We start from the raw sequence: 57,671 nt of genomic DNA on the forward strand, positions 1-57,671 counted from the left end.
CGTTAAGTACCCTGGCCGATTTACCTATAGATGTCATTAAAATAGATAGACTCTTTATTGCCCAAGCCAATGAGAATCCTAAGTATAATCAAATACTCGACTCAATTAGTGAACTCGGAGCAAAACTAGGCCTGAAAATAGTAGCAGAAGGTGTAGAACAATTAGAGCAATTTGAATTAGTTAAAAGAATGGGCATTAGTAGCGTACAAGGATACCTTGTCAGCCGTCCGCAATCATCAGTGAATGTTGGCTGTAAAGTATTACAAGGAAACGTTAATCACATTGCAGCAACAGGTACAGGCGTCTGGCAATTAGAAAGTGACGCAAAAGAGCTCTAACATAGTAATTAAACACAAAATACAGCATAATAGTCAAAAATTAATATCTCCTTCAAACGTTTATGCTTAAAAAAAGCTTTTATGTCACACTAATCATTTTTATCATCGGTGCAAGCGCCGTAATAGGCACTTCTATTTATACGCTATATAGTAAAAAGAAAGTCTCTGTTGATCCTCGGTTAAAAGAAATTTCTGGTATTGAATTCGATAAATCCATGCAACTTTGGGCTATAAACGATGGCGGAGATGACGCTAAACTTTACCGCCTAGCTGATGATGGGTCCATTTCTAAAGAAGTACTTGTTACCAATGCCAAGAATATTGACTGGGAAGATATGACTCAAAATGATTTTGGTCATTTCTTTTTAGGTGATTTTGGTAATAATAAACAAGAACGTAAATGGCTAACAATCTATAAAATAGAAAATCCTATTGATATAAAAGGCAATACGACTCAAGCTGAAATTATTAAATTCACTTACCCTGAGCTCGACGATAAACCTGTAGCCCCAGATAAACGAAATTTTGATTTAGAAGCATTTGTTTCTTTTGGTCGACATTTATATTTATTTACTAAAAACAGAACCAAACCCTTTGATGGCATCACCAATGTTTATAAAGTGGGAGATCACGCTGCAAATTTTGATGCCAAATTAATTGATTCATTTCAAACCTGTACTACTATGGAAAAACTTTGCTGGATCACATCAGCAGCCTTGAGCCCTGATCGTAAAAAACTGGTGCTACTAGACTCAACCAGTATTTGGCTTTTTGAAAACTTTGAAGGCGACAAGTTTTTTTCTGGCGACGTGTCATTAATAGATTTAGGTATTGTTACACAAAAAGAAGCGATTACATTTTATGACGAAAATACGCTAATTTTTACCGATGAAGAGTTCAAAGGCATTGGTGGTAATGCATATGTAGTCAAACTTGATCAAGTAGACAAAAAAATTATCCGTCAAATACCCAATAAATAAGGCACTACCTCTGTACAAAACTCAAGCTATAACTATTGTTGCCTTATACAATAGTTATAGCCAAAATGTTTTGGCTATATAAGCGCCCCCTAACCATTAGCGGTTAAACTTAGTTTCTAAAATAACCGATGATGTTGTTCTTTCAACGCCGTCTAGATTGCCTATATCATCCAGTAAATGACTAAGCTTTTCTAAATTTTGCGCTTGCACAACGGCTATTAAGTCAAACTCACCACTAATGGCGTACAATTGAGAAATAGCATCAATTTGCTTAAGTTCTAAGTTTGTTTTTGTGGTGAGCTTTTGTTTAACTTTAATAGACACATGCGCTGCAACCATAGCATTTAAATATGCTTCACCGTAATCAACACTGTAACCTTTTATTACTCCCGTTTCTTCAAGCTTGAGCATTCTACTTTGTACTGTTGAACGTGATAAATTCAATGCTCTGGCTAAATCTGAAATACTAGCTCTGGCGTTCGTACGTAAAATAGCGAGTAACTTTTCATCCTGCTTACTAATCATTTTGATAACCTAATTCATCAATATGACTTTTATTATAATCATTTTACACAATTTAGCACTGCAAATTTAACGGATGAAACTAGATAATAGAGTTATAAAAATAACCTAGCCACTTAAGGCAATATTATTTGGTTGTATATAAACAATAAAATTGTTTAGCAATCAATTTTTTTCATTTTAAAGGTGCGTCAAATGCAAGTAACAAGAGATTTATTCAACGATGTCATGGTCCCTAACTATAACCCATCAGAAGTTATCCCTGTTCGTGGTGAAGGTTCACGAGTGTGGGATCAAAATGATAAAGAGTTTATTGATTTTGCCGGTGGTATTGCCGTTAACTGTTTAGGCCATTGCCACCCTGCACTTGTAAGTGCTTTAAAAGAGCAAGGTGAGAAGATTTGGCACTTATCAAATGTTATGACCAATGAGCCTGCACTGCGCTTAGCTAAAAAAATCACTGACGCTACATTTGCAGACAAAGTTTACTTTGCTAACTCTGGCGCAGAAGCCAACGAAGCCGCACTAAAACTTGCTCGTCGCTTTGCACTAGATGTACATGGCGAAGACAAAACACAAATAATTGCATTTAATAAAGGTTTTCATGGTCGTACATTTTTTACAGTCACTGTAGGTGGACAAGCAGCTTATTCAGATGGTTTTGGCCCTAAACCTGCCGCTATTGATCACTGTGATTACAATGACCTTGCAGCATTTGAAAAACTGATTAGTGATAAAACCTGTGCCGTTATGATGGAACCGCTGCAAGGTGAAGGCGGGATTATTTCACCTACAGCTGAGTTTATAAAAGGCGTTCGCGCATTGTGTGACAAACACAATGCCCTGCTTATTTTTGATGAAGTGCAAACCGGTGTAGGCCGTACAGGTTCTCTTTATGCATATCAAGACTTAGGTGTAACACCTGACATTCTAACCACAGCAAAAGCACTCGGTGGTGGCTTCCCTATCGGTGCAATGATCACTACAACAGATATCGCTGCGCATTTAAAAATTGGTACTCATGGTTCAACCTATGGCGGAAACCCATTGGCATGTGCTGTTGCAGAAGCTGCATTTGATACGGTGAATACTGAATGCGTACTTGCTGGCGTGAAAGAACGTGAACAATTATTCCGTGACGGATTTGCTGCCATCAATGAAAAATATAATGTATTTAGTGAAGTGCGCGGTAAAGGTCTATTATTAGGTGCTGTTCTCAATGCACAATTTGAAGGTCGTGCAAGAGACTTTTTAGTTGCCAGTATTGAACAAGGTTTAATGAGCTTAGTAGCCGGTACCAATGTGATTCGTTTTACACCATCTTTAGTCATCCCTCTTGAAGACATCAAAGAAGGTTTAGCGCGTTTTGAAAAAGCGGTTGCGACTGTTGTAAAAGGTTAATCTATTTTAACGCCCTGGTGAAATACTGGGGCGCTAATGGAGCAAAAAAGAATGCACGTATTACGTCCTATAACAGCCAACGATTTTGATGCACTTAAACAAATTGCGATTGAGTCTGGTCATGGGTTTACATCACTCCCTGTAGACGATCAACTTTTACAAGAAAAAATTGCCCGCGCAGAAAATAGCTTTTCAAAAGAGATTAATCAGCCCCACGATGAGAGCTACCTTTTCGTACTTGAAGACAGTGAAACGGGCGATGTTGTTGGTACAACCGCAATCGAAGCTGCGGTTGGGCTGAACGTCCCTTTGTATCATTACCACTTAGGCAAAACCGTTCATCACTCTCGTACACTCAACGTTTATAATACAGTTGATATTCTCAGCATGTGTAACGACTACACAGGTTGCTCTGAAATCTGTACCTTATTTTTACGTGAAGCTAGCCGACAAGGCCTCGTAGGGCGATTTTTATCCCGCTCTCGTTTTTTATTTATGGCACAACACAGCGAACGCTTTGCCGATACCATTATCGCTGAAATGCGTGGTGTGAGTGATGAAGATGGCCACTCTCCTTTTTGGCAATGGTTAGAAGAGCATTTCTTTAGTATTGAATTTCCTCAAGCTGATCACCTTGTCGGTTTAGGCGACAAAGTATTTATTAGTGAATTAATGCCCAAATACCCTATTTATGCCAATTTACTTAGTAAAAAAGCACAAGCAGTAATCGGCAAAGTACACGAGAAAACAAAGCCCGCACTTAAACTTCTTGAAAAGGAAGGTTTTGAGCATCGCGGCTATGTAGATTTATTTGATGCAGGGCCCACCGTTGAAGCTAAGCTTGGTAACATTCGCAGTGTACGTGAATCACTTGTATGCCCAATATCAATTGGTGAGCTTGATTACGTCGATGAGCAAAGCTCTGATACTTTAGCAGTTTGTAACCAAGGGGTGAGAGACTTTAGAGCAACCTTCACCAAGCATGCCCATTATAACCACGCCAAACATACCTTAATTGTAAGCCAAGACGTAGCTCAGGCACTTAAATTAAAACAAGGGGATGCAGCGCGATTTTTTCGCCTGTAACCACAGTAGGAATATTATGAGTTCAGAATCACTCAATACACAGTTAATTAATAACCAGTGGCAAGCAGGTCTTGGTCACGTGTTTAATTCAGTCAATCCAAGTAATGGGGAGATTATTTGGCAAGGTGCGACTGCAAGCCCTGCACAGGTTGATAGCGCCATTTTAGCCGCACGTAACGCGCAGGTTGAATGGGCTGACAAACCAATTTCAGAACGTATTAACATCCTTGAAAAATTTGCAGCTCTGTTAAAAGACAATAGTGAAGAACTCGCTACCATTATTGCTAAAGAAACTGGCAAGCCATTATGGGAAACGCGTACTGAGGTAGGCGCAATGGCAGGTAAAATTGCTATTTCTATCAAAGCACATAATGAGCGCACCGGCACTACTGAAAATCCAATGCCTGGTGCAAAGGCATTTATACGCCATAAACCACATGGTGTAGTGGCTATATTTGGCCCTTACAATTTCCCTGGTCACTTACCAAACGGGCACATTGTGCCGGCCATTTTAGCGGGTAATACCGTGGTATTTAAACCCTCTGAATTAACCCCTTATGTTGCGCAGTTTACTTTGGAATTATGGTTAAAAGCTGGCTTACCTCAAGGGGTGATCAACCTCGTTCAGGGTGAGGTTGAAACAGGTAAAGCGCTTGCTAGCCACAAAGACATTGATGGCTTATTTTTTACCGGAAGTTCAAATACTGGCCATATATTACATAAACAATTTGCCGGCCACCCAGGGAAAATTTTAGCGTTGGAGATGGGCGGTAATAACCCACTTATTATCAAAGATGTAGCTGATATTAGCGCAGCAGCCCACGATATTATTCAGTCTGGCTTTGTCACTTCAGGACAACGCTGTACCTGTGCACGTCGTGTCTTTATCGAAAAAAGCCCAAATGGCAATGAGATTTTAGCAAAGCTTATCGATGCGACTAAAAATATCCTAGTGGGTGACAGCTTCGCTGAGCAACAACCATTTATGGGTGCGATGATCAGTGAGCAAGCAGCGCTTGGCATGGTCAAGGCTCAGCAAAGCTTAATTGATTTAGGCGCAAAGCCATTAGTAGAACTGCAACATTTAGAGCCGGGTACAGGCTTTGTTAGTCCTGGGATTATTGATGTTACCCACATCAGCGAAGTGCCAGATGAAGAGCATTTTGGCCCATTGATAAAAGTGTATCGTTATGACGACTTTGATAACGCTATTATAGAGGCAAATAACACTTCTTTTGGCTTATCTGCAGGGCTATTAAGTGATTCAGCTTCGGATTACCAATACTTTTTAAAACGTATTCGTGCTGGCATTGTTAACTGGAATCGCCCTATCACAGGTGCATCAAGCGCCGCGCCATTTGGTGGTATAGGAGCCAGTGGTAATCATAGAGCAAGTGCCTATTATGCAGCCGATTACTGCTCATACCCAGTTTCATCAGTAGAAGCAGAGCACGTAAATTTACCAGCAACCCTCGCGCCGGGCTTAATAATAGAATAATTAGCAGACGAAACAGTCAAAAAATTAAGGAATTAAAATGCACACAGATGTAAATACATTATTTGAAAACTTATGGCAAAACTACTTAGCTGTTACACCATCGGCCGTAAAAGTACATGAGTTACTTGGATCAACGCAAAAAGATAACATTATTAATGATCACATTGCACTGCGTACCTTTAACCATGAAAAAATTGGCCTTGAAAAACTAGCGGCCCATTTTTTAGCCGTTGGCTATAAAGAGTGTGGTGAATACCACTTTGAAGCAAAAAAACTGTATGCTAAGCATTATGAGCACCCAGATACGACACAGCCTAAAGTATTTATCTCTGAATTACTGGTAGATAAATGCTCACCAGAGCTACAGGCTATCGTTAATGATATGGTTGACAGCATTGACGCTGATGCTGTTACTAACGATGACTTTTTATACTCAGGAACGCATTGGCAAGTAAGCTCTGATACGTATAAAAAATTACTAAGCGAAAGCGAATATGCTGCATGGATGTCAGCGTGGGGTTATCGTGCGAATCACTTTACAGTGAATATTAATGAACTTGCAAAGTTTGATAATATTGAAGACGTTAACCAAGCTCTTAAAGATGCAGGCTTTGCATTGAATACATCTGGTGGTGAAGTTAAAGGGTCTGCTGAGGTTTTACTTGAACAATCATCAACCTTAGCTGATGACTTTGCTGTAGAGTTTAGCGATGGAAAAATGAGTGTACCTAGCTGTTTTTATGAGTTTGCCCTGCGTTACAACAAACCAGATGGCGAAATTTACACTGGCTTTGTCGCTGCATCTGCAGATAAGATATTTGAAAGTACTAACGCACGCTAATAAACACCGAGCCAAAGAACGCACTCTAAACCTCACTTTATCGGTGAGGTTTTTCATCCATAAGTAAATAAAATCGCCATAACAAAAGCTCCCAATCAAACCTAACTCACTGATATATTGACTATAAAACATTTAAAATAGCTATTACACAAATCTAAAAGTGACCTTATTATTACGCCGCCTCTTGAAGATAGCCAATCCGAGTACATACAAATCTAGTTTTTAGCTAGGAAAAAGATCTATTATCCAAGAGTAAATTTGACTGCATGTAAGAAACTTTGCTTGGTTTAATGCTCTTAATGAAACTCAACTGACGTTATAACCAAACTACCTGCAGCAGCGGTTGCTGCAAACCAACCTATACATGATGAAATTGCACAACCGTCTAACAACATTTATTGAACAATTAATTGCCCAGCACGGTGCACCTTTAATGATGTTAGACTGCGAAGCGAAGTGCACTCAATATAGTGCACTTCGCAATGCATTACCGGCTAAATTCTAATAGGTGTCTGAAGGGTGACTAATCTAGCTGATAGTTCACGTTTTTTAAGAGTAATGCCTTATCTATCATGCTCAAAGCTCACTAATGAATGAGCTTTGAGCATAGGTTATATTAAAATATTTTCAATGCAAATTATTGCCCAACTTGAATATTAATTGGGCTTGAAAAATCAGTTATGCGCTTTACTAATTTACCGTCTTTATAAAGTAATAAACTAGGCACATTACGCACTTCATTACTGATAAATAAGTCATTGCCGTGATCAATAGTTAAAGGGTGAGTGACATTAAATTTATCTTTATATTCGCTCACAGCTGCTTCATCAGTCCATAACTGACTAATAATTGCTTCAATATCAACTCCCTGCTTAGCCAGTTTATTCATTTGCTGTTGCGCTGAAATGCAGCTTTCAGCCATTTCTGGGCGCGTATCAGCTAAGTACCAGTCACACCAAGTTGCTGTAAATAAGACTGCTTTATTTCCCTTTGGCGGAATAACCAGTGGGCTAGTAACTGGGTTGTCTTTTTTATCGATAAGTTGACCTTGAGGAACTACGCCGTCATGTGATAACAACTTTAAGGTGTTATCGAGCGCTTTATCAGCTTTATGGCCTTGAAAAACAACTTTGCCCGTTTTATCAAGTAAAACATGAAAAGGCGTACCGATGAATTCATAATATTTGGCAACTTTACCAGTATGATCTGTCATCATGGCCATGCTTAAATTGAAGCGTTGCTTTACTTTTTTTACAGCTGCGGTATCGTCATTCAAATCGATATTTATTGCTATAAATGTGATTTTTTTACCAAATTTAGTGTAGGCATTTTGAAAGTGCGGCATTTGTTCCATACATGGTTTACACCACGTAGCCCAAAACTTTAAATACACCGGCTGTTTCGGTTTATAGGCACTTAAATTTAGTAGTTTATCTGATTCAGTTGTTAAAAGTAGCGGCTGCTCGGATGATAGTGTTTGGTAACTAATAAGCTGTAAAATGAGCACTACCATAAAAGGGATTACTTTGTTAGTCATATGTCACTCCTTAAATGACAGCCAGTCTAACGATACAGCCTGTTACTGTATTGTAAGTTTACGACATTAAAGGAACCGCTCAGATTATGCGAAACGACCAGCTATCGTTACAAGGCTTCAAAGCAGTTGCAGCATGCTCCCAATTACAGCCTTTTATTGATAATTTTTGGACTATAAAGCGTACAGCGCCATTTTTAGATACCAGCCACCTACTTCACAGTGATTGTGCATCGGGTATGATTTTTAACTTTAGTGATCAAATCGAAATCAATAATATAGCATTAAAAAATGCAGGCTATATTTGTACTTCATTCATAAAGTCTCAACAGCTCAAGTTAACAGGGAATATAAATACACTAGGCATTCGCTTTAAACCTGCTGCAACGAGGTTGTTTACGAATTTACATGCTAAGGACACCAAAGAACTGATAACGACGGATATCAACTACACCCTAACATCACAGCTCTATGAGCAATTAGCACAAAGCAGTAATTTTGTACATCAAGTGCGTTTTTTAGAACTATTTTTCTTAAATAGCATTAACCAACATAACAACAACTTAAATTCACTAGAGCAGACATTGAGCCAGCATTTATTAAAGGTAATTGATGCCCATTACGGCCATATAACTTTATCTGAACTAAGTGAGAATACTGGTTTACATACAAAGAAAATAGAACGCATTTTTAGCCAATACATCGGTATTAACTTTCGTCAAAGTTGCCAAATAACAAAATCAAAGCATGCAATGAATACGATTAAGTCGCAGCCAATGAAGCCGCTATCTGAAATTGCAGTGGATTTAAATTATTTTGATCAAGCTCACTTTACAAAACAGTTTAAAGCGGTAATTGGTGTCACGCCTGACCGCTATCACAATCAAAAACACGGCCAACTTTCGGTTACTAAAAAATGAACCATAATCAGAGTAAACCAATTTATACTTCAAATCGTACATTAACTTAAAGCTAGGAGTTATTATGAAAAACGAAATTGATGGAAAGCAAATTTTAGCTGTCTATGAAAAAATAATACAACACGGTGAAGCGACAGATGAAGGCAAGTTTTATTCAGGCTTAACTGCTTTTTCAGATATAGATGGATACACAATTTACCTCAAAGGCAGTGGCGTATTACTAAGATTCGGTTTTCATAACACCTATCACTTAGATTATGAGCACGATAAACACAAAGATGATTTTTTAAAAAAGCTGAGTAACATTCTTAATGAAGTATAGGAGAGTATGTGACGACAGAGCACCGAAAAAGACGTACAACACCAACTAGAAATGCAGCATTCATTAATCTAGTCATTGCTGCATTACAAGACGATCCGAGTAAACTTGCAATCATCCGCAATAATTTAAACGAATACCGCCAACAGCAGTTTCTAAAACGCGGTTTCTTGCTCGCAATTGAGCGTTTTGACTGGGTCTTTGAAGCGACTGATGATGTACAGCAAATTTGCGACCAAATAATGGCTGATGATTATATTGGTAACCGTCTAAGGCGCTACCCACTGCTATTTAAAGGCGTTATTAGCTAGGCTCATTCACCGTACCTGATTGGAAAACTATCGTTTATAGATGATTGATGCGGTGAAAAATGCTAGATTGCAGCAATTTTATTATTTTGAGAACCTTGCTATGTCAAAAGCTGTCGACACTGCAAACTCAACAAATCCAGAAAAACAATCAGGTTTATTTAACCGTTTTTTGGCAACAGTTGAGTTTTTGGGGAATATGTTACCCCACCCTATTACGTTATTTGCCCTATTTTGTGTGGCTATCATTGTTTTCAGCGGCATCGCTGACTGGTTTGGCTTAAGTGCCATAGACCCAAGGCCTGTCGGTTCAGCTGGTCGTGATCCTGATGGCGTAATTGAAGTAGTCAGCCTTTTAAGTGCTGAAGGCTTACAGCGTATTGTTACAGGACTAGTAACTAACTTTACCGGCTTTGCCCCTCTTGGCACTGTACTCGTTGCTTTATTAGGTGTGAGTGTAGCAGAGCACTCAGGTTTATTATCAGCAGCCATGCGCGGCATGGTGATGGGTGCATCAAAACGTTTAGTAACATTCATGGTGGTGTTTGCTGCTATTTTGTCAAATACCGCATCTGAACTGGGCTATGTTGTGTTGATACCATTGGCAGCAATGATTTTCCACAGCCTAGGTCGTCATCCTTTAGCGGGGTTAGCAGCTGCTTTTGCCGGTGTGTCAGGTGGTTACAGTGCAAACCTACTGTTAGGCACGATTGACCCATTACTGGCGGGTATCACAACACCCGCTGCTCAAATGATTGACCCCACCTACCAAGTAGGCGCAGAAGCTAACTGGTATTTTATGATGATATCAGTATTACTCATCGCTTTATTAGGCACATTCGTTACTGAAAAAATAGTTGAACCACGCTTAGGAAAATATAACCCTGATGAAGCCAGCTCGGACCTTGCAGATAACAATATCCAAGGGCTAACTCACATTGAAAAGTCAGGCTTAAAATGGGCTGGTGTGTCTTTACTTGTCGTATCTTTACTACTTGCATGGACTATCGTGCCTGCCGATGGCATTTTACGTAACCCAGAGACTGGCTTAGTGGCTCACTCGCCATTTTTAAAGGGTATCGTGGTCTTTATATTTGTAACTTTTGGTATTCCAGGCTTTGTCTATGGCCGTGTTGTGGGCACCATGAAAAACGATAAAGATGTCATCGATGCCATGAGCAAAAGTATGAGCTCAATGGGTATGTATATCGTACTGGTGTTTTTTGCAGCCCAGTTTGTGGCATTTTTTAAATGGACAAATTTAGGCACTATCTTAGCAATCAATGGCGCTGCAATGCTACAAGCACTGAGCCTTACAGGCCCTGAAGTATTTGTGTTATTTATCTTTATGTGTGCTTTAGTTAACTTAAGTTTAGGCTCATCATCAGCGCAATGGGCTGTAACTGCCCCTATATTTGTCCCTATGTTAATGCTCATAGGCTATGCCCCTGAAACCATTCAAGCCGCATACCGAATTGGCGATTCTGTTACTAACCTGATCACTCCGATGATGAGTTATTTTGGCCTAATACTCGCAGTAGCGACTAAATACAAAAAAGATATGGGAATAGGCACACTCGTTGCGACCATGCTGCCTTACAGTATGTTCTTCTTTGTTGGCTGGGTCGCATTATTTTACTTATGGGTATTTGTACTCGGTTTACCAGTAGGTCCTGAGTCGCCAATCTACTACACACCTTAATCAAGAATAAATAATACCAGCTTAGGCTGGTATTTTTTTAGATATAAAGCAATTTAACTGTACTCAATTTTTTGATTTTCAACACTCATCATTATTTATTTTAATGAAATTTAAACAAGCCCAGCGTATTCTTTTTATAAACAAGGGTTGCTACAATAATAGAAAATTATTCTAAAAGGATTTGTTTATGAAAAAACTACTTATTTTGCTCTCTTTACTCTGTAACACTGCATTTGCGTTAGAGTTTCAAAAGTACCCTGTTGTTCTTGAGTCATCACGTGGTGAGCAAGTCATCATCGTTGAAACCCTCGACAAATCTCAAGCACTGATCAAAGTTGTCGGCGTAAATCACCCTATCGATGAGGTAGTATTTCTCACCGACCTATTACCCCATGGAAGTATTAAAGCATATAAATATATCTTCGATGGCCAACAACGTGCTCTAGTGACTCGTGAACAAGGTTATGCCTGTTGCAGCTACGCTTTGTATTTACCAGACACTCGTAAAGCAATTTATTTATCTGAGCAAAAAGACAAACGTAATAAAGCAATATCTGAAGATACTTACGCACAATATCAAGCTCAGCTAGCTGATAATATTCAAGCCAACTTCGCAAAATTTAACCGAGATAAAGCAATTGCAAATTCGCTTGAAGCATTAGACAAAGCACAGCAAAGATTTACAAAGCAGTGTGGCGGCAAAATTGAAACAACTATAAATTGGCAAGAAATCGACGACAGCTTATTACAAACCTATGCCATCGGCGCATATTGCGGACAAGTCGCTAACTCATTAGCAAAGCAGTGTGAAAGTGCCAGCGAATTCAAATCCGTTGCTCAACAGTTTAGCAAAGTAGAATGTGAATTTACTGATGAATTAAAGTTGCGCCATACCGATTCATTAATCCACTTCAAAACAGCGCCTAAAGCACCTAACCAAGCTCAGTTTGTTGAAGCCTATTTGCGCAATTTATAACCTGCTGATTTTAAGCTAACTCCTTAAACAGATTAGCCAATAATAATTATTTAAACGTGACTTTGCCGCCAATCATTTTATAGGCGGGTGCGCCGCGGATGAGGGTATCGCGGGCAAAAGGGCGTTCGCATTGCGGGCAAATACAAGGGGTTGTGGTGAAGTCTTGGTTGATACGCTCTTTAAAGCATTTAACTAAAGCACCTTTCCCGCCTTTGCGGTATTTGAATAACTGGGTTTTACATTGACTGCAAAAAATATCGACGGTTTTTGTGGGGCCTTTTTTATTTGGTTTTGCCATTTTAACTACTTCTTTTACTGCAAATACCTCTATAGGGTAACAGGTTATGGCCAAAGCCCCAAAACTAAACCCATTAGCGTAAATTGCAAAATATGATAACCACTATTAACCAAAAATAGTTTTAACGGGCGTTGCTCAAACAAATAAGTTATACCATAGGCACTGCTGACCCAACAAACTCCAATAATAAATGCAGCTCCAACACTGACCCCCAAACTTGGCGTTGGCCCGACGAACAATGATAAACTAAGCGCAATAAAGAACGAGAGAAAAAAGCTGCCAATGAATACTCTTTTTGGATCAATAGTCTTTAAATCAAGCTCTGTTAATCCACACGCCTCCATCCAAATTCGTTGAAATAATAAAGGCGAATACCAAATACCGCCCAAGGCAAAAGAGGATAAGGCAGCAATAAGCACCGCGAAAAAATTTACTTGGGAAAAATCCATATACGGCTCAATTAGGACGATAAATACAAAGGATATATTTACTTTAGTAAATGAATGCTATTACGGCAAACCTCCATTGTAGCAAAAATAACAACAACTAAATTTCATCCATCGCTTTTCATTGCTTAACAGGCTTTTTTTGGAGCTTTCGCTGTAAGGTGCGTCTATGCATATTAAGTTGCCTAGCTGTTTCTGAGATATTACCTTGATTAAAGTGAAGAACTTGCTGAATATGTTCCCACTCTACCCGTTCAGCTGACATAACAGTATCGGGGGTAGCTTTAATTTCGGCTGTTAGTTCATTGTTTATATCCAATGCTTTAACTAACGTTAGCATATCAACGGGTTTTGTTAAGTAGTCATTAGCGCCTATTCGCATCGCTTCTACAGCAGTCGCTATACTGGCAAAGCCAGTCAGTAGCACTATATGACTGGTAGGAAGTAATTCCTTAATTGGTTTTATTAATAACAGCCCATTGTCATCGCCAAGCTTCATATCTAACAGCACATGGGTTGGTTTACATTGTTTTATATATAGCAATGCTTGTGCGCTATTATGTGCCACTTCGCAAGTAAAGCCATGTTTAGTTAAACGTCTTGCTAACGTATTCGCTAAATTTATATCATCTTCAATTATAAGCAATTTCATTAATTTTCTTCATTTAATACTGCAAGCTGTACCTTAGCAACAGCGCCCCCTTCGGGGTGATTATAAAGTGTTAAAGAGCCTTGTAGCCGTTCAAGTGTTACGTTAGATAGCAACACTGCTAGCCCCATTCCTGACTTACTGGCCATTATGTGCCCGCCTAGTTGAGTTAATTGTTCACTGGTAAAGCCCACCCCATGATCACGTATCAACAAGCTCACTTCATTATCACTTGCTTGCCAACTCAAAGCTAACTGTACTTGCTTATTTTGCAGATTTGCTGTGGCTGAGTTTTGCAATAAGTTAAGAATGGCAGGTAACAGCATTGCGTCACCTTTTACATTTACAGCTGGAGCATCATTTTGCCATATCAGTTGTTGATCCGGGTATTGTAAAAGCATACTGTCTTGGATCTGCTGCGCTAGCGCAGGCAATTCAATGTAGCCAATGTCACTGCGAGTTCTTAATTGCGCTGATAAATCTCTAAAGTTATTTAGTTGAGTTGCGCACTGCATTAGCGGTTTATGCATTTCATTAATGAGCACATTGCTCGGTTGCTCTTCTTGTAGTTCTTCAAAAAGCAATTGTAAATTTGCTATTGGGCTGGCAAGTTGGTGAGTAATTTGGGCAGCTGCGCCATCTAGTGTAACTAACTGCTCGGAGCGTAATTGTTTCTCGCGTACCTTTGCAATAGTACGCTCTCTAGAGTGCAATGCCCGATTCATAGTGCCAATCACCAAAGCAATCACGCTGGCACTGATGACAAAATTAACCCACATGCCCACGAAATGGCTGGTCATATCCATATGATGCATACTGTGTTGTGGCATTTTGTACAGTAATAAGCTGTAAGCCGATATTGCCAGCACCGCAATATATGCCAGCCCTTTAGCACGTACGCTCACAGCAGCAATCATAATAGGTAACAGTAACAATGAGACAAATGCGTTTGTTGCGCCACCACTGAGCGACAATAAAACACTTAAAAATAAAACATCCGCGGTGAGTTGCATCAACATACCCATCTCTTTTGCTTTACTCACATTGCGATAAGCAACCACACTTAATATTTGAAATACTGCCTCTAGGGAAATAACAAGCAGTAATTCATAGAGTGGGATCTGGTGTTCCAATAAAAAATAAACCGCGATCACCGCTAAGAGTTGTATTGCAATCGCGCCGCTTCGCAGCATCAATAAGCGGCTAATTGCGGGATCTGTTTGCATTAAAAATGCCATTTACGTATACCTAAAGCTAAGAGTTAATCTTCATCCATTGATATATTAAATACGGCGCTGAGTGTGCCTTGATAAAATACCATTTCCCACGACGCTTCACCATATCGACAAAGCGACATTCGTAATGAGTAATTAAATTCGGCATCAATAAGATGATTAAACAGTGATGCCTTTATATTACTACGCATAGCAGCCCTTACGTTTTTTCATAGCCATATTGCACCTATCTTATCAAGGTAAAGATTATATAAGCATTTATTATTTTTCATGCTAGCCTTTTTTCTACTACCATTAACGTAAATTACGTTTAATTACCACTATTTACGATATAAACAAAGCGATAAACTAGTCTTATAACGGGATTTTTGGTATAAAACACGCATTAATGACAGATGTCTGACCACTACAAGAGAACACACTATGTCTTACGCACATATAACAGGTTGGGGAAAATGCATTCCACCAGCCCGCATTAGCAACGATGAAATTAGCCAACTTGTTGATACCAATGACGAGTGGATCACTACCCGCACGGGTATCAAAGCGCGTAGAGTAAGCCACGTAAGCACAGCTGAATTAGCAACGGTTGCAGCAAAGCATGCCATTGCTTGTGCCGGAGTTGATGCTAAAGACATAGATTTAGTTTTATTAGCCACCTGTACACCTTCAACCATGGTGGCAAATACAGCCTCATTGGTACAAAAAAATATCGGTGCAGTCGGTGCAGCAGCAATGGATACAAACGCGGCCTGTTCTGGCTTTTTGTATGCATTACAAGCTGCAACGGCACAAATTCAAGCAGGAATGATAAAAAAGGCAGTGGTTATTGCTGCTGAGCGAATGACCTGGTATGTTAACTGGGATCGTCGTGACAGCGCAGTATTATTTGGCGATGGCGCAGGTGCCGTTGTACTTGAAGCTGCCGATACACCATCAGGCTTATTGGCGAGTAAAACAGGCTGCGACAGCGAAGACCGCGATATTTTGCATATTACCAACTTCGGTAGTGATATTGACAAGTACAGTCCAGCAGGCCCATCAGATTTATTGTTTGAGGGACGCGAAATATTCAAACGTGCAGTAAAAGGCATAAGCGAAGCGTGTGATGATGTACTAACTCAAGCAGATTTAAGCTTAGATGAAATCGACGTATTGGTCCCGCATCAAGCAAACTTACGTATTATCCAAGCCATTCAACAGCGCCTTAAAGTGGCTGATGAAAAAGTAATGGTAAATATTGGCGAATATGGCAACACATCGGCAGCCACTATCGCTATCGCACTATGTGAAGCTGTTGAACAAGGTTTAATTAAGCCTCATGCTAATATTATGTCTGCTGCATTTGGTGCCGGGTTAACCTGGGCCGCAAGTTACATAAAATGGGGCGAGCGTGTTACCCCTATTAACACCTGTGACGCGGCACTACCTTTATGTGACAAAACAGGTTTAGAGCTTGTTGAAGCTGCTGTGGCTGCATGTAAAGGCACAGATTAATCGCATGAAGCGTCATTTAAAGCGCGATTTTCGCGCTTTTTTTATAGGAAAAATATAAAGCTTAGTTAAAACGACTTGCTAAGTAATTAAATACAGCGCGAATTCCTAGAGCTTCACCACCAGCTGGGCGACCTGGTAAAGATCGTAAGTTCCAAGCCATAACATCAAAATGTACCCAATCGGTGTTCGGCTCAACAAACTCTTTTAGATATAAAGCGGCCGTTATGGCACCACCGAAAGGTGTGCTGGCACAGTTAGCCATGTCTGCAACATCGCTTTTTAGAAAGCTTGTGTATTGTTCAAATAAAGGAAGTTGCCATACCGGATCGCTTACATTCATACCTGAATCAACAATACCGTTTGCAACATCGCGGCTCGTAGAGAAGAACCCTGGTAACTCCGTACCTAGTGCGACACGGCAAGCCCCTGTTAATGTTGCAAAATCAATAAGCAATTCTGGTTTATCATTTTGTGCTTCGGTTAAAGCATCACATAAAACTAGGCGCCCTTCTGCGTCTGTGTTATCTATTTCAACCATAATGCCTTTGCGTGTTTTAATCACATCACCTGGTCGAAATGCATTACGTGATACAGCATTTTCAACAGCAGGAACAAGCACACGTAAACGCACCGGTAAATTAGCCGCCATTATTAATTGCGCCAAGCCAATAACATGGGCAGCACCGCCCATGTCTTTTTTCATGTTACGCATACCTGAACTTGGTTTCAGATCCAAGCCACCTGAATCAAAACACACGCCTTTACCAACGAGCGTCACTAATGGTGCTTTTTCATCACCCCATTTTAAATCAAGTAAACGCGGTTTATTTTCACTGGCGCGCCCAACCATGTGGATTGTTGGATAGTTTTGCTCAAGCAACTCATCGCCAACCCATTCACTAAATTCACCTTTAAAAGTGCTAGCTAAGTCGGTCATAACTTGCGATAAATGCTGAGGCATCATATCGGCCGCAGGCGTGTTAACCAAATCGCGTACCAAATTAATTGCACTTGCTTGCTGTTCCAAGCGCTCAAACATAGCTTTATCTGCAATAGCTAATTGTGCTTTAGGAGCCCCTTTCGCTTTATATTCGCTAAACTCATAGCCACCTAGAATAAAACCTAGCGCAACTTGCTCTAGCTTGTGCTCTAGGCCTTGTATTTGGTAACAGCCAGCAGGGAGTTTAGTCGCCAGCTCACCGGCTACCCAAAAATCGTCAAGGCTATTAACCAAACAATAAACGTGTGCCAATGCCCCTGATTTCTCATCAACTACCAAGGCCAAGCCTTGCTTTTTAAAGTCACAACTTTGTAGCCAGTTTTGTAAAAAAGTAGATTGGTGTTGCAACCAGTTAGCTAAGTCACTTTTGGTAATAAAAGATAAAGGAATTGCTGAAGAAGTATGATGAATTAATGCACTCATTAAATGACTCATTTTTAAAATAATTAGAACTTTAGCATACCAATATACCTAGTCAAAAGGTATAGCTAAGCGCAGAGCAAATAATACAAAGTGGCATTATTTTTTTACAGAAGGGGCCGAAGTTTGCTGCTTCCTTTCATCTTCGGCTATTTTTTGATCTATTTCTTTTAGTGGCTTGTTAATATTAAAAGAGCTAGGTAATACCTCTACACCAACATAGCGCCCTAACTTAACAACTAAAGGAATAGTTATTGGGGCAAAAGGAAGCACTGCAAAAACACCCAACCCCAAGCCTTTGAGTATATCTACAAATTGCGCATTGGCTTTACTTAAATCTTCTTTACTCACTTCGCCGTGTGTATAACGACGGTAGATGGTGAGCATTTCTTTTGTTTCTTGTTTTTCTTGCGCAAGTGCAATTTTTAATGCCACCATAGAACGCTTAAAACGCAGTTGTTGGCGTCTTTTGCTGATCTTAGCAACCCGAAAGGGCGCACGGTGAATTACTTTATATAATCGCATGAAAGTATTTTCACATAGCTGGGCGTGTTCACAAAGCAGTATTTATATTTGCTGTGATATAATCGCTGTTACCCGACTCGAAATTACTACGACTATGAAGATTGACAACAATATAATAGCCACGACAGAGCAAAAAGATAAACCACAAAGGCCCGCCTCTGATGAATGCTGTGGCGGTGGAAGTTGTTGCCCATGTGTATGGGACGAATACCGCGAAGCATTAAAAACATGGCGGGAAAATAACCCGTTACCACTTACAGATAAGCTATAATGCAAAGGATATACTTTGCTATAACCTATTTTAAAAAACGAAACTGCAGCAATTAGTAAATTTTTTCATTTAAAAAATAGCCATTTATGTTCATAAAGCAGCTTCGCCATTAAAGCCACTCAATTAAAATCGTTATTTATCAAGTGGGTTAATCATATTTAATTTTCCTCTATACAATATACACAAAAATTCATTTATTTTAACATCTTGAACAATTAATTAACAATATGTATAAATGAATAACACCTCTAATCATTAAGATTATATTGGTGTAATAATCGAAACAATTCTAACTGGGGAAATTAGAATGAATCTTAAAAACAACATATTAAATCAAGCCGTAAAACTTGCCTTAACGACAACGACTGCTGGTCTATTCGTATCAGGTAGTGTGTTAGCTGAAGAAGCAGAAAAAACACAAGTAAATAAACATGTCGAAAAAATTGCAGTGGTTGGCACACGCTCTGCACCGCGCTCCATTGGTGATTCACCGGTACCTATAGATATCATTGGTGGCGAAGAGCTGGGTAAATCAGGTAATACTGATATGCTAGAGCTATTAAAAGGTGCGATTCCATCTCTTAATGTTCATCAAATGCCTATCAGCGATGCCGCATCACTGGTACGCCCAGCTAATTTACGTGGCCTGCCATCAGACAGTACCTTAGTTTTACTGAACGGAAAACGTCGTCATCGCGCATCTGTCATTGCATTCTTAGGGGGTGGTATTAATGACGGCGCACAAGGTGCTGATATTTCAGTGATCCCAAGCATCGCCTTAAAACAAGTTGAAGTACTTCGTGATGGCGCAGCAGCACAATATGGCTCAGATGCCATTGCTGGTGTAATGAACTTTGTTCTAAAAGACGCCTCAGAAGGCGGGAGCTTTGAAGTACGCCAAGGTGAATACTATGAAGGCGATGGTGATACCACGCAGATTTCAGGTAATATTGGTTTACCCTTTACTGATAACGGTTTTGCTAACTTAAGCTTTCAATATAAAACAGCCGATGCAACGAGCCGTTCTGTACAACGTGCAGATGCGAAAATACTGGCTGACAACGGCGTACCAGATATTCCCCCCATTACCCAAGTATGGGGAGCACCTAAAGTTGATGATGATATTTCAATCTTTGGTAATATTGGTTTAGAGCTAACCAACGACTCCGAGTTCTATATGTTCGGTAATTACTCCGAACGTGATGTTCGTGGTGGCTTTTATTACCGTAACCCAAATACACGCCCTGGAGTTTACGGTGTTCAATTATATGAACTTGATGGTACAGGTTCACCAGTACTTGATTCAAATGGTGATCAAATACCACTAACAGATGCAAACGGTGATAATCGATTTGATCGCTTAGTCGCAGACATGACAGGTGACTTTTCAGGCAACTGCCCTATTACTGATGACATGAATCAAGGTGGCCTTAATATTAACGATTCACAGGGTTTGCAAGATGTCATGAATAACCCTGATTGCTTTGTATTTAACGAAATGCTACCAGGTGGGTTCACGCCTAATTTTGGCGGTAACATCACCGATACTTCTCTAACAATAGGCACCAAAGGTGAGTTCACCGATGGCTACCTAAAAGGTGCCTTTTATGACTTAAGTGGTACCGTTGGTTTAAATGAATCTCGTTACTTTATTTATAATACCATTAACGCATCGCTTGGTGCTGAAAGTCCACGTGACTTTAGCCCTGGCAAATATTCACAACTTGAGAAAAACTTTAATTTTGACTTATCAAAAGGCTTTGATTGGGGTTTAGCATACGACGTGAACATGGCTGGTGGCCTTGAGTGGCATGAAGAGACCTTTACTGTTACCTCAGGTGATGAAGCATCATTTATTGCAGGTCCTCTGACTGAGCAAGGCTTCAGTATTGGCTCTAATGGTTTCCCAGGCTTTAAGCCTTCGGATGCAGGGGAATATACCCGTCGTAACTATGCAGCCTATATTGATGTTGAAGCGCCTTTTACTGAAGATTTTTTGATGGGCTTAGCACTTCGCTTTGAAGATTATGATTCATTCGGTTCAACAACTAATTATAAGTTAACGGGTCAATACCATGTTACTGAAGACTTGAATATTCGTGGCTCAATTAGTACCGGGTTTAGAGCTCCCACCGTTGGACAGGCCAATGTCAGTAATGTACAAACCAACCTAAGCAGCGGTATTTTAGTTGATTCTGCATTGCTTCCGCCAACCAATCCAATTGCAACACAATTAGGTGGTACAGAGTTGGAGCCCGAAGAATCACAAAGTTATACTTTTGGTGCAGTTTACACCATCGGCGACTTATTCTTAACTGTTGATTATTACAACATTCAAGTTGAAGATCGTATTAGCCAATCTGAAAAAATTACTTTAAGCCAAGCAGATAAAGACGTCCTTGAAGAAGCTGGCGTCCCTAATGTGCAAAACCTAGCACAAGTAAGCTTTTTCACTAATGACTTTGATACTACAACCCAGGGTGTTGATTTTGTGGCTAACTACGCTGCGGATTTACTCGGTGGTAGCTCAACCTTTAGTCTAGCCTACAACTGGAATGAAACAGAAGTAACGCGCTCTAGTGACATCACCGGTGCATTCAAAGTAAGCCGTCTAGAAAATGACTTACCGAATCATCGCGGCACACTTAGCTGGGCTCAGCAATGGGAAAGCTTTTCAGCGTTTACTCGCTTAAATTACTTTGGTGAATACCAAGGCGTGCACGTTGATTTTGACCAAACAGCTAAAATGGCTGACGCTGCGGTGACCTTAGATGCTGAAGTAACATATTTCTTAAATGACTCAATTAGCTTCTCTGTTGGCGCACAAAACCTACTTGATCAAGATGCAGAAGAGTTAGACTTTGAAGAATCTGCTGGCATTCCAAGTAATAGTTTTGGTGGCAAATACTATGAAACATCACCTTACGGCATTAACGGTGGTTTTTATTACGTAAAAGCAACGTATACGTTTTAATTATCAATAATAGCTAGCGGGCGAAATGCATTGAGTTAATTACTCAAGACATTTCGCCTTTTTCGATTTATATTAAATGAACAAATAAGACTAAAAATCCAAATACAGTGACGTATGCTACTTGAAAAAGCGAACCAATTACTTGCCGACAACCGTTTAAAAGAGGCAGAGTTTCATTTTAAAACCCTGCTCAAAACAGATCCAAACAACGGCAATGCGCTTTTTGGCTTAGGCCGAATAGCATTACGACTCGAACGCTTTGATGCAGCCGTGTACTTATTACAACGAGCCTGCGAGCATTTACCTAATATGCTTGAACCGCTGCATGCCCTTGCTGATGCATTTAACGGGGTCAATTCACCAGCAGATGCTCTGACCGTGCTTGAATACGCAAAATCAATTGCAAGCCACAATCCTGAGCCACATTACTACCTTGCACAACATTATTTAACCTATGGCGAACTCGATAAAGCCCATACTACATTCGCTCAAGCACTCAGTATCGGACTTTACCCAGTCACAGCTTATATACTTTACGAGTTAGTGCAATTAGGCCGCTTTGACGAGCAGCATAATTACATCAGTAATTTGCACCACTTGCTTACACAAACCAATAATTTACGCTTAAAAATGGTGTGTTATTACGCCTTAGCGAAAAGTTATGACAAGCTAAATGATATTGAACAAGCGGCTAACTATTATATTCTAGCCAACAAATTACAATTTCAATTAACTGACTTTAAAACAGCGCAACTCGTTGAGTTTTATGAGCACATAAAACAATATCACCCTGTAGAACTATTCCAATCTGATCACAGCAGTTTTACCGCGACCTTAACGCCAGTATTTATTATCGGTATGCCCCGTAGTGGCTCAACCCTACTTGAACAAATAATTGCAACTCATAGCGAATTTGCCACCATAGGTGAAGATAGTACAATCAGTCGAGATGTTGTGCCTTTTATTGAGCATAAAACCAAGCTGCCCTACCCTGAATGCTTATCAGCACTAACCCCCTCTGTAATAATGCAAGCAAGGGAGATTTACACCCTAAAACTCAAACATGCCAAATCTATTCGTGCCTTTATGATCAATAAATTACCTGCTAATTATCAGTCGCTGGGACTGATCAAATTGCTTTACCCGAACGCCAAGTTTATTGATATGCAACGCGGCTTTGATGCAACAGCTTGGTCGGTTTTTAGTAATTACTTTGGCGAAAATGAACCCTATTTTTGTTCATTACCTGAATTTAAAACTTATTACAGCTTATACCAAAACCTTATGCAGCATTGGCATAGGGCATTTTCAGACTCAATTTTCACATTGCAGTACGAACAGCTAGTAAACCAGCCGAAAGAAACTTTACAGCACGTTTTTAATTTTTTAGGGTGTGAATACGAAGCTGGTTGCTTAGATTTTTATAAATCGAAGCAACCCGTTAGTACGCTCAGTAAAGGAGCAGTTCGAAAGCCGATAAACACCAAAGCAACCGAGCATTATAAGCGTTTTGAAGCTACGCTACATAACTTACTTAATGAGCCGCAAACCAATTAACTAAATCAGTAAATTGATCCAGCTTAGCGCTTGAGTGAGTCAGCATATTAATATGGTCGTAATCATGCTGATGGCCATGCTTACGACCATAAATTTGAAGCTTTTGCACGCCTTTGCCCGATTCATCAATAAATTTTTGAATATCAATAGGCTGAGCTAGGGCTTTATCTTTCACTCCCGCAATGTGAAGTGTCGGTGGTAATTCTAAACCAGCGACAATTTTAGCGTAATCAAAGCCATCATCAGAATCTACCCAAGGCCGCCTTTTTGCCCACTGCATGCTTTGATAATGCGATTTTTGTGTTTCATCATCACTCCCCCACTTTAAACGTTTTGCCGGTAAGTAGCCGTGCTTTTTTGCTAAAATAGGCGCTAATAAATACCAAATAATATTACCTTGCAGGTATTTTTTAGGATGATGATTATACAACGAACGCTTAGTACCAAAGTAAGCACAGGCTTTCACATCATTAATATATTCAGGGTAGCGAGCAAATACACTATTCATTAGTACGCCGCCCCATGAATGGGCAACCCAGTAAGCAGGAGCCTTACCTTCAAGCTCAGTAATTTTAGCAATGAACGCGGGGATATCTTCAATTATTGCTTCAGTTTGACCATATTGCGCATGCTTTGAAATAGCCGGCGTACTATCGCCGCGGCCTCGTAAATCAGCAGCGTAGCAGACATAACCTTGCTCGGCTAAATACGGGGCTAAGCCTTTATTACTGTGAGTATAAAAAATTTTGCCATTCTCTACAGCCCCGTGCACAAATAAAACCGCAGGTCCGGTTTTTTCATCGTTATATATACGTCTTAAATGCAGCGTTTGTTGCTCACTTAAATGAATATAAACAGATTCTTGTTTAATTGTCATAATGCAGCCTATTGTTATTATGTCTCACTTTAACTCATCCTACCAGTAACGCCTGTAATTTGGCAGTTTAAAATTACCCTCTGTTTATTAATCTGTTAAACTAACGACTTGTATATTCAGTTAGTAATCAATAATGAAAGCCTCGCCAAACAAATCAAAATTACACCCTCGTAATCGTCATAATCAAGGCTATAATTTTACGCTTTTAACAGCTAAAGAACCGGCCTTATCTACTTATTTAATTGAGACTCCAGCAAAACAAACAAGTATCGACTTTAGCGATAACAAAGCAGTTAAAACACTCAATCAAGCTTTACTAAAAGCCTATTATGATGTTGAATTTTGGGATTTGCCTGAGCACAACTTATGTCCACCGATCCCTGGGCGCGTTGATTATATTCATTATCTAGCCGATTTATTAAGTGCTGATAATCAAGGGCTTATCCCCACTGGTAAACAAGTGAAAGTGCTTGATATTGGCACAGGCGCAAGCTTAGTCTACCCACTTACGGGCAGTGCTGAGTATAACTGGGCCTTCACAGGAAGTGATATTGATCCGACATCCGTAAAGCTTGCCAAACAGTTAGCGCAATTTAATAACCGTAAAATCAACATTAAACTGCAAAAGCAACCTGAGCATATTTTCAACGGTGTGATCAACGCCAAAGACCTCTTTCATTTAACACTATGCAACCCACCTTTTCATGCCAGCTTTGAGGCTGCAGCGCAAGGGACAGAGCGAAAATGGCGCAATTTAGGTAAAGCACCTAAGTCAGACTTAAATTTTGGCGGTCAAAATAATGAACTTTGGTGTGAAGGAGGAGAAGCCCAATTTATTTCCACTATGATCAAAGAAAGTGCCGACTTTGCAGAACAATGCTTGTGGTTTACATCACTTGTATCAAAAAAAGAAACGCTCAGTGTGTTAAAACGGGAATTGAGTAAACACCCGGTCGCAGAGGTTAAAATAATCGATATGGCACAAGGGCAAAAAGTGAGTCGTTTTATTGCTTGGAGCTATTTTGATCAAGCAACTCGTGAAGAAATTTTCCAAGAGTTTAATATATAGGGAACACACCATGATTGACCTTCGCTCTGATACCGTAACCCAACCATGCAAATCGATGCGTGAGGCTATGTACACTGCACCTTTAGGTGATGATGTGTATGGCGATGATCCTAGCATCAATGCCCTCGATCAATTTGCAGCTCAAAATATACTGTTTTCGCCAAGCGCACCGTTTCGTTTAGTGACACACTTGGGTATCACTAAAGAATCCGTCGATACGTTTATACATGCATTAGCGGCTGAGATTTAACGCCGCTTTATAGTGCTTACGGCACACAGAGACGTAGCGATTATTACCACCGATTTCCACTTGATCGCCATCTGCGATTGCTTCACCATGTTCGTCTGTACGTAACACGTGATTCGCTTTACGGCCACAATGACACACGGTTTTTAGCTCAATGAGTTTATCGGCCCATGCTAAAAGATAATGTGATCCAGTAAATAGCTCGCCTCTAAAGTCATTACGTAAGCCGTAGCATAAAACTGGAATACCCAATTCATCCACCACGTCTGTTAACTGTAATACTTGCTGCTTAGATAAAAACTGACACTCATCGACCAAAACACAATGGCGCTTTTGCTCAGTATTAAGTGCCTTGATCAGTTCAAACACATCTTTTTCTGCATCAAAAATATGCGCATCGGCTTGTAAACCAATACGTGACGATACTTTACCAACTCCAGCTCTGTCATCAATAGCTGCTGTTAATATAACCGGCTCCATACCGCGTTCACGATAATTAAATGCCGATTGGAGTAATGTGGTTGATTTACCTGCATTCATTGCAGAGTAATAAAAATACAACTGAGCCATTTAGTTACCTTGAACTGATCACTATAAAAAAGAGCGAGTATGCTAGCGCATATTCGCTCTTTCAGCACTCATTTTATTGCTGTTAATTGCGCACTTCACATAATTTACTATAAAAGTTGGTATCAATAAATGCTAACTGTAATGCCCCTTTACAGTTAACTTTTATTATCGATTACTAACTGTTAAAGACTGACTTTCACGAGTATGAGTTAAGTAGTCGATCAACAATTTACTACTATCTAATGAGGTTAATTTTTGCCAGATACTCAGGCTTAGTTTTTTATTTTGTTGATAAAACTGCCGTGAAAATACCAAGTAGCCATGTCTTAACTCATAAGGAGGATAAATAGCTTGCACATCTTTATTGGTATGAGGAAAATTGGTGATTTCAATATTACCAATTTTACAAAGCTCAACAGTAGCATCAACAACTCCCTTATCAACAAGTTCAAAGGCTTTATCACGAGAGTGAGTGTAATGAATAAAAAAAGGTTCTTGTTCCAGTATTTTAGATAAGCCATAACCATTTGGTAGCGCGAGGGTAAATGCTCTTCGCTGAAAAATCTCTCGTGTGCGCCATTTATCTCTAAATTTATATCCACCAACTAGACAACTACTAAATTGGTTAAATGCTCTACTAGGATCTGGAGTTTTATTACTGGTACTAGGAAATACAGCAAAACTCTCTCGCCCTTTACGGTAGCTTGCAATAACAGCATCGACATTATTATTTTTCAAATCGTTTAAGCATCGTTGCCATGGCTTACGCTGATAGCTTATAGTCAATCCATCCAGCTTTTTGTCGAGCTGTCTCAGTAATTCAATAGATGCGCCCGGATCATTAAGTGGTATTTCTTGACCTGCGCCTAGAAACATTGGTGCAACATTTTTATCTTCATAACAAAACCTAAGCTCTGTATTTGCAAAGAGCTGTAAACTAAAGATAAATAAACTAACTAAAATAAAAGCATGTAATGAGCTTTTCATTTATCACTCACCCTCCTATTAAATAATGTTCCCCTTTAGTGTAGACGTTAAAATAAAAAATTAGCTAATTTTATAAAATCCCTTCATGTTTTAATAACCATTCCTTACGTTTTAACCCGCCAGCATAGCCAGTTAATTTACCACTCGCGCCGATAATGCGATGGCAAGGTACAATAATGCTGATTGGATTTTTTCCATTTGCTGCACCAACAGCTCTTACAGCTTTGGGATTATTTAATGCAATTGCGATATCACTGTAGCTTTGGGTTTGACCAAAAGGCACCGCCATTAACGCTTGCCAAACAGCTTGTTGAAACTCAGTCCCTTGAGTATCCAGGGTTAATGAAAAACTCTGTCTCTGTTTATTAAAATATTGCCCAAGTTGTTTTGCACATTCAATAATATGAGGGTTAGTGATTTGCTCAATCTTTATTTCGCGGTAGTGTGCTGGTGGGTAAAAGCCAACATAACTCACTCCCTTATCTGTCGCTTGAATGATGACATTTTCAAGTGGACTATCGATCTGCGTTTGAATTGTGTGTGTTGCTTTGTTCATACAAGTTGTTGCCATAATTGAAAAGTTAAATAACTGCGAAATGGAGAGCACGCCTCACTGTCAAAACTCGCAGCATTCGCTTGTGCTTTTTTAACGCCTAAATCACCATCAAGTAAGATATCTGGCTGACTTTGCCCTCGTAACTTAGCGTAGTTGACCGTCCATGGGCCTATTCCTTTTAATGTCAGCCATTGCTCTAAATCGACGCATTCATGATGTTGTTGACAAAAATTAGCTAAATTTCGCAATGCATTTTTACGTGCCTGAGGCATTTTAAAAAAGTCTAAGTCACTGTTAGCGACTGCTTCAGGTGTCACAAAGTAGGTCCGCTCATCGTTAGTTACCCCTAGTTCTTTCACTAACTGCGTTACTAAATTATGCGCCGCAGTGACACTGACCTGCTGACCAAGTACTGCTCGGATCCCCGCTTCAAAGGTTGACCAAATGCCTGGTAAACGTAAACCTTTAGTCAATGTGAACGCACCGCTAATATGGCCGTTTAAGTGCTGCTCTATCATCGAGGTATCTGCGTCTAAATCAAGTACCCGACGTATATTAGCTAAAATTGGCTGTAACAAACGTGGTTCATTTATGTCGATTGCCACTGAAAAGTAATGCTTATCTTCAACAAACGTGGCTGTAAATTGCCCTTGGCAATGATCAGTATTAAAACTACGGCCATAGCTAGTATCTGTTAACCACTCAATTGGTGGGATCAGTCTCTTTGCTAAAAACTGTCGCAGTGCATGCCAATTGTAAGGCGGTCGAAATGGCATTTTTAAAGTGAGTGTTGAGTTTACAGGCTTTACACTGGTTCGCATTTTACTTGGACAAATATGTAATTGATTCAAAAACGCATCATTGAAGCGTCGAATACTATTAAACCCTGCTACAAAAGCAATCTCAGATATAGGTAGACTGGTTTCTTGTAGCAGCTTTTTAGCAAAATGACATTGATTAAATAAACGATATTGCGTCACTGAAATACCGAAATGTTGGCTAAACAAACGGCGTAAATAACGACTTGTTACCCCTAAACGTTCAGCTAACTGTTCGCAACTTTGTTCTTGGGTAAAATTATTATCAATTAATTGTTTTGCGCGCAGTGCAGTGGTTTTTGTACCTTGCCAAGCGCTACTGCCTGGTGCACTGTCTGGCCGACAACGAATGCACGGTCTAAACCCTGCTTGCGCTGCGCTGTGAGCATACTGAAAATACTCTACGTTATGTTCTTTTGCGGTTGGAGCGGGGCAAATTGGTCGACAATATATACCAGTGCTTTTCACTGCAATAAAAAACAGCCCGTCAAAACGATGATCGCGGCTTTGACGAGCACGTTGCCAATGGCTGGTATCCATAAATTAATGCTCAAACTAACTGCTACTTACAACTAGGTTACGCGAAAAAATACAGTTTACTAGCCATTTTCGGCACTTAACCTATTGCAGTAAGGTAGCGGCGCTGCACTTCATCCCAATTAATTACATTATAAAAAGCGGCAATGTATTCAGGGCGACGATTTTGATACTTCAAGTAATATGCATGCTCCCACACATCTAAACCTAAAATAGGTGTATTACCATGCATCAATGGGCTGTCTTGGTTTAAGCTGCTCTCAACTACCAACTCTTTATTAGCTGTAACACTTAACCATGCCCAACCACTACCAAAACGACTGACAGCAGCATTAGTAAATTGCGTTTTAAAACTTTCAAAATCTGAAAATGCAGTATTAATGGCTTGCGCTAATTCGCCTTGTGGTTCTCCACCTCCATTCGGACTCATCACTGTCCAAAATAGCGAGTGGTTATTATGTCCACCAGCATGCTCTTGTACGGCTTTTTGTAGTGACTCTGGCAGAGTATTTATTTTACGCAATAGGGTCTGTGTATCTTGCTGCGCATAATGCGTATCTTCAAGCGCTGCATTGGCTTTATTAATGTAAGTTTGATGATGCAGAGTATGGTGTATTTCCATGGTTTTTGCGTCTATATGTGGCTCGAGTGCATCGTATTCGTACGGTAACGGGGGTAGTGTATATGCCATGATTGCTCCTTTAAGGCTTAAGCTTTATTGATTAATGCAAGGTTGCTGTTTGATCTGATGAATAACTTAAAGTGTGATTTATTTTTTCAATCAAGTGCGGGTGCTGGCTATGCAACTTAGCAAATTGGACAAGCTCTAAATAAGTTTTATGGTGATGATGAACAACAACAGTACGCACTGTATTGCACGGATGCTGAATTAAATCACTCAAGGTAATATGAACATCACACAGCCATTTACATGCTTGTTCACATTGATTCATTGCTCGATACGTGTCTGCTAGGTTATGTGCAGCAACGACTAATGCCGGGCAACAATGTTCTATAGCATCAATCACCGACTGGCATATTTTTGCTCGACTAAATTGGCTTAAAAGGTGGGCAGCAAGAGTATGCGCTGTGGTGTACTTATCACGAGCTTCGAGTAACGCACCGCGTTCAAATGCATAGTTACCTGCCATGATATTTGATTGCCAAGGACTAAGCGCTTGAGCGACTTGCGGTAAATCTACGCTATCATTTAGTTGAGGACGTGCCATGAGATCACCTGCACAAAATTATATTGATGCGTTTAATCTACACAGCAACACAACTTAATGCAAATGATTTTTATTTATATTGCTATTTTAATTACCTGCAAAATCGATTAACTCTTGCCCTGTTAATCTGTATATAATCCATTCATCTTGTGGCTTTGCATTAATGCTATTGTAAAAATCAATCGCTGGTTTATTCCAATCCAGCACTACCCATTCGAAGCGGCCACAATCTTTACTAATTGCCTGGCGTGCTAAGTGCTTCATAATTAATTTACCAGCCCCTTTACCTCTGCTATCGGGACTGACGTATAAGTCTTCTAAATACAAACCATTTTTACCGAGCCATGTAGAGTAGTTATAAAAATAAACAGCAAAGCCAATCGCCTCTTCGCCATCAAAGCAAATAATACTGTGTGCGGTTGCTCCTTCACTAAACAGGGTTTTTAAAATTGCTTGCTCATCAGTTTTTACTGCATCAGGCTCTTTTTCATAAATTGCTAACTCAGTAATAAAGTGCAAAATGGTTGCTGCATCAGATGGCTGTGCATCTCTTAAAGTAATTTTTTTATTATCGCTCATAAGCTCCCTTACTTAATATCACTATTTTAATGGGTTTTAATACTGGTTTTGGATTCGATTTAATATTGCTCAAGCTTATCTTTTAATATATCCAATTGAATTGGTTTAGCTAAGTAATCATTCATTCCGGTAGCTAAACAATATTCTCGGTCTGTACCCATTGCATTAGCTGTTAATGCAATGATAGTAATATCTTGGTGTTTGTAGCCTGCAACACCGGCACGAATAGCACGGGTGGTATCAAAACCATCCATTACCGGCATTTGGCAATCCATTAACACTAAGGCAAAGTGACCACCAGCAACCTTAGACAACGTGGCTAATGCTTGTTGACCATTTTCAGCTAATGTAACTTGGTAATTTAGCTTGCTTAGCATTAACTTAGCGACTTGTTGATTAATCGGGTTATCTTCAACAAGTAATATGTGATTGCTGAGTTTTTTACTGCGTAAAGATGAAATATAGCTCGATGTTACAAGGGGCAAATCTACTACCCCGTTCTTATTAGCAATTACAGCCATTGCAGAGATCAAGTCAGCGGTGGTGATTGGTTTTGGAAAATAAGCCTGAAAACCGGCATCGCTATATCTCTGTGCTCCTTCCATACCTGCAATACTGGTCATCATCACTAATGGCATCGCCTTAAACGCATCATCGGCTTTTAATATACGACATAATTCAATCCCGTCAATGTCAGGCATTTGCATATCGAGCACACCTATATCATAAAGCGGCAAATTGTTACTTACGCGGTTTTTACATAGGCTAATTGCTTGATCTGCGTCGCAGGCAAGCTCTACTTTGGCTCCCCAATGTTCCAGTTGCTGGCTAATAACTATGCGATTAGTTTCATTGTCATCAACTACTAAGATAGTCAGTTGATTCATATCAATAGTTGGCATGCTCTGCTGAGTTTCACTACCCGCAAGCAGCATTACGCTGGCAGTAAATTCACTGCCTTTACCCACCTCACTAGTAAGACTAACTGAACCATCCATCAGCTCACAAAGTTGTTTACATATGGCAAGGCCTAATCCTGTTCCGCCGTATTGCCGTGTCGTAGACGCATCCACTTGTGAGAACGGACTAAACAAATCTTTTTGTTTTGCGCTATCAATCCCTATCCCTGAATCTTTCACTGAAATTGTTAACTTATAGCGCTCATCTAATGGCACTAAATGAGCGGTAATAACTACCTCACCTTGTTGTGTGAATTTTACTGCGTTACTTATTAGATTGGTAAGTATTTGCCGGATCCGCCCTGGATCTCCTTTGAGTTCGGCTGGGACAACCCCTACTACATCGAGAATAATCTCAATGTTTTTTTCTTGAGCGCGCAATGCTTGTGATTCAGCAACTTGTCCTAGCAAATCACACGCATTAAAGTTAATGCTTTCAAGTTCAATTTTCCCCGCTTCTACCTTAGAAAAATCAAGAATGTCGTTAATCACAGAGAGTAATGAGTGGGCGCTATTTTTAGCAATTGAAACTTTTGTTTGTATCGGTTTATTAAGAGGCTCTAGCTCTATGAGTTCTAGCATACCTAATACACCGTTCATTGGTGTGCGTATTTCATGGCTCATAGTGGCTAAAAATTGACTCTTAGCCAATGCCGCGTCATTGGCTTTTGCTAGCGCAATTTTTAGTTCTTCGGCTGTTTCTTTTTGATTTTGCGACATAACAACACTGCCAACCAGTGTGGCCAGTGATCGTAGGTAAGTTTCTTCATTTTGGCTCCATGCACGGTATTCACCAATACTTTCAGCACATAGCACTCCTAAAATCCCATCACCCGTAGAAATAACAGCATCAAGAATCGACTTAATATTTAAAGGCTTAGTGTAATCTTTTATAAATTCTAAAGTCGCGGGGTGAGTATTAACATTATTAATTGCTAATAAACCCTCTGCAAAAATAGCTTTATAATAGCTCGGGTACTCTGCAACTTTTAGTGTAAACGCTTGCTGCTGTACACCTTCCTGTGCAATATATAAACTCATGCAATGCATTTCTTGGCTATCAGCGTCAAACAGCCATACAGATGCACGTTGAACGTTGAGTACCTCAGACATAGATTGTACGACTAAATCTTTTACTCTATCAAAATTACCAGACAGTATTTGCGGCGAAACTGTTAAACTAGCTAGGTTTTTATTGTATTGATTTGCCTTTATGCTTTCTAATTCAAGCCGTTTATAAGTATCAATATTTTGAAAAGAGCCATAAACCCGTATACATTTACCGTCTTTAAACTCAACTTGTCCAATTGATTTTACCCACCGCTCTTTTGCGGTTTTAGTGATTATTATAAGCTCAACATCCCAGCTGCGCCCATGAGCTATTGCGTCTTCAAATAGTTCGCTTATTTTATCACGATGCATACCCTCTTTATAAAAATCAAGGGCTTGATCTATTTTGGGTTGATAGTCTTCGGCGACTTCATGAATCGCTTTTACCTCTTCAGACCAAAACATTTTCGAGTGCTCTAAATCAACCTCCCAAGCGCCAATTTGTCCTTGCTTACTCATAGTTTCAAGCAGGCTCTGCTGACGATACAATTGGGCTTGGGTATTATATTGCTCAGTAATATCTAAAATAAAACCATCTAAATAGAGTAATTCCCCCTCATGATTAACAACAGCTTGCCCTTTGTCATGAACCCAGCGAATACTGCCATCACATGCTACTAACCTATATTCAATTGACCATGGTTTGCGCTTTTGGACCTCAGCGGTAATACTTTTCTCAACTAAGGCCACGTCATCTGGGTGAATTATATTTACAAAATCAAGATGGTAATTATTGATAAAATCTAATGGTTCATACCCAGTAATTAACCTTGCTTGATCACTCATGTAAAGCATGGTCCATTGTTTATCAAATTTACACCGATAAACAATACCCGGGATATTTTCAACTAACGACGCAAACCGATCACGCCCTTGTTGTAATTGGGTTTCGATTTCTTTACGTTCAGTAATGTCTAAGTGGGTACCGATCATGCGTTTTGGCGTACCATCAGTATTCCACTCAACAACACGGCCGGTGTCTAAAATCCAAATCCACTGCCCACTTTTATGCCTCATTCTAGACTCAGCAAAATAATAATCTGTTTGGCCACAAAAGTGCTCAGCGAGCTTTTGCTCTGAAACAATTAAATCATCAGGGTGTGCATTACCTTGCCAAGTATTAATACTCGTTGGCTCTAATTCGGCTAAGGTATACCCGATAATTTCAGCCCAACGATTATTAAAATAAACTTTATCGGTATCTATATACCAGTCCCAGATCCCAACCGCAGTACTATCAAGTACAAGCTGCAGTTGGGTTTTGTGCTGTTCCAGCTCAAGCTCTTGATGTTTTAGTTCTGTAATATCTGTACGAACAGCAATATAACTTTGGGTACGGCCTTGCTCATCGAAAAATGGTAAAATCGTTGTATCAACCCAGTAATAAGACCCATTTTTTGCTTTATTACAAATTTGCCCGTGCCACACTTTGCCTTGTTTTAATGTTTTATACATTCCTTTAAAAAAGCTTTTACTGTGTCTGCCTGAATTAAGTATACGGTGATTCTGCCCCAGCAGCTCAGCTTCACTGTAACCGCTAATTTCACAAAATTTGTTATTAGCAAATGTAATACTGCCTTTAATGTCAGTAATAGCCACAATTGCGTGCTCATCTAAAGCATTTTTTTGTTCGGTTAATTGTTTTAAAGCATGTTTTAGGGCATCACTTTGCTGTTGTAAACGCGTTTGCTGTTGCTCTTTACTGTTAACTAGCAACTCAAGATCGATAGATAACTGATGTAGCTCAGCACTATCTGTTAAAATTGGTACATGTTCTTGAGTTCCATTCGTTATGTTTTCTGTTGCTTTAGCTAGTTGCACTAATGGCCGTGATAATCGCCGTGCAAACCATAATGACAATATCAAAATGATCACCAGTGCTATGCTGCTGGTTATTACTGCAATTCGTTTATACTGCCTTGCACTTAACAACATAACATCACTTGGTTTTTCAACAAGTAACTGCCAGCCTTTCGCATCGGCAAAGTTAAGTTCAGTTAAAATTGCATAATATAATTCATTGGTATTTTTAGAATATGTAAATACCCCCTGGTGTATTTCATTGTTCACACTGTCAGCAATAAAGCTTAAAGATTGGTTTTCGCCTTGAATAACTCCGTTTTTAACAAGGTAAAAGTTTAAGCTTGGGTTTGCGTCATGAATACTTTGTAAGCTATCTAGTAATCCTTGAAAATTAACATCAACCAACACAATAGAGGTCAGTTCACGTGACTTATTACGTATTGGCATGGCAATAAAGTGATGAACATCTGGTAATGAGGTAGAAATAAATACGCTTTGCGCGCCTTGCTCTAATTTGGCAAGCATGGGAATAAGGGCATCTTGATCTAAATGAACAAAATTGTCATTGCTGAGCGGGTTTGGCGTATTTTGAGGGTCAAATACAATATGAATATTACGAACAAAATCATAGCGAGCTATAAACTTATCAATAAATAATTTTTTTTGTAGCGGGTTATAAATGAGCTGATCATTTAGTAAATAGATATCCTTAACATGATCAGTAAACCAAATTTCGGAAAATTGCTTACCTATGCGGCTTAATTCATTAAGTTCTACTTCGGCGCTTTTTTTTAATGACTGCGTAACATGATTAAAGCTAAACCAAGAGAGCACACAAAGAGGCAATAACGAAATAACAATAAATGTAACTATCAACTTACTGCGGATGGATTGGCCTTTATAGTTAAACTGTTCTTTTTGCATTATTATTTTTAACCAATACCTGTTCCATTTATATCTTATTAATAATGCACTAAATACCACAGGACGCAAGTTTATACCCAGTGATATTTAGTGCACAATAATGAAAGATTAAAGCTCCCTGCTATTTACCTGCTCGATTAAGTGTTTACTAAATTTTGGATAAAGTGTGGGCAGCACAAATAGCGTTAAAAATGTTGCTGTAAATAACCCGCCTACAATCACCGTGGCTAATGGTTTTTGAATTTCAGCGCCAATACCAGTTGACATCAACATCGGAATTAAACCTAAAGCAGAAGTAAGGGCCGTCATTAATACCGGGCGTAGCCGTGATAATGCCCCGTTAAATGCAGCAGTATCTAAGCTATCACCGCTTTTAACACGGTTATTAATACTCTCAACCATCACTACACCATTTAACACTGCAACACCAAACAAGGTTATAAAGCCTACGGAGCTCGGCACTGATAAATATTGCCCTGAGATATAAAGAGCAACCACTCCACCAATAACGGCTAGTGGTACATTAACCAAAATAAGTAAGGCTTGGCCTATAGAGCCAAACGCAAAATAAAGCAGTAAAGCTATTAACGCCAAAGAGAGAGGTACAACAATAGATAAGCGCTGCTGAGCGCGCTGCTGGTTTTCAAATTGCCCACCAATATTTACACCATAACCTGGTGGTAACTCAACCTGCTCGGTAATAGCAGTACGGATATCAGCCACCACGGAACCCATATCTCGTCCTTGCACATTCGCTTGGATCACAACACGTCTTTGTACGTCATCACGGCGTACTTGGGGTGGACCGGACTCGATATTTACGGTTGCCACATCGCCTATCCGTACTAAGGCGCCTGACGGTGATGCTAGGCGTAAATCAGCGATAGCCTCTGGCGTATTACGAAATTGCTTTGCCATCCTTACATAAATATCATAGCGTTCGTTAGCATTTATAATTTGCCCTGCAGCTGTGCCGCCAATTCCATCTTGCACCACCAACATTAAATCACCAACCGATAAACCATAACGCGATAGTACTAAGCGGTCAGGTTTAATAACCAATTGTGCCTCACCCGCAATTTGTTCCATTGCGACGTCTTTTGCTCCTGTAACACTTTTTACTGCCTGCTCAATGGCTTGCCCTTTACTGACTAATACATCTAAATCTGCCCCAAACAATTTAATTGCCAACTGTGCCTTAACGCCAGATAGCAACTCATCCACACGGGTCGCTATTGGCTGTGAAAAATTAAACAACAAGCCTGGGAACTGTTCTAGCTTTTGCTCCATCAATACTTGTAGTTGTGCTCGATTTGAGGCTGAACGCCACTCATTAACAGGTTTCAGTCCGAGGTAAATTTCTATATTATTAACCGGCTCAGGATCGCCTCCCACTTCGGGGCGGCCAATACGGCTCAACGCATATTCTACCTCAGGAAATTGCAATAAGATGGCTTCAAGTTTTGGCGCAACGGCTAATGCGGTCTCTAAACTCGCAGAAGGTGCTAACGTAACGCGCAAATTAATAGTACCCTCCTCAAGTTCAGGCACAAACTCTGTTCCAAGCTTTGGGATTAATAAAGCCGCAACGAGTACTAATGCACCGGCTAATGTAATAACAATTTTACGCGAAGACACAGCCCAGCTTAAACAAAACTTATATGCTTTATCTAAAGGCTCTAACACCACACTACGACGCAACGTAACACCATTAGCAAACAAGTACACCGCCAGTGCAGGCACAATTACAAGGGCCACAACGACCGCAGCGATAATCGCCAACATAATACTCACTGCCATCGGCTGAAATAGTTTTGCTTCAACACCTTCAAAACTAAACAACGGCATAAATACCACAAGTATAATCAGCGCGGCAAAAAAGACTGGGCGAGCTACTTCTTGCGCAGCTAATTTAATTCGTTCACTAAATTTAAGTGATTGACTGTTTGATTGCGTTAAATGGCGAAAGATATTCTCTACCATTACTACAGAGCCATCAACCAACATACCAATTGCAACAGCAATGCCACCTAATGACATTAAATTTGCAGATAGCCCTAACCATGCCATCACACATAACGCTAAACCTATTGAGATGGGTATTGATAAGAGAACCAATAAAGTTGCCCGTAAATTCATTAAAAACAGTGCTAACACCACCACAATAAACACAAACGCCAATAACAATGCATCCACGACTGTATCAACCGCTTTGCTGATCAAATCGGCTTGGTCGTAAAGTGGCTCGAACAATATGCCATCAGGTAGTGCCTGATTAATTAAGTCAACACGAGAATTAATACCATCAATGGTTTGCTTAGTATTTGCTCCTATGCGTTTTAACACCACGCCAGTAACGACTTCTCCAAGTGAAGTCACGTTACCTTGTGCATCTTTTTTGCTCATGGTTGCCGCACCTTGGCGGATCTCACTACCCAATGCTACTTGCGCTACATCACTGATAGTAACCACAGAACCATTAATTGATTTTAAAGGCGTTTGTGCAATTTCTTGCAAGCCTCGGTTGCCTGCATTGAACCAGCCCGTACCGCGGATCACCAATTGCTCTTGGCCGCGATTCATATACCAACCACCCACGTTCGTATTGTTTTGTTCAAGTGCCGTCACAACCTGTTGTTGAGTCAGCTTATAAGCAAGTAATTTATTTGGATTTAAATTAACTTGGTACTGACGTACATCGCCACCAAATGACAAAACTTCGGTAACACCATCAACAGGTAACAGTAATAGCTTTACAATCCAGTCATTGATACTGCGTAGTGCCATAGTATCAATACCGGACTGCGCAGAAGCTGATAACAGATATTGATACACTTGCCCTAAGCCTGAGGTATTTGGCCCCATTTCTGGTAGACCTACTCCTTCAGGGATTAGCTCCTTTGCTGCTTGCAAACGCTCGAACACTAACTGCCTAGCAAAGTAAATATCGACACCTTCCTTAAATACCACTGTCACACCAGATAAACCGGTTTTTGATATTGACCTTACTTGCTCAACATCGGGTAAGGCATACATCACAGCTTCAATGGGGTAGGTGATCAATTGCTCAACTTCAACAGCCGCTAAACCCGGTGCTTCAGTATTTATAGCCACTTGAACATTTGTAACATCAGGAAACGCATCAAGGTTTAATTTTGGGATCACCACAAGGCTCATCGCAACCACGATACACAATGCTAAAAGCACAATTAATCGATTCTTAACAGCGGCATTCACTATTTTATCAAACATAGTCGTCGATCCTAATGGTTATGCGGATCAAAGCCGCCTTTAGCTTGCTCTGATGCGACAAAAAATGCCCCTTGAGTCACCACTTTGGTTCCCTCTGTAAGCCCTTTAATTTGTTGTAACCCGATAAACTTAACACCAAGCTCTACTTCAGTTGCAACAAACTCACCTTCGCCGTTGACTACGAATACCGCCCAATCGCCATCCTCTGTTCTCACTAACGCTTGCTCTGGTACAGCCAACACTTGCTCTAAAGTTGGAAACGAAAAATACACATCGCTAAACATACCTGGGTGCAACTGGTGCAGACTATTTTCAACATTTAATCTGACGATTCTAGAGCGGGTAACTTGGTTAATTGTGTGTGCTTCTTGTGACACGGTAGCTGGGTAACGCTTGCCATTAACTTGAATTTGTACATGAGCGCCTTTGGCTATTTTTACTGTTTGATTTGCCGACAATTGTGCTTCAACCCAAAGATTACCCTCATCAGCAATCAACATTAATTGTGCACCGGAATCAACCCGTTGCCCTTGGGCAAAGTCATCACTTAAAATGACGCCGAAAGTCTGAGCATATAAGGTGTATTCACCCAGCTTTTCGGGAGGTATCTGTATTGATTGCTCAATATCTTTTTGGATCAAACCAAACGCTGCAAGCTGGCTATAAGCCACTTCGTATTCAGCCTTAGCGGTTAAAGCGTCTTTTTCACTCACAGTACCTGGGGCCATCTTTTTTAACCGTTGCCATTGTGCTTGCGCTAAGCGGTAATTCGTTTGTGCAGTGGCTACATCCGCGCTAAATAAAGTCACCAGTGGCGCACCTTTAGCTATATGTTGTCCTAACGTGGCATGGCGTTTTACCACAATAGAATCAACGCGCGGTGACAATAAATAACTGGTGTAGCCGTTCGCTTTGATTTCTCCTGGCGCATAAATTTGAGACTGATAAAACTGCTTTGCCAACGGCGCTATTTGTATATCAGCCATATTCAATTGTTCTTGCGTTAAGCTAAGCCCTTCGGTTTTCGCCTCAGAGCCATGCCCATCACATTCTTCATGCTGGTGCTGCTCGTTTTGCTCAGCTTTTATAGCAACAGCGCCTACCGCTTTGCTCATAGGGTAAATAGAAAAAATAATAAATAACGTAATAAAATAGATTTGCTTCATCTTGGGTTTCCCATAACAAAGAATCTTCAATAGCTTTAAAACAACCCGACAGAGCAGTGAGTTTATGCGCATTCGCAAGCATTTTATACCAAGCATTGCATCATAAACACGGTAACTACTTACAGGTTAATAAAGGTTTGATAAATTCTTAAACTAATAAATTAATGACCAATTAGGTCGAATTTTTTAACTTATTAGTGAAGAGATGGGAGGTCTTAAATCAGGTACAACAAGGCGCGAATTAAAGCGAATATCTGCCAAGCTAATGGATTCGTTTTCAATTGCAGAGACAGAGTAATGCCATATATGACTAAAAAGTGCAGACACATGGCAAACATGACAATGACTATCTTCTAGCGCATCAGCAAGTGCATTTGCAAGCTGAAGATGATCAGCCTGATGGGTATTATGATCATCACTTTTGATACAATGTGCATCTAATTCAGATTGTTGTATCAATAAAGTAGAAGCCTGTTTGATAGCGCCGTTATAATCAGCCACATCAAAGCTATCCAACATTGGTTGAATTAACAATAGAGCTAAAAGTAACACCACTAAATGCTTCAAAAACAAAATTACCTAACAGTCTGAACTGCCTAAACAATAACAGATCTTATTTGAGCGGCAAAGCCTTATTGTATGCATTTCAGAGATTTCCTAACTGTCTCTGGTGATCAATGTAACAGCCTAGGCAATACCATAACCGTAGCTATATATTGAATAACGCACTTATTATCATTTATACTCATCACCTGCTGTTAACTTTAATACCTGTCAGGTGAGCTGTTGAAACTGTGGTTACGTCGTACTCATTTACTACTTACGTTGATAAGTGGATTATTTCTAATATGTTTAAGCGTTACAGGTGCAATTTTAATTTACGCTAAAGATATACAACGCCTAATTAACCCCGCATTATGGACTGTAGAGCCAAAAGCCGCAGTATTGGCGTACCCTGAACTTATCAACACAATCAGATTACATACCCAACAAGATCTCAGATTGCTTATGCCAGAGCAAAACCGTGAATATGCCTGGCAAATACAACTAACTGATAAACAATATGCCAGTGTGAACCCTTATACAGGTGAAATACTCCTTACATACGATTTTTACAGTACACTTTATGGCTTTACCATGTCGTTGCATCGCTGGTTGCTTTACCAAGACAATGACGGTAAAAGACCCCTTAGAAACTGGGTATCAATATCTGCACTCATTTTCATTATCAATATGTTAATTGGCGTGTATTTGTGGATAAAACCAAAAAATCGTTTGAAGCGTTTAGTCATTAAACCCAAAGCTAAACTTCGTATTTTACTTTATCAACTGCATACAGTTTTGGGGATGTATTTCTTTTTAGTGTTAATTTTAATCGCTTTTACAGGAATGGCATTCAACTGGAAAGATCAAACTAAAGCCGTACTAGAATTCACTACACAAAACAGCGTTGAATCAAGGCCGAAACCACCGATTCTCACAGTGCCAGCACAGGCGAATTCTGATAATTTTGTGCTAGCTTTAAAAAATGCTTTAAGTGCGTTTCCACAAAGCGATCTGTTTCGTATTTATTTCCCTAAGCTAGCCTCAGAACCACTCGCTCTGAGGGTTAAAAACCCTGGCGAGAGTCATGCTTACAGCTGGGTTTGGGCAAATCAATACACAGGCCAAGTACTGCAAACATATGATGCATCAAAAGCCAACTTAACCACTCAAGCTTGGAACTTTAAATATAAATTTCATATTGGTGATTTTGCTGGCTCTTTAGTACAGCTACTTTGGCTATTAATAGCGTTATTGCCATTGTTTTTTACCTTGTCAGGTCTGTACTTTTGGTATAAAAGGCACTACCGCTAATACAGCATTTAACATCATTATGATTAAAATGTTGCCGTCACATTAGTGGCAAATGGCTTGATTAATTCCTTAGCCTTATCACCTTTTTTGTGTGAATCGGTGTGAACAACAAGCACCCACTTACCTGAGCGGGTTGCTTTTCTTACCTCATTGATCAAAGGATCGTGATCCGGACGAATTGACACAAACCCTGCGACCAGCAACGCAATAAAAATACATATAGTGCTTACACCTGCGTAAGTTTCTAGTACAAAACTTTGCATAAATTCAACATCAATGAATAAAAATACACTGCTTATTATTAGCCCAACACCAAGCCCTAGAACACCAAACAAAAGGTGAGTTTTGAGTAAGGTCTTCCCTATGTTTTTATCTTCAGGCTCTATTTTTTCATCAAAACGTTGATCATGTGCTGAAATAATTTCGATATTACTTTGTTCAAACTCTCTGTCTTCGCATAAGCTTGAAAAAGCATCATCTGCTTGCTCCTTAGTATCAAATATACCGGCGACTTTTGTTGCGAATTCTTCATTATTTAACGAAGTAGCCATAGCTTACACCTCCAAGTGAATAAAAAGTTTAATTACGTTGTTAGTTAAAGCTCGCTCTTCAAAAACTAACTGTTGTAATAAAATACGTGCAAAAAAAATACCGGCTATCACTAAATAAGTATACTGAGAACAAAGGTACATCCTATCTAACATTAATAAAAATAAAGCATTGATTTATAAGGTTATAAAATAAAAATCATACAATTAAAACGAACAAATAGAAATGTTCAATATTGTTTACTGCCGTATTCTTTATCTGCCTTCACTGTAAAAGCTACACAATGCAGTAAATGTTTCAGCTTTGTTATCGGAGTCTATAAATAGTAATAATACATGACAACAAACAGCCATTAATACATCCATCGAACAACCCAATAAAAACAATTATCATTAACCTTGCCTTTACAGTTCTTTACATTTACCATATCGCCCATTAGACACACCTCCTACTAAATTTAAGGATTTTCATGTTCAAAACGCCTTTAACCTTGCTAGCTCTAACGGTAAGTACCTCATTATTTGCTGACGAATCAATCAATAAAAATCAACTTACAGAAGAGCAAATGGAGCGAGTTGTAGTCTCTGGTAGCCGTATTTTCGAAAGCATAGATGAAGTACCTGCATCCATTACTATAATCAACCAAAAACAAATTGAAGAGCACTTAAAAGTAAACCCTGAGCTGCAAAGTTTGCTCGCGCAAATGGTACCAGGTCTTGCGCCTGATACGGGCAGCTCAAGTAATACAGGGCAATCTTTGCGCGGCCGCGCCCCGCTTGTAATGATTGACGGCGTGCCGCAATCTACCCCGCTGAGAAACGGATCATTAGGGGTAAAAACACTCGATCCAAGTGCTATTAGCAGAATAGAAGTCATCAAAGGTGCAACCTCTATTTACGGTAACGGTGCGTCAGGCGGTATCATTAACTACATCACCAAACAGGCTAGAACAGATGGCAAAGCCCAAGGTGAGATTAGCTTATCAAGCCGCTTTAGCGCAGTAAAATTAGAAGAAAGCGCAGGTGCAAGACTCTCAGCTGCGATAAATGGTCGCGCTGACAAATTTAGCTATTTAGTAACAGCGAGCTATGAAGAAAATGGCGTACAACGCGATGCTGACGGTGATATTCTTGGTTTGCAATATGGTTTATCAGATGCAGTAACGCAAAATTACTTCACCAAGCTTGGCTATGATTTTGATGACGAAAAACAACTACAGTTTAGCTACAACTATTTTAGTTCACAGCAAAAAACTGACTTAGGTGATGTACCGGGTGATATCAGCTTGGGTGAGAAAACATACGCAATTCACGTCCCACCTGAACTACAAAAGCAAGGGAAACCTCAAGGCCCAGAAGGGAACGAAAATTTAACCCTAAAGTACACTGATTACGCGTTATTTGAAAACACTCAAATGACCCTAGACTTGTACATGCAAGATATTGAAAACGTATTTTTCTTCTCCCCCAATCTTGCTAACCCGGATGAAAACTACGATGGCGGCCAATCTATAATTAGTTCAGATAAAAAAGGCGCACGTGCAACATTTAATACTCAAGCAGACTTTGACTCAATTGAAGCTTCATTCATTTATGGTATTGATGCATTAAATGATGTGACATCACAACCGCTGGTTGATGGCCGAGTTTGGGTGCCAAAAATGGATATGAAAAGCATTGCAGGCTTTTTTCAAACCAAATGGGTGATTGCAGATGACTTAATTATTAAAGCAGGCGTTCGTCAGGAATCTATCGATTTAACTGTAGATGATTACCGTACTCTCAAGCTATGCAAAACAGCAACACAATGCTCGGTGCCTATTAATGTAAAAGGTGACACCATTGAATATGACGCCACCACCTATAACGTGGGTATTAAATATAACCTAAACGAAAAATTCAGCCCATTCTTTAGTTATTCGCAAGGTTCTGATATCTCAGATGTAGGCCGTTTACTGCGTGCTGCAACAGTGAATGATATAGGCCTTATTCAAACCCAAGCGTCAATAATCGATAACTACGAAATTGGCTTTAACTCTCAATTTGAAAACCTGCGCATCGAAGTGGCTGCTTATCGGAGTACATCAGAGTTTGGCACTACAAACTCATTTAACGAAGTAACCGGTGTGTATGAACCAGTTCGTGCACCACAAGAAATTTGGGGCTATGAAACAGCTGTAAACTACACCGTAACGCCAAGCGTGAAATTACTTGCTACATACAGTTATGTTGAAGGCAAAGACACAGAAGCCGACACTTATTTAGGCTCAAGACAAATCAGTCCACCAAAAGCAACTGCAAACGTTAACTGGCAACCAAGTAATGACTTGTCAATTACATTAAGCTACCTCTATGTCGGTGATAGAAAACGCTTTGAGGCAGGTGATGATGGTAAATATGTTGGCGATCAAGGGCCAATAGAAAGTTACAACGTATTTAACTTAAGTGGCCAATACCAATTTGCTGCTAATTGGCAAGGGTTTATGGGAATTGAAAATTTATTTAATGAAGACTACTTCCCTGCCCGAGCACAATCGTATACTTATGGCGGCTACAACATTAAAGGCCTTGGTACAACTGCAACCCTGGGTGTTAAATACCAATTTTAAATACTATGCAACTCGTTCATTGCCCTGCGCAATGAACGAGACCTTTCTTAGCATTTCAACTTAAACCTTGTACCACAAATATAAATAACAATCTGTTCATAAAGCAACCAACAATGCAAACTTAAACGAGAATCACAATCAATAATAACCATCTGATTTATAAAGGAAAAACTTGCAATTACGGATTTATATACTACACTAGCGACATTGAGTTTTATAAAAGGCCACCGTTATGAAAGGTAATCAAAAAGTTATCGACAGCTTTAATAAGTTGTTAGCCAATGAACTTGCTGCAATTGATCAGTATTTCATCCACTCTCGCATGTATGATGATTGGGGTTTAGATAAACTTTATGTTCGCTTAAATCATGAAATGGAAGAAGAAAAAGATCACGCTGATTGGCTGATCAAACGCATTTTATTCCTCGAAGGTGTACCAAACATGACTAAACGCCGCGACCTAATTATTGGTCACGACGTAAAAAGCATGATGCAAAACGATTTAACACTTGAGCTAGAAGTTGTTGAGTGTGTTAAAGAAGTTATTGCAGTATGTGAACAAGAAAAAGATTATCAATCACGTGAAATTCTTGAAAAGCTGTTATTTGATACAGAAGAAGATCATGTTTATTGGTTAGAGCAACAACTTGGCCTAATCGATAAAATTGGTAGCCAAAACTATCATCAATCACAAATGGGTGAATAGGAGCTAAAGCATGAAAGGCGATAAAGACGTTATAGCAGCACTAAATAAAGTTTTAGCGAATGAATTAGTTGGTATCAACCAATACTTTTTACATGCACGTATGTTTAAAGATTTTGGTTTTAGTGTTTTAGATAAGGCCGACTACAAAGTATCAATCCAAAAAATGAAAAACGCCGACCGTTTAATTGAGCGTATTTTATTTTTAGAAGGCTTACCTAACCTTCAAGATCTTGGTCGTTTACGCATTGGTGAAAACAGCGAAGAAATGATTAATGCAAATATGAGTTTTGAGCTAGACACGCTTGATGATTTAAAAGATGCAATCAAACTTGCCGAAAGCAAAAAAGATTATATTAGCCGTGAAGCGCTAGACAACATTTTAAACGAGCAAGAAGAACAAATTGATTGGCTTGAAACACAGCAGTTGCTAATTAAGAGCACAGGTATTGAAAACTACCTTCAATCACAAATGTAACTTTTCGTTATTACTAAAAAAGCAGCCTAGGCTGCTTTTTTTTATGCGTTATTTTTTCAAAGAAAGCTCAAACAACAACTTTAAGCAACTTGATCTGTAATATCCGCAATTTCAATAAGTTTACGATTGAGGATCTTTTTAGTACAGCAGCAGCACTTGCCACACTGACTTCCGACTTTCAGCTCTTTACTCAGCTCACGCATCGTAGTTGCACCTTCGTCAATTGTTTGTTCAATTTTTTTATCTGTCACACCGTGACATAAACAGATATACATAAATGAAAAACACTCTCAATTAGATTTGAGCTTGTATATTAATCTAAACGTAAACAGTTCGCAATTGATTATTGCATAAAACTGAGAATTATTTTTATTTGTGGCCAAGACCACTTAAATTGAGAATTCGCGGCAGCTTTAGAATTGTCTAAATTTAAGTAAGATTAGTTTTAGGTAAATTACTTTGTGAATTGATAAATTGCTCCCATAAAGGCTTTAAAAGCCTTTATGATTAAATATGGGATTTATAAAAATGTTTCTATTTCGATTTGTGGCAATTGCGGACACTCATAACCTTAGTCACTTGTTAGGTGTGGACTTCCCAGCTTTCACTAGACAGCTTTTTACTCAATGTTCTTCTAAAACAACTAAAAGCAAAGTTGCAATTGGTCCTATAAATAAAGAGATTAAAAACCAAACTAACCCCCTCCTATTTTTACTTTGAGCTAAACCAGCATTTAATAAAGCTAAGGTACCAACCCCCGCAAAAAATTGACCACCTTCATTAATGTAATTCATTTAAAATATTCTCCTGAATAAAAGGCTTAATTAAAATAATTGAAACTGCTACCGAGCCTGTAGATTAACTCGTTTTAAATTTATTTTTGATGATGAATCAAACATAGCCGAGTAGCTATTTTGGTTCAATCGATAACTGACTTTAACCTAAAATTTAAAAAGGGCTTCACCATTTTAATGCTACCTGTGACCGTAATATTGCGCTTTTCATCTCAGAAAAGCGGCTCTATACAACCCAAATAAAAAAGACAGGCATATTTTCTTCATGTAAGTTAGAAGCTCAACTTTCTCTAGATGACCTACAACTCTTTCACGTACCAAGCCCAAATATATTGGGCTTGGTTGATTATTAAAAAATTAATCTAAAGGTTTTGTTTAATTTTTTGCAAATCCTCAATCCTTTCCTGAATAACTATAAGTGACTTATCAAAATTATCTATTTCACTTTGTGTTAAGCCAGGTTTCATTTTCATTACTCGTACTTTATTTAAATATATATTAGCTCTAGATATATCTGCAGTTATGAATTGAAAGGGTGTTATACGCCCCGATTGAGCGTATTTTTCTTCATCTATCTCGCTAGCTATATAATCTTTTATATTCATTTTTGACTTAGTAAATGAAGTAGGATCAAAAGTATAATTAATACCTCCTAGGTCATATTCTCTTATATAACTTACAAGCTCAGGAGAACCTTTAGTTAAAGCTAAATTCATCAATTGATCGTAATGTTCAGGCCCAACACCGGACTCATCAACCCACCTTTGTATGATACGTTCATCCTTTATTTTAGCCAGTTTTCTCAACCAAGTATTGCTGGTATCTATCGCTGCTCCTAAATCCATAAACTCTGAAAACTCATCGTAGCTAACTTGATCATAAGGTATTAAAGCAACATATAGAGGCGTATAATATGTCGCCTTATTGTTTCCGTTGTTGCCTTTTAGGGATTCATTAATACCTAAAGTGCCATTTTTTATTAGTTCCAGTAAAATTTTTGTGGTATGAGCATAATATCGCTCCTCAATTAAGAGTTTAATCACTATTTCATTGGCTGTGAGGTTCGATAGGCTTTCAACTAGGTCCTGGAGATCTTCTGAAGCACTTTCTGTAATTGAATTATTCTCTGTTAAATTATTGCCAACACTTTTTATATCTGTTGGCTCATCACTGTCAGGAATAGCATTATAAACATCAGACGAAGCAGGTTTTTGCTCAACGATATCTTTTGTTTTTGTGTTTTCTTTACCATCAAAAAAAACAAACCAGCTTGTAATAACTAACAAACAACACAAAAAAAATAATATTATAAACTTTTTTTCTTTCATAAATTAAACTCTCTGTTAGCACGCATCAAATAAGACATATTCGTATATACCTTGCACAGGGTATTCATCAATAAAATCACAAGCGTTATCATGATCCTCAATAATCCCATCATACACCCCTACGTAGTTACCTGTTGAGCTTACAAAATCTCTAAAAATGAAATCAACGCTGATCGTTCAGCCCTGCTCAATTCCAGCTTATGTAATAGCTCAGTGGTTTCAGGGAAGTGTGGATCATCTTTATATTCACCTCTGGGCTTCGGTCTCGCTCCACCAGCATTATAAAAATTAACAATGCCACCTAAACTACTAAATAACCCATTGTGCATCCACGGTTTCGATTGCTCTAGACCAAGTAATGAAGGAGTTCTAAATTTACCTTTATCTTGCGGATCTGCTGTGGCATCAAAACGCCCTAAATCTTGTAACCTACGACCGTAAAAATGTAACCCAGTAATATGAAACTCATTGTCACTTAGCAACGCACCTTCATGGCAGGTCATACATTTAGCTTTTGTTCTAAATATATGTAAACCTTCAATTTGCTGATCCGTTAGCAGTTTAATTGCCTTTTTTGGGTTATTTTGCATTTCGTTAATAAACTGAGTAAATAAGCTATTTGGCGCTTCAAATGTTCGCTCAAATGCCACAATAGCCTGAGCCATTTGCTGCTTATTTAGCGTCTCAGTTTGAAAAGCACCTTGAATAAAATAGCGATAGTCGTTGGCTAAGTTGACCCTCTCCACCGCTAAATCAGGGTTTAAATCCATCTCAAGAGGATTTTCAATAGGCATTAAAGCTTGTTGTTCTGCATTGACAGCACGCCCATCCCAAAAAAAGCTTTGCCAATGATCAATACCAAAAATAGCTTGCGTATTACGCGTTCCAGCTAGCCCATCAATACCAATTGCTACTTTTCGTCTGTCAGTAAAGCCAAGACGATTTTCGTGACACATAGCACAACTTACCGTTTTATCACGAGATAAACGTTTATCATTAAATAGCTTTTCGCCTAATTTAATCAGCGCTGATGATGCATCTGGCGCAATATTTTTAAGTGGTTGTAATGGAGCTGCTATTTGGTTATCTGCTGTTTTACGCAGTGGCCATTCACTTTGTGGTTGGCCATATTGCTCACGTAAATCACTCATTGCTGTGGTGTTAAAGCAAATAAGCAATAATAAAAAGGTATACTTATTCATAGTTGTAACTTAACCCCAACCAAAACATACGGCCAGGTTCAATACCTGTATCCCCTTCAATAATTGAATGAGTTCTAATGTTAAGTAAGTTACTTATATCTAAACTAACTTCAATGAACTGAGAGCAGCTTAATTTATATTCCCAACGAGCATTTAAAGCTAACATAATCCTAGATTCAAATTTATAATCTTTATAAACGGGTACATACACACCGACTACTTCACAGTTTTCGCATTCTTTCCCTACACTAATTTGTTTAAATGAATCAGAGAGTTGAGCTGTTTTGTAACTCCCACTATAAATCGCAGTTAAGCCCGTAGAGAAGTTATCTGTCCAATCAGTATTCCAACCCACATTTCCACTAACAGGCCGTGCAAAATTAGTTTTAATTGTATTGAGTTCAGAAAGGCTGAGTAATTGATCGTTATAATACACAAGCGATTCAACAGGTGTGTTATCCGCTGTTGCTGTATAGTCTGTATTTGATTCCTTGTTTTGACTATAGCTGGCATTTGCCCAAAATGAATGGTCACCAAATTTAGCATCCCATGCTATTGAATATCGCTCGCTACTGCCAACCCCTTCATTATTCACGGTGATATATTCATACCCATCATTCTCAAGGTCTGTTTCTTCATTTCTGGCTAACTGCTTACGCTTAAAACGTTTTACATATTTAAGCGATAAATTACCAAATTTTTGAGTTGCATGACGTATACCTAAAGCCATCTCATCATCAAAAGGGGTGTCTATATCATCATAACGATACCGATAATTACCTGTATACGAAGAAGGTAGCCAAGCTTGTAAAGCACCTGCATTAATTGGTCGATATTCTCGATAAGCAAATTTTTGTTGCTCTTTGATTTTATAAGCTAAAAGTCCAGCATCATAATAGCGATTTAAGCCAGCGGTAAGTAAAGTATTACTATCATTAAAAATATCATAGCCCATTGATACTCTAGGGGCTATATTGTGATTTTTAAAAAAGTCATCATAATCGTATCGAACTCCTAAATGAAATTCAAACTGTTGCCAATTTACAACATCAGTCGCATAAATTGATGCTTTATTTAAGCTCACATTGATACTTTCTTGTGGCGTAACTTGCCGAGAGTTGAAATATTGCGCCGTTGTTTCTACATTATTTGCATAAGCAATTAGGTGATCTGGGTTATTAAAATTAATCTCCCCTCCTAATTGCTGTGCAAGCGTATCGAGATCAACAAAGTAACTTTGTTCAACACAATCCAACGTATAACCACTGCAATTAAGCGTACTTGAGGTAGATGAATACTGTATTGGGGAGTCATACTTGTAATAATCCTGAGCCCGAACACGCTCAACATTTTGATGATTTAGCTCCGCTCCAATACGTATTTGATGGTCAGCATTAGCAAGCTTAATGTTATTAAAAGATAAACTATTACGCCAATTAACCGTTGTTTGTGTGTTATTTAAATTGCCGTAGCCACCAAACTCTGAAGTAGGAACGCCATCAACATTATTATTTGCAAGCTGCCCCCATTCCTTTCCTTTTGCTTGTTGCCAAATATAATAATGTGGTGGAGCAGTCCGGTTGTTATCACTTTGGCTGGCATTTAATTCACTTCGCCAATAGCCTAGCGTTGTCTCTTCTGCCAAATTCACTATAAAACCAAGATTCCCCCCTTCAACTTGGTACTCACTCGCTAAAACATCTTTTAAAAATGACTGAGATTCATAGGGTGCGTACAATACGCTTAAATCGAGTTTATCTACCCAACCATTACGATAACTGTATTTGAGTAAGCCGTTAATATTTTCTCTGTGCGTTGTTTTCATTTGAGACAGTGAAATATCAGATATATCACTGTTTAAATAGCTAATATTTAATAATAGTGCATGATTATCGTTAAAGCGTTTTTGTAGCATTAAATCGATATTGGTTTTTTCATAGACGGGAGCTTCTATAGGGTCGGCTTGAATTTCAGAGTTATCTTCGGCATCTTCATCAGTGATAATATGATATTGCCCCCAATCACTTTTATTTCCTCTAATGCCTAAGCTCACACGGCTGTCCGTTGCAAATGCAGAAATAGTTTCCGCATCAACTACACCACCCGAAAAGTCACCATAATCCGCAGGAATATTGTGATCATATACAGTGATAGACTCTACAATTTGACTATTAACGTTCATACTTTGCACACCGCCATACACATCATTCTCAGATGCGGTGATTCGGCTTGCGCTTGCTGGATCTAGGCGATTATTATAATTCATGCCATCAATCATAAACCCTGTTTGCCAAGGTTTTGCACCCGAAATGCTAATTTCAGGAGCTGTGATCTCAGTTAAACTTTCAATAGAGTAACTATCTTCACTGAGTAAAACACCCGGCAGTAACGCAATAAGTTCATTAATATCGCCATTGCCTTTAGGGGTAGAATCAATAAAGTTACGATCTAAATAAGCACGACCAATAACCTCAGGGACTTCAATACCTACATATTGCCCTTTTACGGTGATACGCTCTATCTCTTGGGTTATACATGGTTCTTTTTCGCATTGCTGCTTTGTTGTTTGCTCTTTTACTTCTTCATTAGCGATTGCTTTTTCGCAAAGTAAAAATAGCAAACACGCTATAAATAAGCGCGTTTGCATAGTTTTAACTCCTAATTACTTATTAAGTGGTGTGCTATCTACACTATCTTCAACGCCGTCATTATCAGCATCTGTGTCAGCAATTAAACCAGATTCAGCAATTGCTTCGTCTGTTGCACCTGTTAAGAAGAAGTTTGGCTTCCCATCATGATCTGTATCAACACTCGCAAGCGCTGAACCAGGGAAATCGTCTTTAGCAGCAGTTGCAGTCGCTTGTAATGTATACAGTGCTAGTTTATCTGCAGCACCGTTAACATCTAAATTAATCAGCTCATCCGCAGTATCTAATAAGTTTAGTCTTGTATATAGCTCAACATAAGTTTCTATGTTGTCTTGAATAACTTTATCAGACTGAGAAAGCAATAAGGTTTTTGAAGCATCCAACAAAGTTGTCAGCTTATTGTAAATATCTGCATATATAACCGCATAATTAGAGTTATATGCTTGATATTTAGCTAATGAAACAAAGAATGAATCTCGGGTAAAATAGTAACTCCCCAGCTCATCATCGCCAATAATATTACTCAATAATACTTCATATAACGCTGTAAATTCATCCATATCAATGCTATTGAGATTATCATTAACAATATTTATAGCCTCTGTTACCCACTCTTGAGCAAGCTCTGGTTGGTCATTCTCTATTAGATAACCCACGTACGTTGTTAAGGCTGTCACTTTGCTAGTTGTATTTTCTAACAGATAGATTTCAGCTTTAAGCTTAGTAATAAGCGCAGGAATATCATCGCTTAGCCCTGCAATGCTATAAATTTTAATAGCATCACTATAGAACTCAAGATTTAGAGCTGTTGTTAGCTTATCGCTATTATCTTCCATCCAATCAATACATTGAATCGCATGTGTTTGCGCTTGTGATTGGCTACCCATCTGCAAATCTAAGCTGACATGACGAGAGCAACCTTGCCAACCTGTTTTACGTTTAAGACTCGATGAAGCTTGTTGATCAAAATATTCAGCGGTATACATATATTTTGCGGCTTCATCAAGCAAAGATAAACCAAGCTCTGAATAACCCATATTAAATAAAATAGTAGATGCACCTGGGGAAGTGTAACCTTCAGCTAATGTTGTATATAAGCTTGCTATATTGTTGTCGTCTTCATCAATAAAGTATGTTTTAGCAGGAGCAATAGCATCTGCGACTGTGTAGCCTGCAACTAACTTATTAGCAATGTCGTATGCTAATGTATTTTCAATAGCATCTGTTTGATCCCTTTCTTTAGTAATAAGTGCGAATGCAGGATTAGCAGCCATTTCCAAATTATATAGATTACTTACATAAGCTGTCAGTGTTTCAAGTGGATATTGATACGTTGCTAATGTTGCCTCTGAATATGGCGATGCTTCAAATAAATAAGCACTATCTAGCCCTTTGCTCCCATATAGTGATAAAGCATAGTTGGTATAATATTTTGCAGTTTCAATATCATTTATTTGTAATGACAAATCAATAGGGGTTAATATATAAAACGATTTCAACCTGTTAACAGGTTGACCTTCATATTCACCACTACTTTGATATTGAAAGCCCGTTTTAACAACCAACTCAGCAAATAATTTTATAACTTGTTTTGCTTTTTGCTTGTTTTCTTCTGTTCTATCAGCTAAAAAACTTTCTACCGATGAGGCTGCTGCACGACTAAATGCAGTTAAAAAGCGCCCGTATGTAACATCATATTCTTCTTTTCGAACTGAATCGGCATAAAGTACAAGTGTGTTATACAGTTCTTGCGCTTGTTCATACTGCTGAGCATCATTGTACTCATTAGCAATAGTGATAAAAAAAGTTGGATCGCTTGAACTTATATTCTCAAGCCCTTTATTAGCAATATACTCATTATAAGCTGTCACTGCTTTTTCACGGTATTCACCTGCTTCATCAGTTTGGCCTAAGCTGTCTAATTTACTAGCGACGTTACGGTATGCTTGCGCTTGCTCATCCAACGTCGTTACTGCATTAAATAACTGCTCTGCTTTATCATCGAATCCAGCAATTAAATAACCACTAGCAAGCTCTGCGTTAACCTGATTCATGTAGGCATCATCATTAATATTGCTTGCAATAGCTTCAGCCTGCTTTAAATGTGAACTCTCAGAGCTGTAATAATAGTTACGCTTATCTTCATTAGTAATATACGAAGGCTTTAATAATATAGTGGCTGTAATTGCCTCACTGATATTACCGTCGGTATACGAAACAACAAAACTATCATTAATTTCAGATAACGATTCCGCTTCGTAATTAAACTCACCGGTTGAACTATCTAGTGTTAATACACCATTTTCTGGTGCAGTTATAATACTTACAGTGACGGCATCATCATCAGCATCATGAAAAGTAAGCGTGCCTTGAGTAGATGTTGACGTAGTAACAGTGATAGATTGATTTACTAATGTAGGTGCATCATTAATGTTATTAACTGTAATGGTGAGTGTTGCATTTGTATTTAAAGAACCATCAGTCGCAGTTACTGCAACTGTATCTTGGCCTGAAAAATTCTCATTTGGTGTATAAATAAATGAGCCATCTGCATTTAATTGAAATACACCATTACTTGCACTTGATGCTAATGAGAAGGTAACAGGGTCACTGTCTTGAGCTGTTAACTGCCCATTTAAAATTGTATCTTCATCAAGGCTAAAGCTAGTATTACTAGTGAATTCAGGTGTTTTATTACTATCTGAACTCCCACATCCAGCTAGCACCAAAGCTATAGCAACAGGTAAATACTTTATTTTATTATTCATTGAAACTCCCGCATTTATTATTTTTTGATAAATAAGTGCGTTGCATTCTACACAATAAATACAAACAATAACAGATCTCAATTGCATTTAGATTGATGATTGGTAGGTTTTATAAGTGTGGCTAGTGCCACTTAGAATGGGATTTCACGGCAATTTGAGAATTGTCTAAATTTAAGTAAGATTAGCTTTAGGTAAATAAGTAGGTGAGTTTATAAATTGATCATATAAAGGCTTTAAAAGCCTTTATGAATAAATATGGGATTTATAAAAATGTTTTTATCCGATTTGTGGCATAAGGGGAAGTTAGGAGCACCGCATTTAGATGTGAGCAGCACTATACAAAGCCATGACATACTTAAACACTTACCGCAACACATAGTGAAAATGCCAATCGCTGAGAACAACTCTTAAACTGTTTGCTAAACTCATTTTCATTAAATGAAGGCCAACACTCTATTTTAAAGTAGCTGCCATTATCATCTACACCTTTTTAAATTTACTACTTAAATCGAACAACAAGCTCTAATAATTGATCAGAGGTATTTTTTAAAAGTGTGATTGACTTGGATGTTTTCGTTGCATCTTCCGAGCAGGTATAAGCTAAATCAGAAATATTAACGACTTGCCTATTGATTTCATCAGCGACAGAAGCTTGCTCCTCGACAGCCGCAGACATCTGATTAGACATTTGAGCAATATTATCAATTGCATCAGAAATACCATTCAGCATTTCAGCACTTTCAACTACACGCGCCAGCCCCTCATCAGCGGCATCCGTGCCTAAGTCCGCTGTATTTACTGCATTTATAGCCTTAGCGGTTAGCGTATCAATAATGTCATAAATTTCACTGGTTGATTCTTGTGTTCTCTGTGCCAAGTTTCTTACCTCACCTGCCACCACCGCAAACCCTCGCCCTTGTTCACCTGCTCTTGCAGCTTCAATTGCAGCATTTAAAGCCAATAAGTTAGTCTGATCAGCAATTTGCTCAATAATCTGCGCGGCTTTTGCAATTAGCTTAGTTTGCTCGGAAACTTCTGATACTGAAGTACTAATATCAGACACTGTATCTCGCAATTTCTGAATGGATCCTCTCGTTACATCCGCTACATGGTTACCTTTTAATGCCAATTCATTTGCAACATCAGCATGACTCGCGGTCTCAGTTACATGTTTTGCCACTTCAGATATAGTGGTTGTCATTTCATTCATAGCTGTTGCAACTTGAAGAGTCTCGGCCTGCTGCTGCTCTATTTGCTCACATGTTTTCATGGTCATTAAGTAGCCTTTTTCAGACTCTATAGCCACATCCTTTGCTGCACTTTCAATCCGCGTAATAACCGTTGTCAAATGTGCCTGAGAGCTTAAGATAGCGACTTTTAGTTTGCCTAACTTTCCTGCTGATTTAGTGTAGGTATGTGCTGCAATATCATGCGTGAAGCTTTTATTGAGCATGTTATGCAATGTATGAATTGTGGTTTTGTGTTTGTATGACGTTAGGAGCGCATATGCTATAAAATTTATAAAAAGAATTGTATGAGAAGTCGCATGGTAGCCAATACTGTACAGAAACACCGTTAATAACACTGTGAATAGCAACAAAATATTCGGCAAAGTTGGAGTTACAGGTAGGTTAAGCTTTAGAGTTTCTCCTTTATTTAACTTAGCGTAATATGCTTCGGCTCTGGCCACATCATCTCTTTTTGGGCACACTCTAACAGACTCGTAACCAACGACCTTTCCGTGTTCGCTAATAGGAGTGACATAAGCATCTACCCAATAAAAATCACCATTTTTACAACGGTTTTTTACATGCCCCATCCAAGCTTTACCTTGTTTTAAGTGCTCCCACATAACTTTAAACGCGGCGGCAGGCATATCAGGGTGCCTAACAATATTATGTGGTTGACCAACCAATTCACTTTTTTCAAATCCACTGATATCAACAAAAGCGTCATTACAATCAATAATCGTTCCACTCTTATCGGTAATTGTAATTAGTTTCATATCTGCTGAGAGTTTTCTCTCATTATTTGTGATCGGTAAGTTTTTGCGCATACCAGCCTGATCTGATTAGGATGTAAATCATGTACATATAATACATTAGAAAGTCATAATATAAAAGAAGACCACACAAAAAATGAACGCTTTGTTATGCAGGTAGCGCTTATCAAACAATATTTAACATTATATTTATCAGTACCTTGCTTCCATAATTATTTTGCAACTCTACAGATGATTTATTACGGGAAATTTAAAAACAAGGATTCTTTATTCACCGTCTCTAACATAATGGTCAGTGATAATGTATTCCCAATCCCATCGATATTGGTTAGGTTTATAAATTCCGAGGAGAGCGATATTTGATGTACAATGGCACCCTCTATTGCATTGATTTGCTGTTGAGCACAGCGTATTAATGTGAGGTTAGAAATGACCGAAAATGCTGCATTCACTAAACTGAAACCTGTGTATACCTGCCCAACATCCACACTTTTCTGATAGCGGCCATTCGTTTAAGCATTAAGTCACGAACAGCCCTGAGCTCACGAGGATAAATGTAGCCCTCAGGCAAAATATTTAGACGTAGCATTTCAGCCAATAAGCCCTGTTAAGTTGTCTTTATTAAAACTTAGAAAAGATAAAATGGCAGACATGTTTATTTAAACGCTTAGTGGTAAGCGTTTCACCTTGTTCATTTTAGTTTCTAGCTTAGCCATTTTTTGTTGTGCACAGATCACAAAGCATTTTCACTCAC

The 57,671-nt window shown here is 39.0% G+C and carries 49 protein-coding genes and 1 pseudogene (1 of these 50 cut by a window edge); 21 read left to right on the top strand and 29 right to left on the bottom strand.

Annotated elements, in window-relative coordinates; translation table 11 throughout:
- Positions 1–338 carry the final stretch of a bifunctional diguanylate cyclase/phosphodiesterase gene (locus B5G52_RS04760; protein WP_087531558.1) on the top strand. The gene continues 1,591 nt to the left of window position 1, outside the view, so the window shows 338 of its 1,929 coding nt (coding positions 1,592–1,929); its start codon lies off the left edge, out of view; the stop codon is at positions 336–338.
- 62 nt (positions 339–400) lie between these two features.
- On the top strand, positions 401–1,318 hold the full coding sequence (locus B5G52_RS04765) for a hypothetical protein (RefSeq protein WP_087531559.1): 918 nt from the start codon (positions 401–403) through the stop codon (positions 1,316–1,318).
- Positions 1,319–1,414: 96 nt separating this feature from the next.
- On the opposite strand, the gene B5G52_RS04770 is transcribed toward B5G52_RS04765, so the two are convergent.
- A complete protein-coding gene (locus B5G52_RS04770; RefSeq protein WP_087531560.1) occupies positions 1,415–1,843 on the bottom strand; it encodes an Lrp/AsnC family transcriptional regulator in 429 nt (142 codons plus the stop codon).
- A gap of 192 nt (positions 1,844–2,035) precedes the next feature.
- Here B5G52_RS04770 and B5G52_RS04775 point away from each other — a divergent pair, with 192 nt between their 5' ends.
- The 4 genes from B5G52_RS04775 to B5G52_RS04790 are packed head-to-tail and all read left to right on the top strand — an operon-like array spanning position 2,036 to position 6,666.
- Complete coding sequence (locus B5G52_RS04775; protein WP_087531561.1) at positions 2,036–3,241, top strand: aspartate aminotransferase family protein; 1,206 nt, start codon at positions 2,036–2,038, stop codon at positions 3,239–3,241.
- Between the two features lie 51 nt (positions 3,242–3,292).
- Entirely contained in the window at positions 3,293–4,327 is a 1,035-nt protein-coding gene (astA, locus tag B5G52_RS04780; RefSeq protein WP_087531611.1) for an arginine N-succinyltransferase, read from the top strand.
- A 16-nt stretch (positions 4,328–4,343) separates the two neighbouring features.
- Entirely contained in the window at positions 4,344–5,825 is a 1,482-nt protein-coding gene (astD, locus tag B5G52_RS04785) for a succinylglutamate-semialdehyde dehydrogenase (RefSeq protein WP_087531562.1), read from the top strand.
- Positions 5,826–5,862: 37 nt separating this feature from the next.
- A complete protein-coding gene (locus B5G52_RS04790) occupies positions 5,863–6,666 on the top strand; it encodes a DUF1338 domain-containing protein (protein ID WP_087531563.1) in 804 nt (267 codons plus the stop codon).
- Between the two features lie 637 nt (positions 6,667–7,303).
- Here the strand turns inward: B5G52_RS04790 and B5G52_RS04795 are convergent.
- Complete coding sequence (locus B5G52_RS04795; protein ID WP_087531564.1) at positions 7,304–8,203, bottom strand: thioredoxin family protein; 900 nt, start codon at positions 8,201–8,203, stop codon at positions 7,304–7,306.
- An 86-nt stretch (positions 8,204–8,289) separates the two neighbouring features.
- On the opposite strand from B5G52_RS04795, the gene B5G52_RS04800 reads away from it, so the two are divergent.
- The 5 genes from B5G52_RS04800 (at position 8,290) to B5G52_RS04820 (ending at position 12,425) form a co-directional block, all read left to right on the top strand.
- The gene (locus tag B5G52_RS04800; protein WP_087531565.1) at positions 8,290–9,120 is read left to right on the top strand and encodes an AraC family transcriptional regulator; all 831 of its coding nucleotides are present in this window, start codon (positions 8,290–8,292) and stop codon (positions 9,118–9,120) included.
- A gap of 64 nt (positions 9,121–9,184) precedes the next feature.
- Complete coding sequence (locus B5G52_RS04805; protein ID WP_087531566.1) at positions 9,185–9,442, top strand: DUF3081 domain-containing protein; 258 nt, start codon at positions 9,185–9,187, stop codon at positions 9,440–9,442.
- An 8-nt stretch (positions 9,443–9,450) separates the two neighbouring features.
- Complete coding sequence (locus tag B5G52_RS04810; protein ID WP_087531567.1) at positions 9,451–9,750, top strand: hypothetical protein; 300 nt, start codon at positions 9,451–9,453, stop codon at positions 9,748–9,750.
- 100 nt (positions 9,751–9,850) lie between these two features.
- Entirely contained in the window at positions 9,851–11,449 is a 1,599-nt protein-coding gene (locus tag B5G52_RS04815; protein WP_087531612.1) for an AbgT family transporter, read from the top strand.
- Positions 11,450–11,636: 187 nt separating this feature from the next.
- Positions 11,637–12,425: a hypothetical protein gene (locus B5G52_RS04820; RefSeq protein ID WP_087531568.1), complete on the top strand. Its 789-nt coding sequence runs from the start codon at positions 11,637–11,639 to the stop codon at positions 12,423–12,425.
- Between the two features lie 46 nt (positions 12,426–12,471).
- Here the strand turns inward: B5G52_RS04820 and B5G52_RS04825 are convergent, their stop codons facing one another.
- From B5G52_RS04825 to B5G52_RS22010, 5 genes are all read right to left on the bottom strand, one after another.
- Positions 12,472–12,723: a hypothetical protein gene (locus B5G52_RS04825; RefSeq protein WP_087531613.1), complete on the bottom strand. Its 252-nt coding sequence runs from the start codon at positions 12,721–12,723 to the stop codon at positions 12,472–12,474.
- Between the two features lie 44 nt (positions 12,724–12,767).
- On the bottom strand, positions 12,768–13,172 hold the full coding sequence (locus B5G52_RS04830) for a DUF1761 domain-containing protein (protein ID WP_087531569.1): 405 nt from the start codon (positions 13,170–13,172) through the stop codon (positions 12,768–12,770).
- 118 nt (positions 13,173–13,290) lie between these two features.
- Positions 13,291–13,821: a response regulator transcription factor gene (locus B5G52_RS04835; RefSeq protein ID WP_087531570.1), complete on the bottom strand. Its 531-nt coding sequence runs from the start codon at positions 13,819–13,821 to the stop codon at positions 13,291–13,293.
- Positions 13,821–15,044, bottom strand: coding sequence for a HAMP domain-containing sensor histidine kinase (locus B5G52_RS04840; RefSeq protein ID WP_087531614.1), 1,224 nt, complete (start codon positions 15,042–15,044; stop codon positions 13,821–13,823). The genes B5G52_RS04835 and B5G52_RS04840 overlap by 1 nt, the downstream gene beginning before the upstream one ends.
- Before the next feature lie 35 nt (positions 15,045–15,079).
- Positions 15,080–15,244 carry a hypothetical protein gene (locus tag B5G52_RS22010; RefSeq protein ID WP_176372500.1) on the bottom strand — a complete coding sequence of 55 codons (165 nt, stop codon included), beginning with the start codon at positions 15,242–15,244 and terminating at the stop codon, positions 15,080–15,082.
- Between the two features lie 232 nt (positions 15,245–15,476).
- On the opposite strand from B5G52_RS22010, the gene B5G52_RS04845 reads away from it, so the two are divergent.
- A complete protein-coding gene (locus B5G52_RS04845; RefSeq protein WP_087531571.1) occupies positions 15,477–16,550 on the top strand; it encodes a ketoacyl-ACP synthase III in 1,074 nt (357 codons plus the stop codon).
- A 61-nt stretch (positions 16,551–16,611) separates the two neighbouring features.
- On the opposite strand, the gene B5G52_RS04850 is transcribed toward B5G52_RS04845, so the two are convergent.
- Both B5G52_RS04850 and B5G52_RS04855 read right to left on the bottom strand, forming a co-directional pair.
- Complete coding sequence (locus B5G52_RS04850) at positions 16,612–17,973, bottom strand: M17 family metallopeptidase (protein WP_087531615.1); 1,362 nt, start codon at positions 17,971–17,973, stop codon at positions 16,612–16,614.
- 96 nt (positions 17,974–18,069) lie between these two features.
- Positions 18,070–18,495 (bottom strand): hypothetical protein, encoded by a 426-nt coding sequence (locus B5G52_RS04855; protein WP_087531572.1) that lies wholly within the window; start codon positions 18,493–18,495, stop codon positions 18,070–18,072.
- A 94-nt stretch (positions 18,496–18,589) separates the two neighbouring features.
- Here B5G52_RS04855 and B5G52_RS04860 point away from each other — a divergent pair, with 94 nt between their 5' ends.
- The 3 genes from B5G52_RS04860 to B5G52_RS04870 all read left to right on the top strand — a co-directional run bounded on the left by B5G52_RS04860 (position 18,590) and on the right by B5G52_RS04870 (position 23,297).
- A complete protein-coding gene (locus B5G52_RS04860; RefSeq protein ID WP_087531616.1) occupies positions 18,590–18,766 on the top strand; it encodes an oxidoreductase-like domain-containing protein in 177 nt (58 codons plus the stop codon).
- A gap of 307 nt (positions 18,767–19,073) precedes the next feature.
- Positions 19,074–21,740 carry a TonB-dependent siderophore receptor gene (locus B5G52_RS04865; protein ID WP_087531573.1) on the top strand — a complete coding sequence of 889 codons (2,667 nt, stop codon included), beginning with the start codon at positions 19,074–19,076 and terminating at the stop codon, positions 21,738–21,740.
- A 114-nt stretch (positions 21,741–21,854) separates the two neighbouring features.
- Positions 21,855–23,297 carry a sulfotransferase gene (locus B5G52_RS04870; protein ID WP_087531574.1) on the top strand — a complete coding sequence of 481 codons (1,443 nt, stop codon included), beginning with the start codon at positions 21,855–21,857 and terminating at the stop codon, positions 23,295–23,297.
- On the opposite strand, the gene B5G52_RS04875 is transcribed toward B5G52_RS04870, so the two are convergent.
- Positions 23,275–24,174: an alpha/beta fold hydrolase gene (locus B5G52_RS04875; protein WP_087531575.1), complete on the bottom strand. Its 900-nt coding sequence runs from the start codon at positions 24,172–24,174 to the stop codon at positions 23,275–23,277. The genes B5G52_RS04870 and B5G52_RS04875 overlap by 23 nt on opposite strands.
- 133 nt (positions 24,175–24,307) lie before the next feature.
- Between B5G52_RS04875 and rlmF the strand changes: the two genes are divergently transcribed.
- Positions 24,308–25,243 carry a 23S rRNA (adenine(1618)-N(6))-methyltransferase RlmF gene (rlmF, locus tag B5G52_RS04880; protein ID WP_087531576.1) on the top strand — a complete coding sequence of 312 codons (936 nt, stop codon included), beginning with the start codon at positions 24,308–24,310 and terminating at the stop codon, positions 25,241–25,243.
- 10 nt (positions 25,244–25,253) lie between these two features.
- Positions 25,254–25,385, top strand: a pseudogene (locus B5G52_RS22285) (beta-eliminating lyase-related protein); the annotation flags it as partial.
- Positions 25,386–25,475: 90 nt separating this feature from the next.
- Here the strand turns inward: B5G52_RS22285 and B5G52_RS04890 are convergent.
- From B5G52_RS04890 to B5G52_RS04940, 11 genes are all read right to left on the bottom strand, one after another.
- Positions 25,476–26,060 carry a thymidine kinase gene (locus B5G52_RS04890; protein ID WP_087531577.1) on the bottom strand — a complete coding sequence of 195 codons (585 nt, stop codon included), beginning with the start codon at positions 26,058–26,060 and terminating at the stop codon, positions 25,476–25,478.
- Between the two features lie 165 nt (positions 26,061–26,225).
- The gene (locus B5G52_RS04895; protein ID WP_087531578.1) at positions 26,226–27,047 is read right to left on the bottom strand and encodes an amino acid ABC transporter substrate-binding protein; all 822 of its coding nucleotides are present in this window, start codon (positions 27,045–27,047) and stop codon (positions 26,226–26,228) included.
- A gap of 70 nt (positions 27,048–27,117) precedes the next feature.
- Complete coding sequence (locus tag B5G52_RS04900; RefSeq protein WP_087531579.1) at positions 27,118–27,603, bottom strand: methylated-DNA--[protein]-cysteine S-methyltransferase; 486 nt, start codon at positions 27,601–27,603, stop codon at positions 27,118–27,120.
- Positions 27,600–28,961 (bottom strand): DNA-3-methyladenine glycosylase 2 family protein, encoded by a 1,362-nt coding sequence (locus B5G52_RS04905; RefSeq protein WP_087531580.1) that lies wholly within the window; start codon positions 28,959–28,961, stop codon positions 27,600–27,602. The genes B5G52_RS04900 and B5G52_RS04905 overlap by 4 nt, the downstream gene beginning before the upstream one ends.
- 76 nt (positions 28,962–29,037) lie before the next feature.
- Complete coding sequence (locus tag B5G52_RS04910) at positions 29,038–29,649, bottom strand: superoxide dismutase (RefSeq protein WP_087531581.1); 612 nt, start codon at positions 29,647–29,649, stop codon at positions 29,038–29,040.
- A 31-nt stretch (positions 29,650–29,680) separates the two neighbouring features.
- Entirely contained in the window at positions 29,681–30,187 is a 507-nt protein-coding gene (locus B5G52_RS04915; protein ID WP_087531582.1) for a hypothetical protein, read from the bottom strand.
- Positions 30,188–30,274: 87 nt separating this feature from the next.
- Complete coding sequence (locus B5G52_RS04920) at positions 30,275–30,766, bottom strand: GNAT family N-acetyltransferase (protein WP_087531583.1); 492 nt, start codon at positions 30,764–30,766, stop codon at positions 30,275–30,277.
- 59 nt (positions 30,767–30,825) lie between these two features.
- Positions 30,826–35,562: a PAS domain-containing protein gene (locus tag B5G52_RS04925; RefSeq protein ID WP_087531584.1), complete on the bottom strand. Its 4,737-nt coding sequence runs from the start codon at positions 35,560–35,562 to the stop codon at positions 30,826–30,828.
- Between the two features lie 108 nt (positions 35,563–35,670).
- Positions 35,671–38,814: an efflux RND transporter permease subunit gene (locus tag B5G52_RS04930; protein ID WP_087531585.1), complete on the bottom strand. Its 3,144-nt coding sequence runs from the start codon at positions 38,812–38,814 to the stop codon at positions 35,671–35,673.
- Positions 38,815–38,825: 11 nt separating this feature from the next.
- Positions 38,826–39,980 (bottom strand): efflux RND transporter periplasmic adaptor subunit, encoded by a 1,155-nt coding sequence (locus B5G52_RS04935; RefSeq protein WP_254911139.1) that lies wholly within the window; start codon positions 39,978–39,980, stop codon positions 38,826–38,828.
- 186 nt (positions 39,981–40,166) lie between these two features.
- A complete protein-coding gene (locus B5G52_RS04940) occupies positions 40,167–40,547 on the bottom strand; it encodes a hypothetical protein (protein WP_087531587.1) in 381 nt (126 codons plus the stop codon).
- Positions 40,548–40,766: 219 nt separating this feature from the next.
- On the opposite strand from B5G52_RS04940, the gene B5G52_RS04945 reads away from it, so the two are divergent.
- Positions 40,767–41,837 (top strand): PepSY domain-containing protein, encoded by a 1,071-nt coding sequence (locus B5G52_RS04945; protein WP_087531588.1) that lies wholly within the window; start codon positions 40,767–40,769, stop codon positions 41,835–41,837.
- A gap of 23 nt (positions 41,838–41,860) precedes the next feature.
- Here B5G52_RS04945 and B5G52_RS04950 read toward each other — a convergent pair whose 3' ends face one another.
- Positions 41,861–42,388: a hypothetical protein gene (locus B5G52_RS04950; RefSeq protein ID WP_087531589.1), complete on the bottom strand. Its 528-nt coding sequence runs from the start codon at positions 42,386–42,388 to the stop codon at positions 41,861–41,863.
- 467 nt (positions 42,389–42,855) lie between these two features.
- Here B5G52_RS04950 and B5G52_RS04955 point away from each other — a divergent pair, with 467 nt between their 5' ends.
- The 3 genes from B5G52_RS04955 to bfr (B5G52_RS04965) all read left to right on the top strand — a co-directional run bounded on the left by B5G52_RS04955 (position 42,856) and on the right by bfr (B5G52_RS04965) (position 46,175).
- Positions 42,856–44,994, top strand: coding sequence for a TonB-dependent receptor (locus tag B5G52_RS04955; protein ID WP_087531590.1), 2,139 nt, complete (start codon positions 42,856–42,858; stop codon positions 44,992–44,994).
- Between the two features lie 232 nt (positions 44,995–45,226).
- Entirely contained in the window at positions 45,227–45,700 is a 474-nt protein-coding gene (gene bfr / locus B5G52_RS04960; RefSeq protein WP_087531591.1) for a bacterioferritin, read from the top strand.
- Between the two features lie 10 nt (positions 45,701–45,710).
- Positions 45,711–46,175, top strand: a complete 465-nt coding sequence (bfr, locus tag B5G52_RS04965; RefSeq protein ID WP_087531592.1) for a bacterioferritin — start codon at positions 45,711–45,713, stop codon at positions 46,173–46,175.
- A gap of 80 nt (positions 46,176–46,255) precedes the next feature.
- On the opposite strand, the gene B5G52_RS04970 is transcribed toward bfr (B5G52_RS04965), so the two are convergent.
- The 7 genes from B5G52_RS04970 to B5G52_RS04995 form a co-directional block, all read right to left on the bottom strand.
- Positions 46,256–46,450 (bottom strand): (2Fe-2S)-binding protein, encoded by a 195-nt coding sequence (locus B5G52_RS04970; RefSeq protein WP_087531593.1) that lies wholly within the window; start codon positions 46,448–46,450, stop codon positions 46,256–46,258.
- A 348-nt stretch (positions 46,451–46,798) separates the two neighbouring features.
- Entirely contained in the window at positions 46,799–46,969 is a 171-nt protein-coding gene (locus tag B5G52_RS22015) for a hypothetical protein (RefSeq protein WP_176372501.1), read from the bottom strand.
- A 362-nt stretch (positions 46,970–47,331) separates the two neighbouring features.
- Complete coding sequence (locus tag B5G52_RS04975) at positions 47,332–48,297, bottom strand: hypothetical protein (protein WP_087531594.1); 966 nt, start codon at positions 48,295–48,297, stop codon at positions 47,332–47,334.
- A 140-nt stretch (positions 48,298–48,437) separates the two neighbouring features.
- Positions 48,438–49,499: a cytochrome-c peroxidase gene (locus tag B5G52_RS04980; RefSeq protein ID WP_087531595.1), complete on the bottom strand. Its 1,062-nt coding sequence runs from the start codon at positions 49,497–49,499 to the stop codon at positions 48,438–48,440.
- A complete protein-coding gene (locus B5G52_RS04985) occupies positions 49,492–52,146 on the bottom strand; it encodes a TonB-dependent receptor plug domain-containing protein (protein WP_087531596.1) in 2,655 nt (884 codons plus the stop codon). The genes B5G52_RS04980 and B5G52_RS04985 overlap by 8 nt, the downstream gene beginning before the upstream one ends.
- Before the next feature lie 15 nt (positions 52,147–52,161).
- Positions 52,162–54,915 carry a cadherin-like domain-containing protein gene (locus B5G52_RS04990; protein WP_176372502.1) on the bottom strand — a complete coding sequence of 918 codons (2,754 nt, stop codon included), beginning with the start codon at positions 54,913–54,915 and terminating at the stop codon, positions 52,162–52,164.
- A 499-nt stretch (positions 54,916–55,414) separates the two neighbouring features.
- Positions 55,415–56,920 (bottom strand): methyl-accepting chemotaxis protein, encoded by a 1,506-nt coding sequence (locus tag B5G52_RS04995; RefSeq protein WP_369679913.1) that lies wholly within the window; start codon positions 56,918–56,920, stop codon positions 55,415–55,417.
- Between the last annotated feature and the right edge of the window lie 751 nt (positions 56,921–57,671).

The sequence above is a fragment of the Pseudoalteromonas sp. A601 genome (assembly GCF_002165575.1).
In the GTDB taxonomy this organism is placed as follows: Bacteria; Pseudomonadota; Gammaproteobacteria; order Enterobacterales; family Alteromonadaceae; genus Pseudoalteromonas.

Coding starts and splice junctions, on each gene's coding strand:
- B5G52_RS04765 (WP_087531559.1), top strand. CDS start 401: ATGCTTAAAAAAAGCTTTTATGTCACACTAATCATTTTTATCATCGGT.
- B5G52_RS04770 (WP_087531560.1), bottom strand. CDS start 1,843: ATGATTAGTAAGCAGGATGAAAAGTTACTCGCTATTTTACGTACGAAC.
- B5G52_RS04775 (WP_087531561.1), top strand. CDS start 2,036: ATGCAAGTAACAAGAGATTTATTCAACGATGTCATGGTCCCTAACTAT.
- astA (WP_087531611.1), top strand. CDS start 3,293: ATGCACGTATTACGTCCTATAACAGCCAACGATTTTGATGCACTTAAA.
- astD (WP_087531562.1), top strand. CDS start 4,344: ATGAGTTCAGAATCACTCAATACACAGTTAATTAATAACCAGTGGCAA.
- B5G52_RS04790 (WP_087531563.1), top strand. CDS start 5,863: ATGCACACAGATGTAAATACATTATTTGAAAACTTATGGCAAAACTAC.
- B5G52_RS04795 (WP_087531564.1), bottom strand. CDS start 8,203: ATGACTAACAAAGTAATCCCTTTTATGGTAGTGCTCATTTTACAGCTT.
- B5G52_RS04800 (WP_087531565.1), top strand. CDS start 8,290: ATGCGAAACGACCAGCTATCGTTACAAGGCTTCAAAGCAGTTGCAGCA.
- B5G52_RS04805 (WP_087531566.1), top strand. CDS start 9,185: ATGAAAAACGAAATTGATGGAAAGCAAATTTTAGCTGTCTATGAAAAA.
- B5G52_RS04815 (WP_087531612.1), top strand. CDS start 9,851: ATGTCAAAAGCTGTCGACACTGCAAACTCAACAAATCCAGAAAAACAA.
- B5G52_RS04820 (WP_087531568.1), top strand. CDS start 11,637: ATGAAAAAACTACTTATTTTGCTCTCTTTACTCTGTAACACTGCATTT.
- B5G52_RS04825 (WP_087531613.1), bottom strand. CDS start 12,723: ATGGCAAAACCAAATAAAAAAGGCCCCACAAAAACCGTCGATATTTTT.
- B5G52_RS04830 (WP_087531569.1), bottom strand. CDS start 13,172: ATGGATTTTTCCCAAGTAAATTTTTTCGCGGTGCTTATTGCTGCCTTA.
- B5G52_RS04835 (WP_087531570.1), bottom strand. CDS start 13,821: ATGAAATTGCTTATAATTGAAGATGATATAAATTTAGCGAATACGTTA.
- B5G52_RS04840 (WP_087531614.1), bottom strand. CDS start 15,044: ATGCAAACAGATCCCGCAATTAGCCGCTTATTGATGCTGCGAAGCGGC.
- B5G52_RS22010 (WP_176372500.1), bottom strand. CDS start 15,244: ATGCGTAGTAATATAAAGGCATCACTGTTTAATCATCTTATTGATGCC.
- B5G52_RS04845 (WP_087531571.1), top strand. CDS start 15,477: ATGTCTTACGCACATATAACAGGTTGGGGAAAATGCATTCCACCAGCC.
- B5G52_RS04850 (WP_087531615.1), bottom strand. CDS start 17,973: ATGAGTGCATTAATTCATCATACTTCTTCAGCAATTCCTTTATCTTTT.
- B5G52_RS04855 (WP_087531572.1), bottom strand. CDS start 18,495: ATGCGATTATATAAAGTAATTCACCGTGCGCCCTTTCGGGTTGCTAAG.
- B5G52_RS04860 (WP_087531616.1), top strand. CDS start 18,590: ATGAAGATTGACAACAATATAATAGCCACGACAGAGCAAAAAGATAAA.
- B5G52_RS04865 (WP_087531573.1), top strand. CDS start 19,074: ATGAATCTTAAAAACAACATATTAAATCAAGCCGTAAAACTTGCCTTA.
- B5G52_RS04870 (WP_087531574.1), top strand. CDS start 21,855: ATGCTACTTGAAAAAGCGAACCAATTACTTGCCGACAACCGTTTAAAA.
- B5G52_RS04875 (WP_087531575.1), bottom strand. CDS start 24,174: ATGACAATTAAACAAGAATCTGTTTATATTCATTTAAGTGAGCAACAA.
- rlmF (WP_087531576.1), top strand. CDS start 24,308: ATGAAAGCCTCGCCAAACAAATCAAAATTACACCCTCGTAATCGTCAT.
- B5G52_RS04890 (WP_087531577.1), bottom strand. CDS start 26,060: ATGGCTCAGTTGTATTTTTATTACTCTGCAATGAATGCAGGTAAATCA.
- B5G52_RS04895 (WP_087531578.1), bottom strand. CDS start 27,047: ATGAAAAGCTCATTACATGCTTTTATTTTAGTTAGTTTATTTATCTTT.
- B5G52_RS04900 (WP_087531579.1), bottom strand. CDS start 27,603: ATGAACAAAGCAACACACACAATTCAAACGCAGATCGATAGTCCACTT.
- B5G52_RS04905 (WP_087531580.1), bottom strand. CDS start 28,961: ATGGATACCAGCCATTGGCAACGTGCTCGTCAAAGCCGCGATCATCGT.
- B5G52_RS04910 (WP_087531581.1), bottom strand. CDS start 29,649: ATGGCATATACACTACCCCCGTTACCGTACGAATACGATGCACTCGAG.
- B5G52_RS04915 (WP_087531582.1), bottom strand. CDS start 30,187: ATGGCACGTCCTCAACTAAATGATAGCGTAGATTTACCGCAAGTCGCT.
- B5G52_RS04920 (WP_087531583.1), bottom strand. CDS start 30,766: ATGAGCGATAATAAAAAAATTACTTTAAGAGATGCACAGCCATCTGAT.
- B5G52_RS04925 (WP_087531584.1), bottom strand. CDS start 35,562: ATGCAAAAAGAACAGTTTAACTATAAAGGCCAATCCATCCGCAGTAAG.
- B5G52_RS04930 (WP_087531585.1), bottom strand. CDS start 38,814: ATGTTTGATAAAATAGTGAATGCCGCTGTTAAGAATCGATTAATTGTG.
- B5G52_RS04935 (WP_254911139.1), bottom strand. CDS start 39,980: ATGAAGCAAATCTATTTTATTACGTTATTTATTATTTTTTCTATTTAC.
- B5G52_RS04950 (WP_087531589.1), bottom strand. CDS start 42,388: ATGGCTACTTCGTTAAATAATGAAGAATTCGCAACAAAAGTCGCCGGT.
- B5G52_RS04955 (WP_087531590.1), top strand. CDS start 42,856: ATGTTCAAAACGCCTTTAACCTTGCTAGCTCTAACGGTAAGTACCTCA.
- bfr (WP_087531591.1), top strand. CDS start 45,227: ATGAAAGGTAATCAAAAAGTTATCGACAGCTTTAATAAGTTGTTAGCC.
- bfr (WP_087531592.1), top strand. CDS start 45,711: ATGAAAGGCGATAAAGACGTTATAGCAGCACTAAATAAAGTTTTAGCG.
- B5G52_RS04970 (WP_087531593.1), bottom strand. CDS start 46,450: ATGTATATCTGTTTATGTCACGGTGTGACAGATAAAAAAATTGAACAA.
- B5G52_RS22015 (WP_176372501.1), bottom strand. CDS start 46,969: ATGAATTACATTAATGAAGGTGGTCAATTTTTTGCGGGGGTTGGTACC.
- B5G52_RS04975 (WP_087531594.1), bottom strand. CDS start 48,297: ATGAAAGAAAAAAAGTTTATAATATTATTTTTTTTGTGTTGTTTGTTA.
- B5G52_RS04980 (WP_087531595.1), bottom strand. CDS start 49,499: ATGAATAAGTATACCTTTTTATTATTGCTTATTTGCTTTAACACCACA.
- B5G52_RS04985 (WP_087531596.1), bottom strand. CDS start 52,146: ATGCAAACGCGCTTATTTATAGCGTGTTTGCTATTTTTACTTTGCGAA.
- B5G52_RS04990 (WP_176372502.1), bottom strand. CDS start 54,915: ATGAATAATAAAATAAAGTATTTACCTGTTGCTATAGCTTTGGTGCTA.
- B5G52_RS04995 (WP_369679913.1), bottom strand. CDS start 56,920: ATGAAACTAATTACAATTACCGATAAGAGTGGAACGATTATTGATTGT.